We start from the raw sequence: 57,671 nt of genomic DNA on the forward strand, positions 1-57,671 counted from the left end.
TAAAGTAGTTGTACAACCTCTACCCGAAGTAACCACAATTGTATAAGCACCCGCAGGTAAATTATTAAACACATTTGTAGTTTGAGCTGGGAATGTTACTGGTCCAGCTGTAATTTCATACGTGTATACAGGATCTGGGTTACTACCTGTTAAAGTAATCGTTATTACACCATTTGAAGCACCATTACAAGTTACATCTACCACTGAACTCGTTACAGATGGATTAGTTGGTTGCGTTAACGTAATATTTGATGTAATAATACAACCGGTTGTATTATCAGTAATAGTTACCGTATAAGTTCCTGCTGGAACATTAGAGAACACATTGCCCGCTTGTGTTATAGGCGCTCCATTAGGAGTAATAGTATAAGTATAGTTTCCTGAACCACCTGCTGCATTTACAGTAATAATACCATCACTTACACCACAGTTTCCTGTAGCAGCAATTGAGGGAATAATAGTTGCATTCAATGGAGGATAAATGGTAATACTTTCTGTTTCTGTACAACCGTTAGCATCTCTAATAGTTACAGTATGTGTTCCAGCATTTAATCCAGAAACTGTGAAAGGATTACTTGCTTGAGAAGTGAAACCACCACCATCAACACTATATGTAAAAGGAGCAATTCCTACAGCTACATTCGTGCTTACTTGTATGCTATAACTTCCATTATTTGTATTACATAAAGTAGCCGGGTTTAAAGTAACTGTTATATCTGGACTAGAATCTGTTGGTACAAATAAACTTGTAAATGGTTGCGTACATCCATTCGCATCTTGAATATAGATATCATAAGTACCACCAGCTAAATTATTGAACACGTTAGACGATTGTCCTGGCCAAGTTGTTGGTACTGGACTACCACCTGTTACGATTTGATATGTATATGGAGGTGTACCATTTGAACCTGTAACTGTTATTTGCCCAGCTTCCGCACATAAATTATCATTATGTGTTACTGCAGCTGTTACAGACAATAGTACTGGAGATTCAGAAATGGTAAAGTTAGCTGAAGTTTGGGTACATCCGTTGTTTGGACCACCCACCTCAGTGAATAAAACAAAATATTGACCTGGAGGTAACACTCCAAAGTTATTAATTGTTGCTGGTGCACCACCAGTATAATTTCCTACACCACCAACAGGAGTATTATTTAAAGCTTGATAGATTTGATACGTGAAACCTGTACCAGAGAACCCATTAACCGTGAAGGAAACACTTCCATCATTTGCTCCTGTACAAGTTACATTATGCGGTGTAATATTTGATGTAATACTTGAAGGAGTTGGAACTGGACCAGTTGCTGTCTCAAAATAATAACAATTTGTAGTTTCATCATAAACAATAAAACTATACGTTACACCAGGAATTAAGTTTGTAAATGTAGAACATAATCCTGTTGGATCACTTACATCAGCATTTTGATATCCTGGTCCTGGATAAGTAGGATATGGCGGGATTGCAGGCGATAAATCTTGATAAATTGCAAAATGATAAGGTCCACCTGCTAGTGAAGTATTTACACAAACTCTTATTGTACCACCTGAAGTACAATCTGCTGTTGGTGTAGAAATATCAATATTTAAACTATTTGGAGGTGAAGCAATGATGATATTATTTTGTACTAAAACACAACCATTAGCATCTACGACTTCCACAGTATAAATACCAAAATTTAGAATTGCAAAGGAATGATCTTCACCAACAGTTGCTGAATATGTATCTGAAAACGTTCCAGTAGAATTATAAATATTATATGTATATGGTGCTGTTCCACCTGTAACATTGGTTACATCTATAGAACCTGGTTCAGTACCTGTAACACCACATTGAATATCTGTTTTAACTATGGTAAAATTAATAGGATCTGGTTCTGTTAGCATAATTGTAGTTGTTTCAGTACAAGAATTTGCATCAGTAACAGTTACGGTATAAGTACCCGCAGTTAATCCTGTAAAATTATTATTTGTAGTTGGCCCACTTCCAATATCATAGGTATAAGGAGGTAAACCACCTGAAGCTGTTACGGTGAACGCTCCGTTTGAATCACCATTACATAAATTAAATGCAGTTTGTGTTGCTACAGGAGCATTTAAAATAGGTAACGGAATAACTGTAACGGTACTGGTTGTAACGGTACAACCAATAGCATCCGTAATAACAAACTGATAATCACCAGGATTAGAAGTTGTATATGTAAAAGTACCTCCTGTTGCAATAGCTGCACTTAAAGGTCCTGCATTATAAGAAACTTGATAGGTGTATGGTGCATTACCACCATTAATTGTTACATCAATATCAGCATCTGGAGAAGCTGTACAGTCTAATCCATTCGTTAATACTGCATCAGCAATTAATTGAGGAGCAATAGTTACAGCTGCTAAGGTAACTTCACAACCATAATCGTCTCTTACAGTAATCGTATAAGTTCCTGGTGTAACTGTAAATGTATTACTAGTACCAAAAGTACCACCATTCATACTATAAGTATAAGGAGCAACACCTCCTGAAGCCGTTACTACTAAAGTAGCACCGTTTGTTCCATCATAACATAAATCAGATGATGCATCGATTACCGCTGTTGGAGCTGTTGGTGTAGGAATCGTAATTGCTACATCAATTGGATCAGTACATAATAAAGCATCTTGTACGACCACAATATAATCACCTGGAGGCAAATTTGAAAATACATTGTTAGCACCAAATACACTTCCGTTATATGGATTTCCTAATCCATCTTGTAATTGATATTGATAGTTTGGTGTACCTCCTGAAGCAGAAGCTGTAATGGTACCTCCATTTAAACATGTTGCAGGACTAGACAAAACAGCACCAGCAACTAAAGCCGTTGGTTCTCCAATAGTTTGTGTAAATGGGAACGTACAAGGTGTTGAAGATAAATCATATTGAATATCTATTGTATAGGTATCTCCAGGTAAGTTGGAAATAGTAAAAGGCGAAGTAAATACATTTACAGGTCCTGTTACTACTCCACCAGAAGTGGTAATTGTATAATAATAGCCAAGAGTCGCATCAAAGTTTTGAGCTGCAATAGTAATTGAACCATCATTTGCTCCATTACAACTTACATCACTAGCATTTGTGATTTGAGCAGAGAATGCTTGGTTACAATCTACTAGAACTGGGAATTCTACTTCGGTAATACAAGCGATTGGCTCTTGACGCACATAAATATCATCTATAGCTGCATCATTACCTTGATACAATATACTTCCAGAACGAATATTGAAAGTTAAAGTTGTGTTATTACCTGGATTTAAAGACAATGTTTGAAATTGCCAACCATCTGTTATATTGTCAATTATACCAGTTGCTTGAGAAGCTACAACATTACCAGATGGATCAACTAATTCTAATATAAAATCAGGATCAGCCCCACTATTACCTGCATTTAATAAATTAGCTACATATAAATCTACCAATACTGGCTGATTAGGTAATACGCTGTTAATTTGTTTACTATATAAGATTCCGTAATTTCCTGCTGCAGAACCAATGTTTACTGCTAAAAATCTACCATTTGGATCTGGTACACCTGTTAATACTTGAGTATGATCTCTATACGGATACCAAGCACAGTTATTCGGTATAATTTTACTTGTTACACTATATTGATTGTCTTCAATAGTATAGGATCCACATATTGGAGAATATCCTGGAATGGTATTATTCCCACATGGCGTAGAAGCAGGGTAAGGTTGGCTATTCCAACAATATGCAGCAGCAATACCAGGAGTAGTTGTATTTGCACCCGAACCGAAATCTTCTCTTAATAAATCACTATAAGTAGGGATATTTAAATTTTGATATTGAACTGTAACTGTATGAGGACCACAAGGAACGTTTACAAAAACATTCGCAGGTGTATTTGTATTTGGGTTACCATCTAGTAAATAAGTGTACGCAAAATTACCACCATTATTATTTACTGTAATAGTAGTTGTTGCTGTACCATCACAATTATAATCAGGATCTTCAACTGTAATCGTTGGATCTTGAGGTGCTGGATCAATTGTTACTTGATAACAAGCGGTACAAGTAGTTGAATTTGCATCTCTAATACATACTGTATGTGTACCTGGTGCTACATAAGCTTCACTAGCTGTACCCCAATTAATACCTCCATCAAAACTGTATTCATAAACACCACTACCACCTTGAGGGTTCGTAATTCTAACCCTTCCTTCGCCATTTGGTCCACAACCTGCCAATTCAGAAACACCCGCAGAAGCTTCAACTGCATTTGCTGGTTCGTCAATAACTATTGTTTGAACAGCTGTTAAACAAGTTGTTCCGTTTAGTGAATATTGAATTTGCGCTTCATAAGTACCCGATACTAAATTTGAGAAAACTGGATTGTTTCCAAATGAAGCAGGATTTGGAGGAGTCGTTACACTATATAATATAGTATAACCATTAGTATTAGTTACATTGAAAGCAATTTCTCCAGTTGCACCACCATTACATAAAACATCAGTAGTAGTAATTGTGAACTCTGGTGCTGGTATTGCATCAATAGTTACTGTAGTTTGCGCGGTACAGTTATTGTTATCAGTAACTGTAAAAGTATATGTTCCTCCAGTAGTAATTACAAAATTAGGTACTGTATATAAATCTTGATCTCCACTAATTTGATAAATATAAGGAGGTGTTCCTCCTACTGGATATAAAGTAATTTCTCCATCTGTACAAGTAAGTGGTATGGTTACCGCTCCAGTTACAATTAATAAAGGAGGATCTGAAATCGTAATATCTTGAGTATAGGTACAACCATCAGTTGTAGAAACATTCAAGGTATAATTCCCTGCATTTAAATTAGAGAATGTATAATCATTAACATCAATTGGACCTGCATTTGCAAATGGATTTCCGTTAAGTAATAATTGATAGGTGTATTGAGGATCTACATTGTTTACTTGAACTCGGATTTCACCTTTATCACCATTACATAAAGCATCTTGAACAATCACATCCACTGTAAAATCTCTCAAATTCACAACTACATTTGGTATCGTGAATAAACAGTTACCTACACCACCACCAATTTGTTGCGTATAAACTGTATAAGTACCAGGAGATACACTTGTAAATACATTATCCGTTTGCCAGTTTACATTATCAATACTAAACATATAACCAGTAGCTGGAACACCATTTACAGTAATGGTTCCAGGGGTAGTACAAATTTGATCGGTAGCAACAGCTGTTGGTGTAAATAAATTTTTATATACATTAAAGTAATACCTTCTAAAACATCCATTTTGGAAAGTAATTGTTACTCGATACTCACCTGCATTTACTGCATTAAAGTATGCATCAGTTGACACTTGTGTCCAATCTGCATTAGGACAGTTTGTATTTGGACATGTTGAAGGAGGAGTTGTAGTACAGTTTGCCGTAGTACTTAAAACCTCCCAAACAAGACTTGCATTTACAATTCCGGAATCTATTAATTGACTATCAGAAGCACCACATAAGAAAATTTTAGGCAGTTCAGATCCATCGATAGGACAAATATCAACTTGGTCTGCGTATGGTATAACTGGGTTAGGAGCTACTCCGTTAAAATCTACTACATTAAAAGTTTCTACTATAGACAAGCAAGGAGCTGGTGCTGTATTTACAACACTATACGTACCTGTTGTAGTAGCTGTATACGATTGGTTGGTTGCTCCATTAATAATATTACCTGCATTTGGTGGTGAACCACTGTACCACTGATAAGAACTATAACCAGAACCTGCAGTAAGTGTTACAGAAGAACCACATAAAATTTCTTCAGACTCAAAAGTACAGTCATCAATATCAGCAATGAAATTTGTTGCTCCAGGTGTTGGAAATAAACAAGCGTTTATACCGGAAGCACTCGGTTGTTGATTTTCAACAAGATTACCTGAAGTTGAACTATAATACGTTTTGTAAGCTGTATTTGTAATTTCATTCGAACAAGCGTCTCTTAAATCATAACAGTTCTCTGCTACTCTTACTCGTATTCTAATGGTGTATTCTGCTCCAAATTCTGTTACTAAACTATTTGGAATATTGAACACCATTGGACTTATTGTTGGATCTGCTGGAGCAATAACTCCTGGAGCACCGGTTACATCTACACTTAATGGAGTTACGTTAACAGGAAATACATCTGTTAATGTAAAATTAATAGCATCGTCATTTCCAATATTTTGAAACGTTAATTCATAAATGATTTCTTGACCTAAAGCAACAGTAGTGTTACCAATATCATTACCATTTAAATCCAATACTCTTTTAACTAAATTAATTTGAGGTTGAATTACTTCAATAGCGAAGGCATTCATGTAGTAAACATACGAATCATTATTTGTTTGCAGACGTATGGTGGCACTGGTGGCGCTATTTGCAATTACTGAATTTCCAGGATTTGGTACATTAATAATACCTGCATCAAAACCTAGTAAGTTAGAACTAGCAATATTCCTATCTGTATAAGCACCATTGATATCATTTATGGTTGCATTAAAAAAGTTATTAGCTGGTCGAGTAGGAATCGTCATACTCACTCCATTTACTCTTAATCGGTCATCAGTATATGCTCTATCTCCTTCCAAAGCAGCAAAAGCCAATTGAGCTCTTACGGGTCCAATTGGAATAGAGTTAAAACCAGTAATTGGAATATCTAAAGCAGGGTCTCCACTACGAATATTACTAAATCCAGAAAAAATATCTATATTTTTTGCAGTAGTTAAAGGGTCTTCATATACTATAATTAAATTCCAACCTCCTGAAGTATTACTACCTAATCCTGCTTGAATATTAGCAACACCATAGGTTCCATTAGCACTTGGCAAAGCTTGTAATAGATTTGTTACTTCAAAATAAGCAGCATATCCATAATTTGGGTTAGAAACAATTCCACTTGTTCCTTCTGTATAAGTGTCAAAAATGGTTGTTCCAGTAATGTCAACATAATTTCCTCCAGGAACTTTAAACTTAACCTGATTTAATTTGGTTCTATCAACAATAACTCCAGGATCTGTAGGGTCATTATAAACTCCAGCCCAAAATAATCCTGCAAATCGAATTTGATAACAACCAGCATTTGCTACAGGAATGGTTAAATTTGCGGTAGTCGAATTGAAGGTGGAGGCATCTCCATCAATGTCGATAAACTGCATATTTGTTCCATTATTATTCCCAGTACCATTATATGGGTTGTTTGGACTTTGGGAATTAGTTTGTCTATTTAGGATATTATTTCCTATTTGCAACATATTCCCTTTTAATCCTTGAAAGGAACCATTGGCTACAGTGGTAAATGGCACATAATTTTGTTGGGCAAAAATAGTCGAACTCATCAAAATGGCGATGAGAAAAACTATTTGTTTTAGTAGGGTAGTTTTAATTTTCATAGTATTTAGATTTTAAGACCGTTAAAAGTAATAAAAATTTTAATATAAAATTAACAATTAACTTATTGTACCTGAACGATTTTCATTTTTTTGTTATATGATTTCGTTCCTCTTTTACTCAATTCCTTAGTTGCACTTCCCAATTCATCGTATTTACCTAAGAACACATAATAGGTTGCATCATAAATATTATAGAATTGATTTACACTTGTACCTCCTTCAGAAACTACTTTTTTAATGAAAGCATCTCTTTGTTTCGTATCTTTAAATTTACCCAGTACCATATAATATCCACTTGCCACATTATTCATTTTTTGAACAATTGGAATATCATTCGTAACTGGTTCATCATCTAATAAGTTTCCGCTCACTTCTTGCCCTTGTGTTTGTCCATTTGAAGCTGAATTCTTAATGTTTTCTAGATTACTTTGATCTTTTTCAATTCTTTGCTGTTCACTATCAAATTGTGCTTTCTTAATTCTTCGTTGCTTTTCTTCTTCTTTAGCATCGCTAATTTGTTTAATTTTTAAGTCCGCCATTTTTTCAAGATCAATATATTTTTGTTTCTTATTTTTCAAATCGTCTAAGACATTTTGATAATAATCATTCAATTGTTTTGTTTCTTCATTATCAAGACCTTTTTCTTTCATTTCATTTAACCTCGCTCTGTTTGCGTTTTCGAAGTCGAAAATTAAATCATCAAAAACTCGCTTGTTAGCAGCAATTTGACTCTTCAGTGCATTTAATTGTGCATTTTGTTGCGTTGTGCTTACGAATTTACTCGCAGGTCCTTTATAATTTGGATCACTTTCTCCAATATAGGCTTTTAAATCTAAATCCCTTTCTTTTACAATCGAATCTAAACTCTTAATTAATTGATCAGATTTTTTAGTTCGTTCATCAATATCACTTTTATAATCGTCAAGTAATTTATTTGAAATATTCAGTTTGCTTTCGATACTAGATATTTTTTCACCTACTGAAAGTTTTGCGTTTGCCGCTTTCTCTCTAGCCAAACGGTCTTGCTCTGCTTTCTCTCTAGCCAAACGGTCTTGCTCCGCTTTCTCTCTAGCCAAACGATCTTGCTCCGCTTTCTCTCTAGCTAAACGATCTTGCTCTGCTTTTTCTCTAGCCAAACGATCTTGCTCCGCTTTCTCTCTAGCCAAACGATCTTGCTCTGCTTTTTCTCTAGCTAATCTATCTTGCTCTGCTTTTTCTCTAGCCAAACGATCTTGCTCTGCTTTTTCTTTAGCCAAACGATCTTGCTCCGCTTTCTCTCTAGCTAAACGATCTTGCTCTGCTTTTTCTTTAGCCAAACGATCTTGCTCCGCTTTCTCTCTAGCTAATCTATCTTGCTCTGCTTTCTCTCTAGCCAAACGATCTTGCTCTGCTTTTTCTCTAGCCAAACGATCTTGCTCTGCTTTTTCTTTAGCTAAACGATCGCGCTCTGCTTTCTCTCTAGCCAAACGATCTTGCTCTGCTTTTTCTCTAGCCAAACGATCTTGCTCTGCTTTTTCTTTAGCCAAACGATCGCGCTCTGCTGCTTCTTTAGCTAACCTATCTCTTTCAGCTTGATCTTTTGCTAATCTTAATTTCTCTGCCTCTTCTTTAGCAATACGGTCTCTTTCTGCTTGTTCTCTTGCTAATCTATCTTTCTCCGCTTTTTCTCTAGCCAAACGATCTTGCTCTGCTTTTTCTTTAGCTAAACGATCTATTTCTGCATTTTCTTTTGCAATTTTATCGTTTTCAGCTTTTTGTCTAGCTAATCTTTCTAATCTATCTTTTTCAGCTTTTTCTTTAGCTAATCTATCTTTCTCTGCTTGAGCTAAGGCAGCTAAACGGTCTCTTTCTGCTTGTTCTTTTGCAAGCCTGTCTTTTTCTGCTTGTGCTAAAGCTGCTAATCTGTCTTTCTCTGCTTGATCTGCTTGAGATAAAGCTGCTAATCTATCCTTTTCTGCTTGTTCTCTAGCCAATCTTTCTTTTTCAGCTTGAGCTAAAGCAGCTAATCTTTCTCTCTCAAGTTGTGCCAAGCGATCGTTTTCTGCTTTTTCTTTTGCCACTCTTTCTCGTTCTGCTTTTGCTTTATCTATACGCTCTTGCTCTAATTTAGCAAAAGTGGTATTGACAGCGCCTTTTTTCTTAGCATTACGTTCTCTTATTTTTTGAGCTCTTTTTCTATAATCAAACGCATTATCATATTCATCAAATCGGTACGAAAGTGAGAATTCATGGCTCGAGCCAAAAAACAAAGAATTATTTATTGATAAATTATAGGCATAACCAATTAAAAATTTATTAGAAATAGCAACACCTACGCCAGCATTTGCTCCATAAAGTGTATTATAACCTGCTTCAACCCAACCCATTTCTTTTTGATCTAACAAAAAGTTTCCTCCGATACCTGTTGCTCCGTTACTACTTTTAACACGCACCATAGTAGATAAATTGGCACCGTCTAAAAGGTTATAATAACTATCTAATTCTTTGGTATACATTACATGACCAGAAAAAGAAGAAGATTTATTCTCTTGAACACTTTCGCTTGTAGTTAAGTTATAAGATATGATATTATCAGCTGCAATACCAATATCAAAACTGTTAAAATTAAGATTGATACCTGGCTTTATAGTGATGATATTAGTAGCACTTAAATTTTCAAATAGAGGTTCCGGTGATTCTGTAATAGCTCTATTAATGTCGATATTACTACTTGAAAAATAAGCGTTTAGTCCAAAAGTAAAATTAGCATCTTTTTGTAAGGGTACATTTAATGCGTAATTTAAAAATCCTCCCGTATTTTTTGAAATTCCAATAGATTGTGAATAACCTCCAATCGCAAATCGAGATTCATTACTTAACCTTCCTTGATAATTAATAAGATATAAAACCGGTGCGTCTTCAAACTTGACCCATTGCCTTTTGTTTACTAAATTTATAGTTGGAGCTATTTCTCTTGCGTAACTAAATGATGGATTAATTAAAAAGCGATTTAATCGTATAGAATTATTTAACGATACATCAAAAGAAGAGTAGGCATTTTCTTGTGAAAAAGCTGCTGTAAAAAAGACACACAAAATTATACTTAGGTACTTATTTTTCAATTGATAGATTTGTAGGGGTTATTTAATTACGGTTAAAATGCCTTCTTTTATTACTTGACTATCTTTTGTCATTTTATAATAAAAGAATGCTTTAGCTTGAAACGCTTCATCTATATTTTCAGGCCACGTATTTTGATAATTTTCAGTAGCAAAAACTTGTTGCCCAGATGAGTTGTATATTTCAAGATTAAGATTGTTTGCACTTGTTAAACTATAAGGAACTTTAAATTTTTCATTTACTCCATCACCATTTGGACTTATTAAATTAGGAATTTCATCCACACTAGGATCAATTACTTCTAAATTTAATTCTATTGTAGAAACACAACCCGAATTTTCAGTCACAATTACTGTATATAAACCTGCTGCGTTAATATTTAACGTGTTAGATGTTTCTGCAAGTACATTTCCATTTAAAAACCATTCGAAAGAAGGTGATATGGCGTCTGTAGTAACTATCGCATCCACATTTCCTCCTAATTCTAATTCATAGGGTGTACCTACATTTAAGGTTGCATTAAAAGTGATGTCTTCCAAAACATAAGCTTCGGATGGAGGCACGCTAATTGTACAAGAACTTCCTCCATTATTCAAAGAAGCTGTGTAAGCACCACCTTGAGTAGCAGTATATGTATTTGTAGTAGCATTTGGAATAACAGTACCATTTAAATACCATGTAATATTAGAACCATTAGCTACTAAATTACCTGAACTATCTTGTAAATATAATTCTACTCCTATGGTTTCACAAACTTCAGTTTCCCCGCTTTGCGAATTAATTTGTAATGAATCACTTGCAGAAGCTACTGTTACTGTAACTTGCACAGAATTTGCAAAAGTATTTGGTGAAGCAGAACTTGAACATACTGGCCCGTAATTTACCTCTACATAATATACCCCAGCTGCACTTACGGTTAAATTTGGTCCCGTTTCATTAGGAATAATATCAAAGTTAGCTCCATTTTTTTTTCTCCAAACGTAAGTCAAATAGGGATAAGCCAATGGTGAAGGATTTGGATTATTGTTTTCTAAAATAGAAATGGTAAAACTTGATCCCGAACAAATAATTACGTTTCCATTAGTTACATTTAATGGAATTTGAGCATTAAAAATAATATCGTATACCGATATTACTTGTGAAGTAGCATTACTTGATAGCGTAGTACTTTTAACACGAACTCTGTAATTGCCATAGGATTGAGCTGGAAAACTAAAAGTAGCTGAATAAGTTCCTGTAGTAGACCCGTTATTCGTTACAAAGGAAATAGTAGGGTTAGAGATTTGAATTCCTTCAGGTGGATTCACAAATCCATCATTTGAAATAAATAATTGAAATTGATTACTTGGACTAAGATTAGCATAATTGCTAACCTGAAAGGTAATTGTAAAGGTAGGATTAGAAGCACTTTGACAATAGTTAACAGGGTCAGCTAAGCCATAATTAGGAACTCTTACATTTTGAATAATAGGAGTTTGAAACAAAAGTTCTTTTGTATTCATTGCAATATTATTCGCATTTGAATTAAACGCAAATAAAACTGAAAAAAACAATAACAATTTAAAGCTTTTAGATCCCATCTCTTATCAAATATTAAATTCGTTTATAATAACCAAACTGTTAAAATTAAAGCGTAACACTTCAATTTTAACAGTTTTAGATTATTCTCTATTTTAATTAGTATATAAACTTATTATTAGTTGATACTACCTATTTTTATTCTAAAATCTGGTGTTTTTGGATTGTTTGCATCAACAAATAAATCTTCAGATTTAAGAACTGAATATCGATTGCCATATGACAACTTACCATAGTAAGATTCTAAATCGTCATTCGTTACTCCACCATTTTCTGAAACAATGTTTTTCTTACAATTATTAATGAAGATTCTTCTTAATTTAATTTTAGACAATCCTTCTTCATCAATTGGAATTTTACCATCCAAAAACAAAGAAGAAGAGAAGCCTGTTACTACACTGTTTTTAAAGTCAAAATAACAATCTTTGTTGATATAAATCGCTTCTTTTACTAATCCATCAGCTACTTTACCATCTGTCTCGTTCACGATAGTAAAGTTATCTAAAGTTACATTTGTACTTGGTTTTGAAAAATCAGTTAAATCTTTGTTGATGAAAGCGTTAATTGTTACCGCTCTGTAATTAGAGCTAGCTGAAAAATAAGGATTTCTAATTGCTAATCCATTGCTAATGTTCGCTATTACTCCTTGTGTAAAGTCAAAATCACTGCTTTTACATCTGTAAGCTACTAATTTAGAAGCTTTAGGATTACCACCTATAAACTTAAAAGCATTTCCATTTGACATACTGACTTGAATTGATTCAAAAACAGTACCTGAACCTACACCAACTAACGTTAATGCATCGTATACAGCATATCTATCTTTTCCTTTTCCAGCAAACTCGATTCTTACGTTTTTCATAACTCCAGAGTTATCTGCAACATTATCACCACCACCAACTACAAAGTTACTTGGAATGCTGCTTTCAATTCTAGACATACTTCCAAAAGTGTTAATCGGAGCATTACCTAAGATAAAAATTCCTCCCCAATCTCCAGCTTTACGTGCATTTACAGGTTTATCTGAAGTAAATACAACAGGATTAATAACTTGTCCTTCTGCAACAATTTTAGAGCCTTTAGTTATGATTAATGCACTGAACTGATCTGAATTTGCTCTGATTACAGTACCTGGCTCAATTTTAAGAGTGGCATTATTGGTAACATATACTTCTCCAACAAGACTATAAGTTTCTAAATTAGTCAAGGTTAAATCTGAAGATATGTTTCCAGTTAAGATTTTTGTTGTTTGAGGGTAATCTTTTCCAACTGGGTTGAAAGATGACCAACCATTTAACCAATTATTACCACCAACAATCCCCCAATTATCTTGAGCTTGTATTGAAAGTCCTGATAGGACTAAAGCAATTAATAAGATAGTTTTTTTCATAACTTTTGATTTTTAGATTTTTTTGTTGCCAAGATTATTACTCAACTTGAACTTGATGAACAAGTTTCAATACTTCTTCATAGAATAAAATGGCGTTAATTATGTTCTTTGTGTCTGAATAAGGTAAAATACCTTTTAAAAACTCAGCATTGTTTGTTAAAAATTCTTCTCTATTCGATTGTTCCGTATCTAACAACTTGATATTTTCTTTTGTTGTTGGAATACCTAAATCGGTAAATGTCACTCCTGATTTACTGGTTACTCCAAAATATTGGATAACACTAAATAAAATTTTAACCCTTTCTAAATACAATGGCATCAATTGTCCCTTTGTCATTGCCTCAAGGTCTTTACGATCATGATAAGTACCGATACCTCTAATATCAATAATTACTTTTTGGCCGTTTTGAGCTACCACATCAACTGATGCAAGTAAAAATAATGCAACTATGCATACGTAAAATTTTCTCATAATAAATTTTGTTAATTTTTCAGTAAATAGGCAAAACAACTACAAATATATGTATTTAAATGTTTTAACAAAATATTTTGATAAAAATGTTGATAAAATTTTTAAAAAAAAAATTATTATAACCATTTTTTATTCATAATTGGGTTTGCCGTTAATTCGATTTTTAATCAATATATCAATTATATATATGCTATTTCAAAATGCGTGCCAAAAATTTTAAAACACTAATTGTCAACTATAATATTTATAAAAAAGTGTCTTTTAAAACTATAAACCTTAACATTTATCCCTTATTTTGTTTGATTAATCTTAGATTAAGTGCAAAATTCTTAGATAATCATCAATAGCCTTTTTTATAAAATTACGAATTAATTTATACAATTGAGATTTTAAACTGTTAAAAAAAGAATGGTGATAACTACTTTTTACCAACTGTAAAAATAAATTTAATTCTATTCAATTAAATTTCAGATTGTTAATAACTTATTTACGAAATAACATTTCAAATAGATTGAAAAATAGATTATTTGAATGATATAATTTTACAATTAGTATATTTGTTTCATGCTTTTTAAAGACGTTTTAGGACAGGATCATATAAAAAATCACTTAACCAAAAGTGTTTCACAAGGAAGAATTCCTCACGCTCAATTATTTGTAGGACCTGAAGGTTCAGGTACATTAGCTATGGCTATTGCGTATGCACAATATATTTTATGTTCTAATACAGGAAATGAGAATGATACAGGGAATGCTAGTTGTAATTTAAAATTTGAAAACTATTCCCATCCCGATTTGCATTTTGTTTTTCCAGTGGCTACAAACGATACTGTAAAATCACATCCTGTAAGTAGTCATTTTTTGCAAGAGTGGCGAACATTTTTGAAAGAAAAGAACTATGGAGGTTTGTTTGATTGGTTTAAATACATTGGTATACAAAACAAACAAGGACAAATAGGAGTAGATGAGGCCTCAGAAATAAACAAGGCATTATCTTTAAAAGCATATGAAGGAGGGTATAAAATTATGCTTATTTGGATGGCTGATAAAATGAATACGGCTGCATCAAATAAATTATTAAAATTATTAGAAGAGCCACCTAATAAAACGCTATTTATTTTAATAACAGAATCCTTAGATGATATTCTTCAAACTATTTTATCGCGTTGTCAAGTTTTAGATTTTATTGGTTTAAGTGAATCTGTGATTGCTAATGCTTTGATAGAAAAAGAAAATTGTGAGGAAAAGCTGGCTCAAAAAATTGCACATCAAAGTGAAGGAAATTATAATAAAGCCTTACATCTACTAAAAAAGGATATGGATGATTTCCCATTTGAAACTTGGTTTATAGAATGGGTTAGAAGTGCTTTTAAGGCCAAAGGAAATGCCACTGCCATACAAGATTTAATCGCTTGGAGTGAAAACATAGCTTCTTTGGGAAGAGAAGTACAAAAACAATTTTTACATTATTGCATCCATTTTTTTAGGCAAGCTTTATTAAGCAATTATCAAGCTACTGATTTAGTTTTTTTTGAACCCAAAGAAAATAATTTTGATTTAAAAAAATTTGCTCCCTTTATAGATGGAAACAATATTACACTTATATTTAACGAGTTAGAACAAGCTATTTACCATATTGAAAGAAATGGAAATAGTAAAATTATATTAACAGATTTGTCAATTAAATTAACCCGTTTATTACATAAAAAATAAGATTATGATTCAAGTTGCCCCTATTTTATTACTATCTTTATTAAGTATTACTTTTTTACAATCTGGTTATGATAAAATAAAAGATTGGAAAGGAAATGTTTCTTGGTTAAAAGGTCATTTTTCAGGAACTATTTTTGCGAATACTGTACCCTTAGCCTTATTCATTATTTTAATATTAGAAATTTTCTCAGGGGTATTGTGTGTTTCTGGAATAATTGAATTATTTTCAAATCAAACCACAGAAGTAGGCTATTATGGTGCTATTTTATCTTGTATCACCTTACTATTTTTGCTTTTTGGACAACGTATTGCTAAAGATTATGATGGAGCAAGAACTATTGTTATTTATTTCATACCTGCAATAATAGCTGTTTATCTATTAGGATAATCTATTTTACTGTTGCTCGATACAATTTTAATTCTTCCCAAGTAAAAGCATCACCTATTTTTTCTTTTATTTGGGATAAACTCTCTCCTTTGTGTGCATTAAAAACATACGCTATTGCTTCAAGACGTTCTTCAGCCATAATTTCATTAATTTGGATGATTTCCATACGAATTAATTTTTCAAAATGATTGAATATTGTAGCTTCAGTGAGCTTTCTTTTTTTAGCAATAGTTGGAATTGAAAGTTGTTCTTTCCACATTTCAAGGGTAATTTCTATAGTGGATTTTTTTTCTTTTTTTACTTTCTTCTTTTCTGATGTATCATAATAACCATCAAAATCATCGTTTAATAAACCATTTTGGTTTTCCATATAATAACGCGATTTCGCTTGATCTAATTTTATAATTCGATATTTTTGTAGCTGTTTGAAATCTAAATTATCTTTTGTAAAATCGCAATTTTCTAAAATTAAGTTTGCTACTTTTTTTGCTTTTAAAAGAGATTTAATCGCAATAAGTGTTTGATCTTCTAATTGATACAGTTCTTTAAAATATACTTTCGCATTCTTTGTTCGTTTAATGATTTCAATTTGAAAAAGGAGTGCTTCATAAAGAGTATCTAACGTTTTAAAAAAATAATGGTAAGCAGCTTCGCATCTTTCTTTAATAAGTTGATTATCAATATTTTCTCTTGTAAATAACGATTGTAATTGTTTTATAAATTTTTCTGATGGACTTTCCAGACCAGCAATGGCTTCCCATTGGGTAGTAACCCATTTTAAATGATTGTTTTTAATGGCTTTTGATTCCAAAGAAGAATAACTATAATAGTGTGTTCGCCATTCTTGAATAAGCTCTTTCAAATTAAAGGCATGGCACAATGATTTACATACAAATTCCTGTTTTTCAATTAAGTAACTATTTTTTAAATCCTCTTCACTAGTTTTATTAGTAGCATAATTTGTAACCGTTTGGTCATTTGTTAGCCCATTCATTAGTAATGGGTTGAGTAAAACTAATCCCTTTAGATTACGTAATCTTGAAAGTGCTACATAGGCTTGACCAGGAGCAAAAACTTGAGAAACATCTAGTACAGCTTTATCAAAAGTTAATCCTTGGCTTTTATGAATGGTAATCGCCCAAGCTAATTTAATGGGATATTGAACAAAAGTTCCCAATACTTCTTCCTCAATTTCTTTCGTGGAAGGATTAACATGAAAACGAATGTTTTGCCATTCATATTTTTCAACTTCAATGGTTTTATTTTCATCAGGAAAATGGACCAAAATTTCTTTTTCAGACAACGAATCTATAATCCCCATTTTACCGTTATAATATTGTTTATCAATATTTAAGTCATTCTTGACAAACATTATTTGAGCCCCAACTTTAAGTTCTAAATACCCTTCTATGGGGTATATTTTATCAGGAAATTCTCCTGTAATTTCTGGTAAATAAGTAAACTTCTTTTCAGATAAGTCATCTAAAGCTTCTTGATTAATTTTAGTAGCTTTACTACTATGAGTAGTTAAAGAAATATATCCTTTATGCTTTTTTGGATTAAAAGAAGGTTGTATATATTGATTTAAAAGTTTTTGGTGTTCGGGGGTAATTGTATTATTTCGCAGATTGTTAAGTAAATCAATAAAAATAGGGTCGGATTGTCTAAAAATAGTATCAAGTTCAATATATAATGGGGGAAAATGTTGCATAACATGAGCGTTAAAGAAAAACATCCCTACATAATAATTTTTTAAAACGTGCCATTCATCAGATTTAACTACTGGAGGTAGTTGTAATAAATCTCCAATAAAAAGTACTTGAACACCACCAAAAGGATCGTTATTTTTTCTTGTTATTCTCAACATTAAATCCATAGCATCCAGTACATCTGCTCGCAACATAGATACTTCATCAATCACTAATAATTCTAAATTTTTTATGACTGCTTTTTTTATCGCATTCATTTTAAAATGCCGTGCTAATGATGTTCTGTTTTCAATTTTTAATATTGAATTGACAGGGGAAATTTCTTTAGAATCAGGAATAAAGGTTGCAAAAGGAAGTTGAAACATTGAATGAATCGTAACACCATTTGCGTTTAATGCAGCAATACCAGTTGGAGCCACAACAACAGTATTTTTATGTGTTATCTGTAAAATTTCTTTCAACAACGTGGTTTTACCAGTTCCGGCTTTACCAGTTAGAAAGATAGATTTGTTGGTATTGTTTATGTATTGAATCGTGTATTGCGCTTGTACAGATAGTTTCATTTTGGCATATATTAAAAAAACAAATATAAAGAAATGGTTATCAATAAAAAAGCCCCTTGATAAGGGGCTTTCTTAAATAAATATAAATTATTATTTTTCTTCTTCTTTTTTATCAGACTTATCGGTTTCTTCCTCTTTTTTATCCGTTCCACCGTTTTTAGCATTAAACTCATCGTTTAATTGTTTTAATACTTTTTCTGTAATATCATATGGCTCTTTAGCAAATAGGATAGTAGCTGCATCACCTGTACCGTAAATGTAATCGTATCCTTCTTTTTTTCCATAACCTTTGATATAATCTTTTAACTCTTTAACAATAGAAGTTCTGATGCTATCACTTTCCATTTGAATTTGTCTTAATAAAGCATCTTGTTCCATTGAAAGTTCTTGTTCTCTTTGTTGCAATTCAGCTCCTTTTTGTTGTGCCCAAGCCATACCTTTAATTTGAGCATTTCTTTGAAAGCCCGAAGCTTCAGTTTGAAAAGCTTTTAGTTTAGCTTCCAATGGTCTACCCATTTCTTGAGATTTAACTTTGAATTTTTCATCTTCATCCTTAAACTTTGCATAATCCTGAATTAATTTTGCAGTGTCTATATATGCTGTTTTAAAACTTTCATTTTTATCCTCTTTTTTATCACAAGAAATAAGTGCAATCGCAACTCCTAAAATCAATAAGGCTTTTTTCATTTTTTAATTTGTATTTGCTTTTAAATTATATTTTGAAATTTTTCGTAAAAATAGTAATTCCTTATGAAGTACCAAATTCTATGGTTTTTTTAATCATAAGTAAAATTTATGGCTTTTGAATTAAGTTATAGGTAAAAATTATACAAAATAAAGTATTTTAAAGCGATTTAAGACACTTTCTTTTTGGGTTAAATAGTTTTTACATGTAGCTAACTATTCTTTAATTAGTTCTCTTTATAGTCATTTTGTTGAGTTTTTAAGATATAAATATGAGATGAAAATTCATTTTTAAAAATACCTACCATATTTGAGAACAATCCGATGCAAAAACCTTTAAAAAAGTTCATTTTCCCTGACTTATATTTTTCAGATAAAAGTGAAACATAAAAACTATCAAACCACATGGGTTTCACGTGAAACAATTTGATATTTTCTTTATAAAATATTTTTTGGATTGCAGTTTTAGAAAAATGCCAAAGATGACGCGGTACATCATAAGCAGCCCAAAATTCCTTATAATGTTTAGCATCATACGATTTGAAATTGGGAACAGCTATTATAATGGTTCCATTTGGTTTTATAAGTCGCTTTAATTCTTTAATTTGTTTCTCCAAATTAGGTACATGCTCTAAAACATGCCACATCGTTATCACATCGAATGAACTATTGGGTAAATCCTCTAAAGTTTCGGCTAAAATAATATTTTTATTCAATGCAATTTGTCTCGCTTTTTCGTTAGGTTCAAAACCCATTATTTTCCAACCTTGTAATTTTGATTCCACTAGAAAATCACCTGTACCAGATCCAATATCTAAAATAGCTCCTTTGTTAGCAAATTTTGAAATTAATTTAACTTTATTTCGAATTGCCCTTTTTTTAACCAATTGATATAGCTTTTCAAACAAAGAACGTGAACTATCAGTGTGAGAAATATAATCATCACTATCGTAATAGGAACCTAATTTTTCAATTGAAGGTTGGGGTGTAGTTTTTAATAATTGTAATTCCGAATCTAATTGTAAAGAAAAAGATTCTCCAGAAACAGAAAAATCTTTTACATGAATATAGGTCTGATTTTCGTTAAAATTCATTTTTAAAATTCTATAAATAAATAAAAATATTTGAGTTAAAATGTTTCACGTGAAACATTTTAACTCAAATATAAAATTATCTTCCCATATGAATTAGTAAGACGGATATATCACTTGGTGAAACTCCACTAATTCGTGAAGCTTGAGCAATAGTTTTAGGTCTAATTTTATTCAATTTTTGTTTTGCTTCAATAGAAATAGATTTGATTTTATTAAAATCAAAGTTTTCTGGAATAATGGCATCTTCTAAACGATTTAGTTTATCTGCGTGATTTTTTTCCTTTTCTATGTAACCTGAATATTTAACTTGTATTTCTGCCTGTTCTATAATTTCATTATCTAAAGCATGCTCTTGAATATAAGATTTTACTTTTTCAAATTTAACGATGTCTTCTAAGTCAATCTGAGGTCTCGAAAACACCTTGAACATTTTATCAGGTTGCACCATTGGGCTGGATCCTTTTTCTTCTAAAATAGGATTTGCTTCTTCAGGCTTTAAACTAGTCTCCTTAAAAAAATTTACCATTGCTTCAGATTTAGACAATTTCTCTTCCATACGAATTAATCGTTCCTCTTTTGCTAATCCAATTGCATATGCTTTTGGCGTTAATCGAATATCCGCATTATCCTGACGCAATAAAGTTCTATATTCAGCTCTTGAAGTAAACATACGATAGGGCTCTTCTGTTCCTTTCGTAATTAAATCATCTATAAGCACTCCTATATAAGCTTCATTTCTTTTTAATATAAAAGGATCACGTTCTTGCACTTTTAAAGCAGCATTTATTCCTGCCATTAGTCCTTGGGAAGCCGCTTCTTCATATCCTGTAGTTCCATTAATTTGTCCTGCAAAATACAAACCACTTACTAATTTGGTTTCTAAGGTGTGTTGCAATTGTGTAGGAGGGAAGTAATCATATTCGATGGCATAACCTGCTCTAAAAAACTTTACATTTTCAAAACCAGCTATAGATCGCATGGCTTTAAATTGAACATCTTCTGGCAAGGACGTAGAAAAACCATTGACGTAAACTTCCACGGTATTCCAACCTTCTGGTTCCACAAACAATTGATGACGTTCTTTATCAGCAAAACGATTAATTTTATCTTCTATTGAAGGGCAATACCTTGGTCCAATACTTTTGATTCGTCCATTAAACATTGGACTACGATCAAAACCTTCACGGAGTAAATCATGTACTTCATTTGAAGTATATGTCATCCAACAAGATTTTTGAACAGCTAACGGCTTCGTTAAACTTGTATAAGAAAATTTATCTGGAAATACATCTCCAGGTTGTTCAATCATTTTTGAATAATCTAAAGAACGACCATCAACACGTGGTGGAGTTCCTGTTTTCATTCTACCTGATTCAAAACCGAGTTGTATTAAATCTTCCGTAATTCCAAATGAAGCACTTTCTCCTGCACGGCCTCCTCCAAATTGTTTATCACCAATATGAATAAGTCCGTTTAAAAAAGTACCATTAGTTAAGATAACCGTTTTAGATTTTATCTCAATACCTAATGCTGTTTTTACACCAATCAACCTTCCGTTATCTGTAATAATACCAGAAACCATTTCTTGATAAAAATCCAAATTGGGAGTCTGCTCTAAAAGCAAACGCCATTCCTCAGCAAAACGCATTCGGTCACTTTGAACTCTTGGAGACCACATTGCAGGTCCTTTAGATTTATTAAGCATCTTAAATTGAATAGCTGTTCTATCCGATACAATACCGGAATAACCACCTAACGCATCAATTTCTCTAACAATTTGCCCTTTGGCAATTCCACCCATTGCAGGGTTACAAGACATTTGTGCAATATTTTGTAAACTCATTGTAATAAGTAGAGTAGAGCAACCCATGTTTGCTGCAGCTGCAGCTGCTTCACAACCAGCATGCCCACCACCAACAACTATAACATCATATTTATCTTGAAATAAACTCATTTTGTGTTAAAATTATTAATATATAATAAGTAATTTAAAATGTTTCACGTGGAACATGTAAACTAATGTTTATAAAAATGTTTCACGTGGAACAAATTAAATTAAACCTAACTTTTAAAGTTCCACGTGGAACATGTTAATTTTCTCTTCTTCTTTGGCTCGCATTATATTACTTTGTGATTCTGTTTTGTCTTTATAACCGCAATAATGTAAGATTCCATGAGCCATTACTCTTTTAATTTCAGCAGGAAAAGTTGTATTAAAATCAATTGCGTTATCTTTTACTCTTTCTATAGAAATAAAAATATCTCCACTAATAACACTACCTTCAGTATAATCAAAACTGATAATATCTGTAAGTGTGTCATGTTGTAGGTATTCCATATTTATGTTGTGAAGATATTCGTCATCACAAAATATATATGCTATTTCTCCTAAAACCTTGTTTTCAGAAATTATTATTTTCTCTAACCAACCTGCGTAAACAGCTTCGTCTTCTAAAATAAAATCTGTTTCGTAATTAAAATTAATCATTCGATTTAAAATATTCTTGAACTTTTTGATTGTAATTTGGCTGCAAAGGTAAACTTTGTCTATTTAATATTTCTATACTATTTAAATAATCTTTTAATTCTTTTGAAAGAATAGTTGTGGTTCCCTTGTAATCCTTATTGTTAGAATTTGATTTTCTTTTATTGTCTTCACCTTGTTGTTGAATAGCATTTTCTAACTTTAATAATTCATGTTTTAAATTAAGCATCTTATTTAAAGTTTCATTTTTGAAACCTTTGTTGATTAGTTGCTTTTCAATGTCTTTCATTTGTTGAAGTGCGTTTTGACCCATACCGGACATACCTTCTTTCTCCAAAGCATTTTGTAAGGCATCACGTAGTTTTTGTTGTTCTTTAATAATTTCTAAAACTTTACCAGCGTCACCTTCCATGCCGTTTTGGCCTTCTCCTTCTCCTGATGAACCTTGTTGGTTAGAATTGTTTCCTTTTTCTCCATTCTTTCCTTCTTTAGAACCATTTTGTGCTCCAGGTTTTTGTCCTTCCTTTTGTCCAGGTTGTTGTCCCTCTTTCATACCTTTCTTCATTTGCTCTCCTAGACTTTCTTGTTTTTTAATAATATCCGGTAATTGCATTCCTTGGCCTTGACCTTTTTTGGGTTTACCAGCTCCACTACTTTGCATCATCATTTGATCGCGAACATTACTTAAAAAGTCTGATAATGTATTTGCACTAGTTAAAACATATTGTTGATGTGAAGTCCCTTTATAAATATTATTATCTACCAAAACATCTAAAGATTTATCTAGGTTATAATGAATTTCGCCGACTTCGTTTAAAATTATTTCAGTTATTTTTGGATTTCTTAAAGAAATTGCAAAAAGACTATCATCTATATGTTTAAATTGATTTTTTAAATCTTGTTGCTCTTTTAAGATTTTATTAAATTGTAAGGATTTAGTTTCAACTTTTTTAGTCTGATTCATTAATGCTTCTTCGTTAAACGAAAATGATAATAGATTATCAAGAATCTGACGCATCATTTTAGCATCTTCTTCCATCTGTTCGCTTTCACCTGCTTGAATAGACATAGCCATCTTTTGACCCATTTGCTTCATTTTAGAACCCGCAGCTTTTTGATTTTTACCTGCATTTTGTTTGTTATTGTTTTGTAAATTTTCTTCTGCTTTGTTTAAATCGTTTTCAATATCTTTACTTTCATTCTGATCCAAAGGGATATCTAAAGGTGTTTTTAATTCTTTATTTTCTTTATCTAAGTCATATAGTTCTTTTTGTAACGTGTCAAATTCATCTGAAAGTTTCTTTTGTTTTTCTAAAGAATTTTCTTTTTCATCTGCTAATTTTTCTTCTTTATCTCCGAGTGTGTTTAATTTTTCGGCTAATTGTTCAGCCTTTTTTTCGACATAAAATCTCTTGGTTAGTTCCACTAATTGTTCAAGATTCTTAGATTGATTTTTACTGTTTTGTTTTAATTTATCAGCTTTATCAAATAATTTATCTTTCTCTAATTTTTTGGACAACTCTTCTAATTCTTTTAATAACGCCTCATTTTCTTTAGATTGTTTTTCAGCTTCATCTAAACGTCTAATTAACTCTTCTTTATCTTTATCCATCTTTTCGGGATTAAATTCATCGAGATTTTCAGATAATTTTTTAGTAAATTCCTTCATCATTTCATCTTGTTGTTTTTGACGTTTGATAAAATCATTCACTTTCTTTTGGTCTTGAAAAGATAAATTCTCTTTTTGTTTGTTTAGTTTTTGTAACTTATCTAATTCATTTAATTGCTTGTCTTGGTTTTGTAGAGATTTCTCCAGACTATTTATATTTTCATTTTGTTCTTTTAGAATACTATCGTCTATTTCAGACTTCGTTTTTTCATAATGAGAAAAAACAATAGATTTAGAACTTTTAAAGTGATTGATTGCATCATTATCAAATATTTCAAAGTAATATTCGTAATCCATTCCAGGCAACAAATCTATACCATCAGGGAAATGATAGATGAAACGGTCTACAAGATTATTTTTTAATTGAATAGGGAAAGTTTTAAATGCTTTAGGATCATTTTTATTATAATAAACAACTTGTAATTTTGATAAACCATAATCATCACTTACTTCACCTAATATAACATTGCTTTTCATTTTCAAACTATCTGGAACAAATTCAGCCGTTATAGAAGGGAACTGATCTTTAACAATAGTGATTTGGTATTGTAGTTTTTCAAAATTCTGAATTTTTTGATTAGAAGTTAAAATTTCATAGGTGAGTGGATTTACAATACGAGATGTAAACTGGAAATTATCCTCCTCTTTAGTAAAAGGAAAAATAGAATTATTAGTTTTAAAAGATATTGCTGTTGTAGCTAGAGCATCAATTTTCCAAGATATTTGAGTTCCTTCAGGCACCATAGCATTACCTGAACCATAAATAAGTTCATCTGTTTTTTTAAGATAAGCAGGATAATGAAGATACATTTGAAAATTAGAAATAGAAGGAACTTGAATAACTTTTAATTGGTAATTTTGACTCTCAATGCCATTAGATTCGAAATAGAATGGAGTATCTTTTTGAATGTTTTTAAAAGTAAAATAAAAAGAACCTTGCGCTTTTTTTTCTAAAAAATAAGTTTCATTATTAATAACTATAGACGCATTTTCAGGAATAATTTTTCCGATTGTAGAAACATCAATAGTAAAATCTTGACCTTGTTGTACGAATAAATTTTGTTCCGAAATTATAAATTGAAATGGAGCAGGAGCTATATATTGGGTTTGAAAATGAACTACACGATCCAAACTATTAGTGATTACATTTGCATTTCCTGTAATAAAAAATAAAACTAAAAGCAAAACTGGTATTATTGCATAAGGTAAATATTTTTTGTTTTTAGAAAAAGAAATTGCGTTAGAAAAGGGTATAGGAGAAAGCTGATTCGCTTTTTGTTCAATAGAAGCTAAAACTAATTCAGAAGAACAACTAGAATTAGATAATTGCAAAAAATTCAAAAGAGAATCTTTAACTTCTATAAAATGGCTACCAATAATTTTGGAAGCTTGAACATAATTAATTCCTTTTGATAAATGAAATAATTTGAAAATAGGAAAACAAATAAAACGTAAAAACAAAAACAATTCTACCACAACAAATATCCAAAAAAGAATGGTTCGACCAGGTATTGATAACCAAAGGAAATGCTCAATCAAAAGAGTAATTATAAAATATAAAATACCAAACCCAATAAACAAAATACTTCCCTTTAATAATTCATTTAAATAATACTTTTTTATAAAGGCTTCTAATTTCTGATATATAACCGTTTTAAGTTCCATTTCTAAAGCAATAGTTTTAACCGATAAATTTACGATTTTATTGAATATGAATGGAATAAAAAAATTTGTAACTTTAGTAACTAAAAATAGTTATGAAATATCTTTTAGCATATACCTTACCTTTAGCATCATTGTTAGGAATCTATGTTGGAAAATCTTGTTGCTATTTGGGTGTAGTTTATGCTTTTATTTTAATACCTTTTTTAGAAATTATATTACCAAAAGATGCTACTAATTTAAATAAAGAAAGGATAAGTAGAGTAGAGCATAATTGGATTTTTGATGCTTTATTGTATTTAAATATTCCAATAGTATACGGATCAATTTGGTATACTATGCAACTTATAACTTACACATCTAAAGAAATACATGAGTGGATAGGCATTATTTTAAGCTTAGGAATTATATTAGGTGCTAATGGAATTAATGTAGCACATGAATTAGGCCATAGAAAAAAGAAATGGGAAAGAATTTTAGGTAAATTATTATTAATTCCAACCTTTTATATGCACTTTTATGTGGAACATAATTTAGGACATCATGTTCATGTAGCGACTCCTGAAGATCCATCGACTGCAAAATACAATCAAAATGTATATGCTTTTTGGTACCAAACCATAATAGGTACTTATAAAAAAGCTTGGCAAATTCAGTTAAAATTAAATAAAATAAATCATAACTCCTTTTTTACTTTACAGAATGATATGTTTTGGTTTACCATAATTCAAATCAGTTATTTATTGCTAGTATATTTCATTTTTAATACTAATGGATTACTACTTACAACAAGTTCAGGAATTGTAGGTTTTTTATTACTAGAAACTATAAATTACATAGAACATTACGGCTTAAAGAGAACTCAATTACCTTCAGGTAGATATGAAAGAGTAACGGAAAAACATTCTTGGAACTCTAATCATATTATGGGAAGAATTTTATTATATGAATTAACTAGACATAGCGATCATCATTATAAGGCATCTAAAAAATACCAAATATTAGAGTATCATGATGTGAGTCCACAAATGCCTTTTGGATACCCAACTAGCATGGTCATCGCTTTATTCCCACCTTTATGGTTTAACGTTATGAATAAAAGAGTTCCCGAAACGATGAAATAAAAATAAAATTTATGTGATAAAGGAAATTGGAATTTTTTCATTGAAATTTTTATAGTTGTATCTTTGCCAAAAATTATCAAAAAATGTCTAAACCAGTAAGAGTACGTTTTGCTCCAAGTCCTACAGGTCCTTTACACATTGGTGGTGTAAGAACTGCATTATTCAATTATTTATTTGCCAAAAAAAATGGTGGCACCTTTTACATTCGTATCGAAGACACCGATCAAACTCGATTTGTAGCGGAAGCTGAATCCTATATTTTTGAAGCATTAGAATGGTTAGGTATTGCACCAGATGAAACCATTGGTAAAAATGAAAAATTTGGACCCTACAGACAAAGCGAAAGAAAAGCAATTTACAAGCAATATGCAGATCAATTAATCACTAACGGTTGGGCGTATTATGCATTTGATACTCCTGAAAAATTAGACGAATTAAGGAAAGAAGCTGAAGCCAATAAAAATACTTTTATTTACAATCATACGGTAAGAGATACATTAGATACCTCATTACATCTTTCTAAAGAAGAAACTGTAAAAAGAATACAATCGGGCGAACATTATGTCATCCGATTTAAAACACCTGTAAATGAAGTTTTAGAAATTCAGGATATTATTCGTGGAAACGTAAAATTTGATACTAATTTATTAGATGATAAAGTATTATTTAAAAGTGACGGCATGCCAACGTATCACTTGGCGAATATTGTTGACGATCATTTAATGGAAACTTCACATGTGATTCGTGGAGAAGAGTGGTTACCAAGTGTACCTTTACATTATTTATTATACCAAGCATTTGGTTGGGAAGCACCAGAATTTGCACATTTACCCTTAATTTTAAAACCAGTTGGTAATGGAAAATTATCTAAAAGAGATGGTGATAAAATGGGCTTTCCCGTTTTTCCTCTAGAATGGAAAACATCTGAAGGAATATCCATGGGTTACAGAGAAAATGGCTTTTTCCCAGAAGCGGTAGTTAACTTTTTAGCGTTATTAGGTTGGAATGATGGCACAGAGCAAGAAATCTTTTCTTTAGATGAATTGGTTGAAAAATTTGATTTGAATAGAATTCACAAAGCAGGAGCGAAGTTTGATCCAGATAAAAATAAGTGGTTCAATCATCAGTATTTGCAGAAGAAAAATGATGTTGAATTGGCAGCTATGTATCAAAAAGAATTAGCAAAGAAAAATATTTCTACTGCGCACGATATGTCAGAAGATAAATTAACAAAAATTGTTTCCTTGGTAAAAGATAGAGCTAATTTTGTAACAGAGTTGTATGATTTATCGGATTATTTCTTTGAAGCTCCAAAATCATATGATGAAAAAGCAGCTAAGAATTGGAAAGAAGAAACACCAGTTTTAATGGAAAAAGTAGCTAATGAGTTGGAAAAAATTACTGATTTTACTGCTGTAACTATTGAAACGATTTTAAAGGACTGGATGACTGCAAATGAAATTGGAATGGGGAAAGTGATGCAACCGTTACGATTAAGTGTAGTAGGTGCTTTAAAAGGACCTCATTTATTTGATATTATTGAAATGATTGGAAAAGAAGAAACAATTAGAAGAATTAAAAAAGCAATTGAAAGTTTATAAACGAAAAACCCAGCAAATTGCTGGGTTTTTACTTTTATAAATAAATTGTAATCATTCCGCTCAAAATACCATAATTGGCTTTAAACTTTTGATTGCCATTAAGCGCTTTTAAATCGTCTTTTTTATTTAAATTATTCATAAAATTATTGATACCATATTGATACGCTACATGCAAACGAACATTTTCAATACCGGCTGTAATACCAGCATAAATATTACCACTAATTTTAGTAACATCTACAATATCATTTGCTGTTAATAAAGGACTATCTTTTAATAGTTTTAATTTGTCATTATCCTCGATCGATAACTTACCATTTACTTGTAAAACAGGCCCAATTTCTAAACTTAAATGATGCTCAATAACCATATAACTTCCCGTTAAGAAAACCTGTACACCAGACATTGTATAGGTAATATCGTCTGCAGTTGTTAAAGATTCTAAAGAGAATTTACTTTGTGTAAAATGCATTCCAAAAGCCATTTGCCAATCATTGTAATAATTGCCTCTTAATGAAAAACCAGCGGTCCAACCTAGTTCAGGTTTTGCATTGAATTGATCAGAAAATAAGCTCATTTGTGTAATACCTCCTGAAAGACCAATACGATTACTATCGCGTCGACCATATTGTGCATTCAAAGAAAAGGTAATGAAAAGGGTTAATAAACAGATAATTTTTTTCATATTCCAAATTTTCTATAAAAATAAGGTTATTAAATAAAACGTGTAACTTTTTTCGATAAAAAGCGTATAATAACTATAAACCAATTAAATAAACCACATTATGCCTTTTTTAATTATTGTAGTTGTATTAGGATTGTTCATCCTATTGAGTTCATTTTTTACTGTAAAACAACAAACAGCTGTTATAGTAGAACGCTTTGGACGTTTTAATAGTATTCGAAATTCAGGATTACAACTAAAAATTCCAGTTTTTGATCGCATTGCTGGAAGAGTAAATCTTCGTATTCAACAATTGGATGTCATCATTGAAACTAAAACGAAAGACAACGTATTCGTAAAACTAAAAGTTTCAGTTCAATTTAAAGTATTACAAGAAAAAGTATACGAAGCTTTTTATAAATTAGAATATCCACACGATCAAATTACTTCTTATGTATTTGATGTAGTGCGTGCTGAAGTACCAAAATTAAAATTGGATGATGTATTTGAACGAAAAGATGATATCGCTATTGCAGTAAAAAGAGAGTTGAATGAAGCAATGTCTACTTATGGTTATGATATCATTAATACTTTAATTACCGATATTGATCCAGACATTCAAGTTAAGAATGCCATGAATAGAATTAATGCTGCGGATCGTGAAAAAACAGCCGCAGAATATGAAGCAGAAGCTGGAAGAATTAGAATTGTAGCGAAAGCGAAAGCAGAAGCAGAAAGTAAAAGATTACAAGGTCAAGGTATTGCCGATCAAAGAAGAGAAATTGCTCGTGGATTAGTGGAATCTGTTGATGTGTTGAATAGAGTAGGTATCAATTCACAAGAAGCGTCAGCTTTAATTGTGGTTACCCAACATTATGATACTTTACAAGCAATTGGTGCAGATACCAATAGCAATTTGATTTTGTTACCTAATTCGCCACAAGCAGGAAGTGAAATGTTAAATAATATGGTTGCTAGTTTTACAGCAAGTAATCAAGTAGGGGAAGCGATGAAAAAAGCAAATACTTCCAAAGCAAAAAATAAAGGTAAAAAAGATATTTTTGGAGGAACAGAAGAAGAAAAAGATTCAGAAGAATAAGATTTGAATCAAAAATTAAAAATGAAGCCATCAATTTTAAAAATTGGTGGTTTTTTTGTTTGTAAAAATAATTTTGGTACTAAAAATTAAAATAAAGCGATTTAAAACCTTTTTCTAATAGAAATATAAAATCATAAAGACTGTTTTTTAAAATGTCTTATATTTAAAATATGAAAGTCAAATTTTTAATATAAAATCTATTATTATAAAATATACTATAATTAAAATTTATAATTATAAAAATCTATTTAAAATATAAAATTGATAACAGATATAAATTAAAAAGGCTAGTTCATGAACTAGCCTTTTTAAAATTTATTTTGAGTAAAATTATTGTACACTTACTTTTGCCCAAGTATCACGTAAACCAACTGTTTTGTTAAAAACTAATTTTTCAGGTGTTGACTCTTTATCCACACAGAAATAACCCAAACGTTGGAATTGAAAATGTTCTAATTCTTTAGCTGATTGCAAACTTGGTTCTAAATAACCAGTAATAACTTCTAAAGAATTTGGATTGATGTACTCTTTAAAATCAACTTCTTTATTTCCATCTGGATTTTCGTGCGTAAATAGACGATCAAACACTCTAATTTCTGCCTCAATAGCATGAGGAATAGATACCCAATGTATTGTTCCTTTTACTTTTCTTTTACTAGCTTCGGAACCACTTCCTGATTTAGAATCAACATCATAGGTACAATGAATTTCAGTAATATTTCCATCAGCATCTTTTACAACTGATTCTCCTTTAATGATAAAGGCATTTTTTAAACGTACTTCAGTACCTAAAGATAATCTAAAGAATTTTTTGTGTGCTTCTTCTTGAAAATCTTCTCTTTCAATGTACAATTCTTTAGAAAAAGGTACTTTTCTATAGGTCATTACTTCTTCTTCAGGATTATTTTCAGCTTCTAACCACTCTTCTTGTCCTTCTGGATAATTGGTGATTACCAATTTAACAGGATCTAAAACTGCCATAACACGTGGTGCCACTTTATTCAAATCTTCTCTAACACAGAAATCTAACAAAGAAACATCTATTAAATTTTCTCTTTTGGCAATACCAATCGTTTTTGCAAAATTACGAATAGCAGTCGCAGTAATTCCTCTTCTTCTCATACCAGAAATAGTACTCATACGTGGATCATCCCAACCTGTAACATGACCTTCTGTAACCAATTGCAATAATTTTCGTTTAGAAACAACGGTATGCGATAGATTTCTACGTGCAAATTCTCTTTGTTTAGGTCTTACCTTAGATTCATCATAAATTTGGTTTAAAAACCAATCGTAAAGCTCTCTATGCGGTAAAAACTCTAAGGTACAGAAAGAATGCGATACTTGTTCTAAATAATCGCTTTCTCCATGAGCCCAATCATACATTGGATAAATACACCAATCATTCCCTGTTCTATGATGATGAGCATGCATAATACGATAAATAATAGGATCACGCATCAACATATTATTCGCATTCATCGAAATTTTAGCTCTTAAAACGTGTGTACCTTTTTCAAATTCACCTTGCTTCATACGTTCAAATAAATCTAAATTTTCTTCTATCGAACGATTTCTGTAAGGAGAATCAGTACCAGGAGTTGTAGGAGTTCCTTTTTGAATAGCCATTTCTTCAGAAGTTTGACTATCAACATACGCTTTATCTTTTTTAATTAACTCTACCGCCCAATCATATAATTGTTGGAAATAATCCGATGCATAACATTCTTTATCCCATTGATAACCAAGCCATTCAACATCTCTCTTAATTGCATCTACAAATTCCTGCTCTTCTTTTGAAGGATTGGTATCGTCAAAACGAAGGTTAACAGGTGCATTATAATCGATTCCTAAACCAAAATTCAAACAAATAGCACTAGCATGACCCACATGTAAATAGCCATTAGGTTCTGGTGGAAAACGAAAACGTAATTTATCTTGAGGTAGACCTTTTTTTAAATCTTCTTCAATAATTTGTTCAATAAAATTTAATGATTTTTCTTCCGTTGACATAATAATTTTCAATGTTTTGACAAAGATAGAAAATGTTTAATTGTTTAAAGTTTAAAGTTGTTTAAAAGTTAAAAAAACATAGTAACTTTGACAGTAATTATAAATAAAATTTGCAATGGGAATTATTATTTTACAAAATATACGCACCTATTCTTATCACGGCTGTTTATTAGAAGAAGGAAAAATTGGTAGTGATTATAAAGTAGATTTAAAAATCAAGACCAATTTAAAGAAATCAGCACAAACAGATGAATTACATGATACGGTAGATTATGTAGATTTAAATCGAATTGTAATCGAAGAAATGGCTATTCGAGCAAAACTCTTAGAACATGTGGCTCAACGCATTATAGATAAAATCTTACAAGAATTACCAACTGTTACTCAAGTTAAAGTTGCTGTTTCAAAGTTAAATCCTCCAATTGGTGGTGATGTGGAAGCAGTAACCATAGTGCTACAACAAAAAAGATAGTGCAATAAAAATAATGGAAAATTAAAACTTTTTAGTGTTTAAACTTTAAACTTTTAAACTTTTTATTATATTTGCACTCCTAACAAAAGGCGTCGTGGCCGAGCGGCTAGGCACCGGTCTGCAAAACCGTCTACCCCGGTTCGAATCCGGGCGATGCCTCTGAAAGAGTTATTAGAAATAGTAGCTCTTTTTTTATGTGTAATTTTTAGAAAAAATTAAGTAAAGTTATCGGGAGAAGACTTTATTTTAATAATAGTTACTAGAAATAGTAACTATTATATTTCACAATAGTTGCTACTATATAAAAAAACCTTAAAGATAATCTTTAAGGTTTTTTTATTATTTAAACATATCAAAATGTTGTTGAAGTTTCTGTTTTTCATTTGGAAATAAACCTTGTAAAACAAAAAACAATCCAAAAATGAGAATAACAATACTAATAACGCGTTTAATTTTATAAATATTTAAGGGCGTTAATTTGTTTTTTAATTGCTTTGCTAATAGAATTTTAGCAATATCAAATAACAAATAAAAGAATAAAATAGCTCCAAAGAAAATGATAATACGTTGGGTTTCCATATGCATTTTTGGTCCGTGTGTAATGATAATCATCAACCAAAAACCTAAAACTCCTATGTTGATAAAATTGACTAAAAATCCTTTAAAGAATAAACCAAAATAATTGTTCTTTTGAATATTATCTTCATCTTCAGGAATATCTTGTTTTTTTTTATACGTTTTCTTTAATTGAATAAAAGAAATTAAACCATATCCTAACATAATTAGACCTCCAACAATAAACAATGTGGGGTTATCTTTTAATTGTTCTAGCAGTTGATTGGTACTTAAATAAGCAATTAAAATAAATAAAATATCTCCAAAAACGATACCTAAATCTAAAGTTAAAGCAGCTCTAAAACCTTTAGTTATACTTGTTTCTAGTAAAACAAAAAAACCAGGTCCTATTGAAAAAGCCAAAAGCAATCCCCAAGGAATTGCTGCTAAAATATCTTGCCACATAGTGTAAAAAACGTGTTTAAAACACGAAGTTACATAAAAAAAAACTATTTCGCTTGTTCTATGGTTCCTCCAGCTATGGTTTTTTGGTTGATTTGCTTTGGTTTTCCATGAATTAAAATAGTACCGCCAGCTCTAATTTTGGCATCTACTAAATCAGTAGCATATACATCTGCTTGACCTCCAGCATTTCCCGTTATAGTGGTTTGTTTGGTAATTAATTCTTTAGCTTCATATTGAGCTCCAGAATTAACTAAAATATCAGCATAATCAGCATTACCTGATAATTTTAAAATACTTCCTTGAGATGCTCTAGCTTTTAATTTCTCCACTTCAAAGTTTACTTTAATTTCTGAACCTTCTTTAGCAATTAACTCAAAAAGTACACCTTCAAACGTATCATTAGAAGAAACTCTTGAACCTTCGTTCGCTTCTATAGCATCAATTGAAGTATAATATACTGTAGCAGAAATATTATCGCCTTGCAATAATTTACCGAAGCTCATTCTAATTTTTAATTCACCATTTTTATTTACTATTTCAACATCTTCCTTTTTATCTCCTTTTAAAACTACCTTGTTTTCAGTACTTTTAATTAAATACACATCAATTTTATCAAAAGCCGTTACTTTAGAAAAAGCACCTACTTGTTTTTCAGTTTGTGAAAAACCTAAAGCAGTTATAAATAATAAACTATAGATTAATTTTTTCATGATTCTTTATTTTAAATTTTAATTCTTTGCTATTCGTTTTTCCTTAAATACCAGAAATCCAATTGTTTTTTAACTAAATCTGCATTTTTTACTTTTACAAATACTTCATCTCCTAATTGTAAAATATTTTTTGAAACTTCTCCTACTAAAGCATATTGCTTATCATCAAAGGTGTAATAATCGTCTTTTATTTCACGAATACGACACATTCCTTCACATTTATTTTCAATAATTTCAACGTAAATTCCCCATTCAGTAACTCCAGAAATAACCCCTAAAAACTCCTCATCTTTATGATCTTGCATGTATTTTACTTGCATGTATTTTATAGAATCTCTTTCTGCTTGAGCTGCCAAATTTTCCATATCTGAAGAATGTCTACATTTCTCTTCATATTCTTCCTCACTTACACTTTTACCTCCATCTAAATAATGTTGTAACAAACGGTGTGCCATAACATCTGGATAACGACGAATTGGCGATGTAAAATGACTGTAATAATCAAATGCTAAACCATAATGGCCAATATTTTCAGTTGAATAAACGGCTTTACTCATGGTACGAATCGCTAAAGTATCTACTAAATTTTGCTCTTTTTTTCCTTGTACTTCTTCTAATAAAGTATTCAAAGAATTGGAAATGGATTCTTTAGATTTGAAATTAATAGAATAACCAAACTTTTTAATTACTGTTTGTAAATTCATTAATTTATCTTCATTCGGTTCGTCATGAATTCGATATACAAAAGTTTTTTTCTGTTTACCAATGTATTCTGCTACTTTTCTGTTTGCTAGTAACATGAATTCTTCAATCAAATGATTGGCATCTTTGGAAACTTTGAAATAGACTCCTGTAGGTTCAGCTTCTTGATTCAAATGAAATTTAACTTCAACTTTATCAAATGAAATAGCCCCATGAGCCATTCTTTTTCTTCTTAAAATTTTAGCCAACTCATCTAATTTTAAAGTAGCATCTACTATAGGTTGCGGTACTTTATATTCAGTTCCAGTTAAGGATATTGCTGCAGGAATAATGTCTGACTTTGTCTCTATTATAGCTTGTGCTTCTTCATAAGCAAAACGTTGGTCACTATAAATTACGGTTCTTCCAAACCAAGAATCTACAACTTCTGCTTTTGGATTCAATTGGAAAACAGCTGAAAAGGTATATTTTTCTTCATGCGGTCTAAGCGAACAGGCAAAATTAGATAACACTTCTGGAAGCATGGGCACTACTCTATCGACTAAATAAACAGAAGTGGCTCTTTGATAGGCTTCTTTATCTAAAATAGTATCTTCTTTAACATAATGAGAAACATCGGCAATATGCACCCCAATTTCATAATTTCCATTTTCTAAAACTTCGAAAGAAAGAGCATCATCAAAATCTTTGGCATCCTTTGGATCAATAGTAAAAGTGAGAATATTTCTCATATCTCGTCTCTTTGCTATTTCCTCTTCTGTTATTGAAGTATCTATTTTATTAGCATAAGCTTCTACTTCTACAGGAAAATCGTAAGGCAAACCGTATTCAGCAAGAATCGCATGAATTTCAGTATTATGTTCTCCTGGTTTTCCTAAAACATGTTGTACTGTTCCAAAGGGAGAATCTGCTTTTTTAGGCCAATCTTCCATAGAAACTAATACCACATCTCCATGTTGTGCCCCATTAATTTTATTTTTTGGTATAAAAATATCCGTATACATTTTTGCATTGGTCGTAGTAACAAAAGCAAAGTTTTTTTGAATATCAATTACACCCACAAAATCGGTTTTAGCCCTTTCTAAAATTTCCAAAACTTCTGCTTCAGGTCTTCTCGAACTTCTACGATTATAAATATAAGCACGTACTTTATCACCATCTAAAGCATGATTCAAATTGATAAAAGGAATAAAAACATCTTCTTCTAACTCATCACAGATAAAATAACCCGTTTTCCTTGAAGTCATATCTATAATTCCTTCATAATATTCTGATTTAGAAATAATTTGATACTTCCCTCTATCGGTTTCATGAATTTTATCTTGTGATTTTAAAATTTTTAAATCACGTATAATTTCATTTCTGCTTTTCGTATCATTTAATTCTAAAGCCGCAGCAATTTGTTTGTAATTAAATGACTTTGAAGGTTCTTTTGATAATATTTTAAATATTGGTGCGGTAAAATCTTTTTGCTTTTTACCTAATTTTTTTGGTTTCTTACTCATTGTATTTTTTATGTAAGTCTTGCATTTTTTACGGAAACACAAGCATATAACCTTTACACTTTCCGTATCTAAAAAAAAAAATTACAGACTCTATTTTTAATTAATGGTGAAAGTTACGAAATAGTTACTAGTTGCAAGTTATATGATTTAAGTTTTAATATAAATCTAACATTATTTATCTTTATAGAAAGATTAAACACATGAAAGATTTTGTAACAATTGCTATTTTTAATTTTCCTCATGAAACCTATATTTTAAAAAATCTTTTAGATCAAGAAAATATTGTTCATTTTTTTGAAAATGAAACTTTGGTAGCTATAGATCCTTTTGCTTCTATAGCCTACGGTGGTATCAAATTAAAAGTACATCCTAAAAATATTCAAAAAGCAAAAGAAATTTTAGATCGTTTCCATAATGACAATCATTTAAAAATTGTTTAGTTACTAAAATGAAAGTTTTCAACAGTATTTAAAAACAACAAAAAAGAATTTTTAAAATTTTAAAATTTATGATGGTTATGATAGCGTGTTAATATGTGGTATAAGTTTTTTTTAATCCTTTGATTTTATAAGTTTTCTTTAGTTATACAATTCTATTAACAACACTTTTTTTAGATAACCCCTTGATTTTTAATTTTAAGAATGTTTTTGTGTTTTGGTTATTAACAACTGTTAATTTCTGTTTTTTATTGTCTTTTGTAAATAACTTTGCTTTTAAAAAATGTTAATAACTGATGTTTATAAACTCATAACTTTGGAATAAAAAATAAAAACTATTCCTCATTTTTTCATTTCCATTTTTGATTATAAAAAAAACGTATTCCTTTTTAAAAAACTTCTCTTTTTTTGTTTTTACTTATTAACAATTGATGTTAATTTAAAGTTACCTGATTATCAATGCATTGTAAAATACTATTAACAACGGTGAGAATTAACTTTAAATTGATTTTTAAATAACTGATTCCTAAATAATTATAAATGCTATCATTTAATAACAATAATAATTGGCTTCTGTTTTTTTACTCCATGGTTAATTACTTATTTTTGTAACACATAAACAACACAACTCATTATGATAATTTCAATCGGTAATGACCATGCTGGTCCCAATTACAAAAAAGCAATCGTTCAGTTTTTAGAAAAACAAGGTCACCAAATTATTAACCATGGTACAGATACTTTTGATAGTGTAGACTATCCTGATTTTGGTCATCCAGTTGCTGAGGATGTAGCGAATAAAAAGGCTGATTTTGGTATTGTAATTTGTGGTTCTGGAAACGGAATTGCGATGACAGTAAACAAACACCAAGAAATACGCGCTGCACTATGCTGGACAAAAGAAATTGCTGAATTAGCTCGTTTGCATAATGATGCCAATATTATAAGTATTCCTGCTCGATTTACTGCTATTGAACAAGCGGTACAAATGGTAGAAACCTTTTTAAATACTGCTTTTGAAGGTGGAAGACATGCTACGAGAGTGAACAAGATTGCTTGTCAATAAAAAACAGAGGTATATAGAATAGTAACAATTAAAAATATGTCTCATAGCCACAGTCATAATCATAAACATCAAGTAGAAGGCAAAAATTTATTGTTTTCCATTGTCTTAAATGTGATTATTACGCTAGCACAAATTATTGGTGGTATTGTATCCGGAAGCTTAGCTTTAATTTCAGATGCTTTGCATAACTTTTCGGATGTTTTATCCTTAATTTTTAGTTTAGTGGCTCATAAATTATCAAAAAGAAAAGCTTCTTTTAACCAAACTTTTGGATTTAAAAGAGCAGAAATATTGGCCGCTTTTGTAAATGCAGCTACTTTAGTTATTGTAGCTTTCATATTAATTTATGGTGCTATTGAACGTTTAATAGCTCCTATTGAAATAGAATCCAACTTAGTGATTTGGTTGGCTTTACTAGGTATTATTGTAAATGGTTTTTCCGTTTTATTATTAAAAAAAGACGCAAATCATAATATGAATATGAAATCGGCCTATTTGCATTTGTTAACTGATATGTTGGCTTCTGTTGCCGTTTTAATAGGTGGTCTATTAATGTTATTTTACAAAATATATTGGATAGATAGTATTATGACTTTAGGAATTGCTATCTATCTAATTGTTGTTGGATTTGATTTATTAAAAAAAGCTACTAAAATTTTAATGCTTTTTACTCCAGATCATATTTATATCAAAGAAATCGTTAGAGAAGTTCATAAGATTAAAGGAGTAAATAAATTGCATCATATTCATGTTTGGCATTTAAATGAAGAAGAATTGCACTTAGAAGCGCATTTAGATTGTACAGAAGACATACTAATTAGTGATTTTAATGAATTGTTGCATCAAATTGAAAAGGTACTTTTAGAAAAATTTGAAATCAATCACATTAATATTCAACCTGAATTTAAGAAAGAAGATCCTAAAGACTATATCGTACAAGATTAAAAATTTTACTTGAAAATGACTAACGAAAAACAACAGTTAAAAAAAGAGTCTTTCCCTATAAATAAGCCCCTTCGGGATTATTTGGACACCTATAAAAGACTAACTAAAACCAATGTTTTTTATGAAGATTTATTGCGTTTTCAAGGCGCTATTTCTGTATTTGATAAAGAGGGGAAAGATACCTTATGGGTTCGTGTTTACTATAATGAATATGAACGAGCAGAGATTGATAAAAATCTAAAAAAGATTTATACCTTATTGCATTCTGATGGAAATGAAAGTAGCTTTGCTTTTTTAAATGTGGACCAAATTGACTTTTGTACGTTTGGGAATTCCAAACCCTTTCGAATTAAAGTCAGAAACATCTTAAATGACAATTACACGCATTTTTATATAAAAAAGGCAGATGCATCTCGTATTTATGGATTAGAATTAGAGCATATTTTATCGCCAAATCGAATCAACTATTTGGTATTTAAAGATACTTTAATAGAAGAACACATTGTAGGTATTCCAGGAGATGTTTTTATAGAAAAAAACTTAAAAGAGTGTACAGAGCATGAAAAAGCACAAATAGCCAAACAATTTGTAAAGTTTAACGAAAGATGTATGATTGGTTTATTGGGCGATATGCGTTCGTATAATTTTGTTATTATTCCTATTTATGATTTTGATCAATTGGTATTTAAAATTAGAGCCATCGATTTTGACCAACAAAGTTATGAAGGGAGCTTTAAATTGTATAAACCACATCTTTTCAAAGAAAATTTTCAATACAATCAATTGGTTCAAAATAAATTGAGCCAAAGCTCTATTGAACAGTATCAAAATGAAGAACGATCGGTTCTTGTAAAACGCTTGCGAGATTCAAAAGTTCGGATTCATGATTTATTGGTTGCTATGAAATCAACACCTTTGGCACCTAAAGAACATATTGAACAATTAGGAAAAGAAATTTATAATTACACTTTAGATCTTAATTTTAAAAAAGCAACCTCTATGGGTGAAATTGTGGAAGCAGCACTAAATTTTATGAAGCGTAATTTTAGGTTTGAAGGAGATGATTAATAGTAAAGTAAAATGACGATTATTGATAACAACCTAGTACAAACTTTTTACAAAAAAAGAAAGCCAAACACCCATAAAGGAGATTTTGGTCACGCTTTTTTAATTGTGGGAAGTCCGAATAAAATGGGAGCAGCATTAATTGCTTCTAAAGCTTGTTTACGAGCTGGTGTTGGACTATTAACGACAAATGTTCCAAAAGAAGAAAAAACAAGTGTTACGAATTTCATTCCTGAAGCAATGCTTTATTTTAGAGAAAATAGTATCGATTTTACTCCTTTCAATGCAGTAGGAATCGGACCAGGATTGGAACAAAATGAAGCTTCACAAAAAATAGTGTATACTTCCCTTCTAAAAGTAAGGAAAAACCTAGTTTTAGATGCTGACGCTTTAAATATTTTAGCCCAAAATCCAGATTGGTTTAGCCAATTACCTAAACAAACCATTTTAACACCGCATCCGAAAGAGTTTGATCGATTATTTGGTACGCATACTTCAGAAGAAGCAAGAAGAGAGACAGCTCATAAAAAAGCGACACAATGGAATTGTATTATTATTTTAAAAGGCCATCAAACGTTTATTACCAATGGAATTGATTCTTACGAAAACACCACCGGAAATTCAGGTCTAGCTAAAGGAGGTTCGGGCGATGCTTTAACAGGAATTATCACTGCTTTTTTAGCACAACACTACCCTCCTATTCATGCAGCAATTATTAGCGTGTATCTTCATGGTTTAGCTGCGGATATCACATTATCCAAACAAAGTGAAGAAAGTATGTTAATTTCAGATGTAATTGAAAATTTAGGATGGGCATTTAAAAAAATAGCAGAATAAATACACTTTATTTTCGTTAGTTTATTTTAAGCAAATAAAGTTATTTGTATAAATTGCACCCAGAAATTTTTGACTATAATGAACCAAATCCAATTTGTAAAAGCGGTTGTAAAAACCGCTGATAAAAATATTGAAGCTACCTTAAAATTACTTTCTGAAGATTGTACCATTCCTTTTATTTCACGTTATCGAAAGGATCAAACTGGAAATTTAGATGAGGTAGAAATTGAGACAATAGCGAAATTATCCAAACAGTTTGATGAAATTGTGAAACGTAAAGAAGCGATTCTAAAAACTATTGAAGAGCAAGGCCAACTTACTTCAGAACTGAAATCTAAAATTCAGAATAGCTTTGATTTACAAGAAATTGAAGATTTGTATTTGCCTTATAAGAAGAAAAAGAAAACCAAAGCTGATGTAGCAAGAGAAAACGGGTTAGAACCTTTGGCTAAAATTATTATGGCACAAAATAATGATGAAATTGAATTTGAAGCCTCGAAATACCTTTCTAAGAATGTATCTAATGAAGATGAAGCTTTACAAGGCGCAAGAGATATAATTGCCGAATGGATTAATGAAAATATGTTCATCCGAAAAAATTTACGTCGTTTGTTCCAAAGAAAAGCAGTCATTACTACCAAAGTGGTTAAAAAGAAAGCGGAAGAAGAAGAAGCTCAAAAATTTCAACAGTATTTTGACTGGAGCGAAGCTATTTCAAAAGCACCTTCACATCGTTTATTAGCCATGCTTCGTGCCGAAAAAGAAGGTTTTATCAAATTAAAAGTAGAATTAGAAAATGATGAAGCCATTGATTTTATTGAAGAAAATATTTTAAAAGGTAAAAACGAGAGCACTTCACAAGTTAAAACAGCTATAAAAGATAGTTATAAACGTTTATTAGAACCTGCTATATCAAATGAAACATTGCAAGAAGCTAAAGCGAAAGCAGACGAAAAAGCAATTGAAGTATTTGCAGGAAATTTAAGTCAGTTATTACTAGCTCCTCCTCTTGGTGAAAAACGCATTATGGCAATCGATCCGGGCTATAGAAGTGGTTGTAAAGTAGTTTGTTTGGATGAAAAAGGCGATTTGTTATACAATGAAACGATTTATCCACATCCACCTCAAAATGAAAATGCGATGGCGATGAAAAAGGTGCGCTCTATGGTAAATGCCTATAATATAGAAGCCATTTCTATTGGAAATGGAACAGCAAGCAGAGAAACGGAATTTTTTATCAAAAAAATAGCTTTTGATAAACCGGTTCAAGTATTTGTAGTTTCAGAAGCGGGTGCATCTGTCTATTCTGCTTCTAAAATTGCTCGTGATGAGTTTCCAACGTATGATGTTACGGTACGAGGTTCTGTCTCCATAGGAAGAAGATTAAGCGATCCATTAGCGGAATTAGTAAAAATAGATGCGAAATCAATTGGGGTTGGTCAGTACCAGCATGATGTCGATCAAACCAAGTTGAAAGAAGAATTAGATACCGTTGTGGTTCGATGCGTAAACTCTGTTGGAATAAATATAAACACTGCGAGCAAGTCATTGTTAAGTTATGTTTCCGGAATAGGTGAAAAAATGGCTGAAAATATTGTGGCTTACCGATCTGAAAATGGCCCTTTTGAAGACCGAAAACAACTTAAAAAAGTACCAAGATTAGGTGATAAAGCCTACCAACAAGCAGCTGCTTTTATTCGAATTAAAGAAGGAATAAATCCATTAGACAATTCTGCGGTACATCCAGAAGCATATAAAATAGTAGAAAAAATGGCAAAGGATTTAAAAATTTCAGTGAACGAATTAATTGCCAATAAAGAAAAGATCAGTCAAATTAAATTGGAAAATTATATTTCAGATGAAATAGGAATTTTAGGTTTAAAAGACATTGTTAAAGAATTAGAAAAACCAGGTTTAGACCCTCGAAAAGCAGCTAAAGTTTTTGAATTTGATCCCAATGTTAAATCAATTCACGATTTAAGAGCGGGTATGATTTTACCAGGCATTGTAAATAACATTACTGCTTTTGGTTGCTTTGTTGATGTAGGTATCAAAGAAAGTGGTTTGGTTCATATTTCGCAACTTAAAGAAGGCTATGTTTCCGATGTGAATGAAGTTGTTAAATTACACCAACATGTACAAGTAAAAGTAGTTGATGTGGATGAAGCGAGAAAGAGAATTCAGTTAACGATGATATTGTAAAAAATTAAATCAAAAATCACAAATTCCAAGATACTTCGACAAACTTAGTTTGACAATTGGAATTTGGGATTTTAATTTAAAATCATCCAATAATGATTTAAATTGATTTTGTCTAAGGTAATTCTAGAATGTGCAGAAAGATACTTGGTTATTTTTTCATTTTCACAAATAAAATTTAGGTCTATTTTTAATTTATCTTCTTCAAACCAAGAAATATCAGGATTTGTACTTTGTTGCAGTTGTTCGTTAATCCATTCATTAACTTTTGCATACCAATGACTTGAATTTTCTCCTTGTATATACCCAATCATAATAGCTAGATTATTAGAAATTTCTTGAGAATGAACTTCTTTTTTGAAACGTTCAATTCCCCCTAAATTTCCTTCGACATATTCTTTTTCTCTTTTACTTCCAGGAGTTGGAAGTCTTTTAGCTTCCATAACTACTATTTTTCCTAGATTTCCTTTTGTATTAGCAAGTATTACTCCTGTATCGTATGTTCTATGCCCTTTTCCAGTAGATTGATTACTGAATTGAAATTCATAATTATCCTGTTTTTCAAAAGTATAAGTATATTTCTTTTCATGGGTATTAAAAAACACACATAGGTTTTCTGTAATTTTGTTTTCACCTTCTATGGTATTAGGTAAATTTTGAAGGATGCTACTATTTTTTAGATAATCAGGGAATAGGTTCAATTTTTGTTCTATAAAAAGTATTATTTCATTGACATAAGTATTGGTGTCAATGTTATTAAAAAATGGATTATTGTACCTATTAGAACCTTTTCGCATTAATATCCATTTTTTATCATATCCTCAAAAACATCGTCAGCATCTCTCAATGCTATAGATTTTAACCAATATCTAAGATTTTTTGGTTTTATCAAAAAGATAGAATTTGGTCGATAAATACGCATTACTCTTTTTGTAATTGAATTAGTTGAAAATTCGTTAATTATTAAATTATTTATATCAAATGCATTTTCAAATATTCCTTCGTATTTAATGTTTTCGCCATATTCGAACTCTAAAGCATAAAATGTTTTACCATAATAGATTTTCTTTAAAACCTGTTCTTTAGAATCTTTTTTGTAAATAGAATTAAATGATTGATTAAATATATCTGCAAAAGCTAATAGATTGTCATTAGATGATTCATTTTTATTTATAACGGCTTTTTCACCTTCATACCAAGAAGGGTAGATATAGTCTAAAACGTCATTCATTATAATTTTTTCCGAAAAAGAAAGATAAATTTCATCTCCTTCTAATGGAATAGTCCAATTATTTATATCAGCTTTTTGAATTACGGAAGAAGAACCTAAGAAAAATTGCGAACAGGTTGCTAATGTTTTTAAAGCATTTATTTTTTCATTTTTTTGTAAAATATGATATATATTTTTTGCTATTTCTAAACCATTTTCAATCTCAGAAAAGGAAATCCCTACAATTCTAGAATCATAGGCAATATTATTTTTATGCAATCTAACAAATGATTTAGATTTTGTAATTTGCTCTTTAATTGTAATTATTGGACCCAAAAAAGCTTCTTCTTTTGGCACGTAATAGAATTTAGTTTTATCAGAAAGATTTTGATAGTCAAGAACATCAAAATTTTTAGCTGTTAATATGTCTTTATTAGTAACATATTGACATTCTTTATTTTTACCATCTTTTTCTCCTTGTGGAGTTCCTATCATAAACCCTTCAGTATATTTTTCTTTATCTATATTTAAATAATTAAAAATATAATCCTCTAAATTTGTTTGAAAATGTGTTTTTTTATTTAATTTATTTATTAAATGATTTAATCGATTTCCACCTAATAAATTACATCTCCAAATAGTATTGTCATTTAAAACAATTTCTTTTGGAATATCATAAAAATCATAGTAATCAAATTCAAATGATAATCCATCTTTGGTGTTTTTTAATAATCTTGAAACAATATGATTTGTATTATACTCTTCAACAAATTCTTTTTTATAAAAAACAGCACAAGATTCTACTGAGGTACTTTTACTTTTTTTTGGTTTTCCTTTACTGTCTAAAACAGGTTTTTGATTTTCGTCCAAAATTTCACGACTTTTCGATTTGAATAAATCATTTTTTAATAAAGTAAAATCAATTATCTGATGAACGTAAAATTGATTAAATAATGAATTTCTGAACTCTTTTGCACCAGAATTATATAATAAAGAAGTGGATTTTTGTATGAAACACAATTCACCTTGATTTCTTAGAAGTAAACTACTTGCTTCTAAAAACATTAGAGCTAGTTGATTATCAGGTATTTTAACAGAGAATTCAAAGTTGATATTTTCTTTTAATTTTTTTGTAATTGTAGAATATTCCTTAATCTTTTTATCTTCTTTTAAAGATTGAAATGGTGGGTTACCAATTATTAAATCTAGGCTATTATGAAAATCTTTATTTTCAATTAAAAAATCAAAAAAATCTTTGTTGTAGATATTAATATTTTGTAAATCTTTAAAGATCTTATCTTCATTCCAAGTCCATAATTCTTTATTAGGAACTAATTGACATAAAGCTAATTGAAGACTGAATTTAGTTAGTTTAACTGAAGTAGGATGTAAATCAACACCAAAAACATTATCAGATAAAATTTTCTTAACGATTTTTAAGTTAGGAGTTGCTAATTCTCCTGTTTTTTTATTTCTGTTTTTTACTCTCCAGCGTTGTACTAATCGTTTGAAAGCTGTTGTAATAAATATTCCACTTCCACAACTCACATCAGCCAATCTAACATTATATATTAAATCTTCTTCTTTGTTAGATAAAGGTAAACATTCATCAATTAGCAAATTAACCAAATGGCTTGGAGTATAGACCGTTCCTGAATTTTCCTTGTCTTTAGGAATAAATTCTTCATAAAAATTACTGATTAATTCAATAGGAATATGCTTAAAAGAATACATTTTCCATATATAGAGAGTTGTATTACTTCCAAATTTTCCTTCTAGACAAAGTGCCAGTGATGTTAAATTTAATTTATTTAAAAGATTTTTTCTTTCACTGTCGATAAAAAATACATTTCCATTAAAATGGAAATCGAGTTTATCTAAAAGAATACTTAATTTATTTTCCTCTAAGATTTTGTTTAATGAATCAGGAAGTTTATTTTTTCTATAAAATTCTTGAGCATCTTCTAATCCATTTTCTTCTAGATATTTAACCAGAATACATTTAAACAATATTTCATCTGCAAAATCATTTGCATCTTTAGGATTGTTTTTGAAATTATTATCACTTTGAAAAACAATATGAAAGCTTTTTCTAATTAAAGATAATGATTTGACAAGTTCTTCATAAGCTGAGGTATTGTTTCTAAAATGTTTAGAAGCTTCTTTAGACTCCCAAAATTCACCACTATTTAATTTTTTTGCATTAAAATATTTTGATAAAATATTTAGCTCATTTTCTAATGAGTATGATCTTTCAATTACACATTCATCATTAGTAATAGTGTTTTCATTTTCTATCTTGACTGGTTTTCTTGTATCGTAAAGAGTGATGTTGATTTTATCAATTATTGCTATTAATGCAACTTGACTACTGCTGTAAACATTCCTATGAATTTCAGCAATTTTACTTTTGTCGTATTTAGAATTTTGATTATCATAAAAATAAACTTGAGCTACACAATCTCTATTATCGTCATAATATTTAAAATAGACTGCATCTGCTTCTAAAACGGATGCATATTCAAGAGCAATAGTATGTTTTGGTCGAAGATTAGATGGGGGATTTTTAGTAAAAATAATTTCTGGATAATTATTTTCAATATATAAATCAGAACTAAAAAAATCTAGTTTTCTTAGAACATCTACCATTAAACGATTTTCTTCTATATTTACCACTTTACAAAAATAATTTATTGTTATAAAAAAAACTAATTAAGTATAAATATTAATTAACAAAAAGCTAATTAAAAGCAGTTGATGTGGATGAAGTCAGAAAGAGAATTCAGTTAACGATGATACTGTAAAATAAAAAAATCCAAATTCCGATTTTAAACTTAGTTTAAGTTGGAATTTGGATTTTTAGTATAAGAAATTTAGTAGACTTATTCTTTCGTATCGTCTTCTTTTTTAGTCAATTTTTGGTCTTCTTCTTTCATAGCGTTTTTAAATTCTTTCACACCACCACCAAGACCTTTCATTAATTCTGGAATTTTTTTACCACCAAATAACAAAAGTACAATAACGACTACTAGTATTATTTGTGGGGTTCCTACAACACCTAAAAAAATTGTTAATGCATTCATGATTTCAAATAATTAAAGGTACAAAGATAACAAGAAAATGATAAACCTATATTTTTTAACTAATAATTATACTGTTTTTCCTAAAAAACCGTTGTAATTAGTATATTTGTGAGTCTATAATTGAAAGTGAAATGACTAAAAAAAGAAAAAAAAGGCAGATACTTTTAAAGAAGCTTTTCAACAAGAGACGATTAGTTATTCTTAATGAGGATACTTTTGAAGAAACGTTCTCATTAAAATTAAATCTAATGAATGTTTTCGTTGTTGTAACACTTTCAGCCATTTTTTTAATCGGAATTACCACTTACATTATTGCTTTTACTCCTTTAAGGGAATACATTCCTGGATATGCTTCCACGCAGTTGAAAAAAGATGCGATGAATTTAGCTATCAAATCCGATTCCCTTCAAAAATCAGTTGAAATAAATAACCTCTATATTTCCTCAATTAAAAAAGTATTGACTGGAGATTTAGAATACGCTAAATTAAATAAAGATTCCTTAATTGCTTCTGAAAAACAAACGATTGACGAAAGTGTTTTAGCCACTAAAGAAGTTGAAAAAGAACTAAGAAACAAGGTTATTCAAGAAGATAAATACAATGTTTTCGAAAATGCTAAACCTAAAGTAAACTTCGTCTTGTTTTCACCAGCAGAAGGAACCATTATTGAAAACTATAATGCTAAAAATAACTTTTTAGCCGTTAAAATTGCTTTAGCAAACAATACCCCTATAAAAGCGGTAGCTTCTGGAACTATAATTTTTTCTGAATGGACTCCTTCTTATGGATATGTGGTTATTATAGAACATCAAGAAGGTATTTTATCTGTTTATAAAAATGCAGCGGCCGCTACAAAAAAACAAGGTGATACTGTAAAATCTGGAGAAGTTATTGCTTTAGCCGGAAATTTAGCTACAACAGATGAAAATAGTACCTTACGCTTTGAACTATGGAAAGATGGTTTTCCAATAAATCCTACTCAGTTTATTAACTTTCAATAAATATGTCAATTAAGACTTTTGCTGCAAAAATTTTTGCCAAAAAAATACATTTGAAAAATCAACATTGGATTGATAATCCAGTTGCTACTCAAAAAAAAGTATTTCTAGAGTTGATAGCGCAAGCTAAAGATACGCAATTTGGTAAAGATCACGACTTCAAAAATATAACTACTTTTCAGGAATTTGCAGAAAAAGTACCTATTCGAGATTATGAAGATTTAAAACCCTATATTGAAAAGGTAATCAAAGGAGAAGAGAATATCCTCTGGAAAGGAAAACCACTCTATTTTGCAAAAACTTCGGGAACCACCTCAGGAGCGAAATATATTCCGCTTACTAAAGAATCCATGCCTTTTCATATTGAAGCGGCTAGAAATGCTATATTAAATTACATTAATGAGACAGGAAATGCAGGTTTTGTAAATGGGAAAATGATATTTCTTCAAGGAAGTCCTATTTTAGAAGAAAAAAACGGTATTAAACTGGGTAGATTGTCAGGGATAGTGGCTCATTTTGTTCCTAAATATTTACAAAAGAATCGTATGCCTAGTTGGAAGACTAATTGTATCGAAGATTGGGAAACAAAAGTGAATGCGATAGTGGAAGAAACCCTTCATGAAAACATGACGGTTATTTCCGGAATTCCTTCTTGGGTACAAATGTATTTTGAGAAATTACAAGAACGTGCACATAAGCCTGTAGGTGAAATTTTTAAAAATTTCAATTTGTTTATTTATGGAGGTGTAAATTATGAACCCTATCGTGCAAAATTTGAGAATTTAATAGGAAGAAGAGTTGATTCCATCGAACTCTTTCCTGCTTCTGAAGGGTTTTTTGCTTACCAGAATTCCCAACAAGAAAAAGGCATGTTATTGCTTTTAAATTCAGGAATTTTCTATGAATTTGTTAAAGCAGAAGAATTTTATAACACACCTAATGGTTTACCTGCAAAACGCTATACAATTGGTGAAGTGGAACTCGGTGTTAATTATGCTTTACTTATTTCAACTAACGCAGGACTTTGGTCGTATAATATTGGCGATACAATTCAGTTTACCAGCTTAAAACCTTATAAAATTATTGTTTCTGGTAGGATAAAACATTTTATCTCTGCATTTGGAGAACATGTAATTGCCAAAGAAGTTGAAAGTGCTTTAGAAGAAGCAATTCAGGATACTTCAATCCAAATAAATGAATTTACTGTAGCACCACAAATTACTCCTGTAAATGGATTGCCTTACCACGAATGGTTGATTGAGTTTGAACAAGAACCGGTTGACTTGGAAGATTTTGCCTTAAAAATTGATACTGCTATGCGCAAGCAAAATGTGTATTATGATGATTTAATTACCGGTAAAGTTTTGCGAACATTAGTAATTTCAAAAGTAGAAAAAAATGGTTTTCAGGAATATATGAAATCTATAGGTAAATTAGGAGGCCAAAACAAGTTGCCTCGATTAAGTGACAACAGAAACATTGCAGATAAACTAAAAACAAAATAGCTATTACTATTACATGAAATTAAAAACTCCATTTTTCGTATTCTTACTGCTGAGTAGTTTTTCTATTTCAGCACAAATTAGAGGCGTAGTAAGAGATAGTATTTCAAAAGAACCTATTCCTTTTGTTAACATTTGGATTGAAAATCAAGAAATAGGTACCACATCAGATTTTGATGGTAGTTTTGCTATTACTGTAAAAGAAGGAAATCCTAACCTTGTTTTTTCTGCTTTAGGATTTTATAAAAGAGTAGTTAAAGCTTCAGAAGCAAAAGAAGTTTTTTTAAAAGCAGCTGTAATTGAATTAGATGAGGTAGTTGTTTTAAATAAAAAAGACACAAAAGAAATTGAAATTGGAAAAACGCCTAATGCCATTTTACAAACCTTTGATAATGGACCAAAAATAGAAGCGAAATACTTTCCATATAAAGAGTCATACAAAAAAACACCTTTTATAAAAAGAGTAAGTATTCAAACCGATTGTAAAATTGATGAGTCTACTATAAAAATACATTTTTACGCTGTCAATGAAGATGGTTCACCAGGAGAAGAACTATTAAACAAAGACTTTTTGGTTAAAGTAAAAAAGGGAATTTTACGAAATAAATTTGATGTTTCCGATTTTAACCTTGTAATTCCAAACAACGGAATTTTTGTTGCCTACGAAAAACTAATGATAGAAAGCAATAAATTGGAAAGACAAATAGTGGATCCATACACGAAAAGAGAAAAAACTCAAAAAACCTATTATCCTCTTGTGTTGTACAATTATGTAGAACGTGATGTCTTGTACAGTTTTTATGGAGGAAAATGGAATAAAAAAATAAATGAACAAAATCCAAAAGACAAATTAACCATATTTGAACCTGCGATTAATCTTATATTAACCAACTAAGAAATAAAAATCTTACCTTTGCTGGTTAGATAAATAAAATATTAATGAAGGACATTAAAAACATTTCGCGTTCTAGAGCGCAAGAGTCGTCGGCAGCTATTGAACGACTGTACATTACCATGAGACATTTATTTAACAGAGGTTTTTACAAACCAATGGGTGTTTCAGGAGAAACTTTAAGAGAAGCTTTACTATCACTACGACCAGAAATCTATGGTAGTATAGCAGAAGAAAAAGTAGAACTTAATGGATTACTTTATGTAATTGAAAGGTTACCTATAGGAATTGAAGAATGTAGGTATATTAATTTAACTTCAGATGAAGGATATTCTAATTCTCATTTTAAAGCGATTGTTCCTCCAAAAAGAAGAAGAAACTGTTATCGTATCGATGATGAGCAGATGAATGTAGAAATTACAAGAGGACGTTCTGATATATATGATATCTTAACCCATCTTACTTTTGTTTTTATCGAGTCGCATAAAATTAAAAACAGAGTTTTAATTGCAGATGATGGTTCGGTAACAAGAGATTGGCAAAAATTAGAGCAAGTAGTTAATCAAACTAAAAAACTTACTTTGATAGAAAGAGAAAAAGCCATTTCTCATGCAGCTAACGTGCTTGGAAGAACTTTTGCAGAAGTAAAAGATATTTATGATGATTTTGCTACTATAGATGCTCCTGACCGATTTATACATGTGGTGTACTGGTTAGGAAGATTAGCAATTGAAGAAATTGTAGATAATAATAAAAGAACCATCACCTTTAGTCCTATTTTAAGAGAGCGTTTAGGACATCATATATATGGCGATATTTGGGCAACCAATATTAAAGAAGTATTATTAGCCAATAATTTAATTGATAGACCACTTCATATTATTAGTGCTAATATGCATAGTGTGATGAACTCCATCTTTGCAGAACCCGTTATTGGAAAAAAATATAAAGAAGCATCTCCCTTTCAAATATTTGAAGATTTAAGTAGTTCAAATAATAAAGACATACGTAAAAAGGTGGAAGAATATGCATTTAAACAAGGAATGCTCTTTTTACCTGATACTTCAGGAACCAATATAGATGTACAAATTTTTGATACCGCCAAAATAGACTTAAAGAAGACTGTTTTTTCAAACGCTTCATTAGAAACGGAAAAACCTGTTTTAATTGTAATGGATTATGCTTTTGGGGAGCAAGCTTTTGAAACTATAGATGAGCTTTTAAAACCCTTTAAAACAGATAAAAAGAACAAACTGTTTTTAAATGTCGAATCCGTTTCTATAATGGGTAAAGCAGGTATTCTTCAAGGAGGTAAAGGTGATATCATGATTCCTAATGCTCACGTAAATGAAGGTACTGCTGACAATTATCCTTTCGAAAACGAATTAACAGCAAGTATGTTTGAAGGTAATGATATTCCTGTTTTTTCTGGACCTATGATTACCGTTTTAGGTACATCTCTTCAAAATAGAGATTTATTAAAGTTTTTCCATGAGTCAACTTGGGAAGCTATTGGATTAGAAATGGAAGGAGCGTATTATCAAAAAGCAATTCAATCTGCTTCTAAAATTAGAAAAAGTATTAATGCAAATGTAAAAGTTCGTTACGCCTATTATGCTTCTGATAACCCTTTAGAGACAGGAAGTACTTTAGCATCTGGTGGACTTGGAACTACAGGTGTAAAACCGACGTATTTAATTACAATTAAAATTTTAGAACAAATATTTAACATAAAATAAAAGACTATGAGTACAAACTCAAAAGATCAAGAAGTTGATTTAGGACAAATTTTTAAAAGTATTAAGGGTTTTTTTGAATCTATTTTAGATCGTTTTTTTGAATTTATTTTATTTCTAAAAAATAATAGTATCGTCATTATCATACTTTTGATTTTAGGTTTTACACTAGGGTATTTTTTGGACCAAAAAAATAAAACCTATGAACATGAGATTATTGTAACTCCAAATTTTGGAAGTGCAGATTACTTATATGCTAAAATTGACCTTTTAAATTCTAAGAAAAAAGAAAATGATACTTTATTTTTTAGCTCTATAGGTGTAAATGAACCAAAAAAAATGGGTATTATAGAAATCGAACCCATTGTAGATGTATACAAATTTGTAGATAATAAAAAAGAAAATTTTGAACTAATTAAGTTAATGGCTGAAGAAGGTAATTTAAAAGAAATTATTGAAAACGACATTACAAGTAAAAATTACCCTTTTCATAAAATTACATTTAATACGGTTGAAACAACTACAAATAAAAATACGATTGACCCCATTTTAAAGTTTTTAAATGATTCTGATTATTTTACTGCCATACAGAAACAAAATTTAATAAATATTAAAGCTAAGATGGTTGCAAATGATAGTACTATTGCTCAAATAAACGCTTTATTAAATGAGTTTTCAAGCAATTCAATTAACCAAAAAAGTGACAAACTTATTTATTATAACGAAAACAATTATTTAAATGATATTATTAAAACAAAAGAAAATTTAATAATTGAACAAGGGAATAATAAAATCAACATGATTAACTTGGATAAAGTTATTAAAGATATAAGTGTCAATATAAATAAAAAGAGTCTTAAAGGAATAAGAGGTAAATTAAAATTTATTATTCCGTTTTTATTTTTAATTATCTTTTTCAGTTTCATAACATTAAAAGTTTTTTACAAAAAACAAATTGCTAAAAGAAGTTAGTTATGAAATCGATATTAGTAACTGGTGGAGCAGGTTTTATTGGTTCAAATTTTATTCCTTATTTTTTAGAAAACAACCCAGAATTCCATATAGTTAATCTGGATGCATTAACATACGCAGGTAATTTAGAAAATTTATCAGAAGTAAAAGATAGGGCTTCTTATACGTTTATTGAAGGTGATATTTGTGATAGACACTGGGTGGAGCAATTGTTTGACCAATATCAATTTCAAGGTGTAATTCATTTTGCAGCAGAAAGTCATGTTGACAATTCCATATCTGGACCGGAAGCTTTTATTAAAACTAATGTATTGGGTACATTCAATCTTTTGGATTCGGCTCGTAAATTATGGATGAAAGGGCCAAATGAATATAAAGAAGCGTATCAAAATGCTAGATTTCACCATATCTCTACTGATGAGGTTTATGGAACTTTAGGTGAAACAGGATTGTTTCATGAAACTACGCCATATGCTCCAAATAGTCCATATTCTGCTTCAAAAGCTGGATCAGATATGATTGTGAGGAGTTATTTTCATACTTTTGGAATGGATGTTGTCACAACGAATTGTTCCAATAATTATGGCCCAAAACAGCATAATGAGAAGCTTATACCCACAATTATTAGGAAAGCTTTATTAGGTGAAAATATTCCAATTTATGGAGATGGAAAGAATGTACGTGATTGGTTATATGTTTTAGACCATTGTAAAGGAATTGAATTGGTATTTAAAACAGGAAAATCTGGTGAGACCTATAATATTGGAGGGCGAAATGAAAAAAATAATTTGTATATAGCAGATAAAATTTGCACAATTTTAGATCAAATGAAACCCAAAAAAATGGGGAGTTATAAAGAGCAGATTACTTTTGTAAAAGATAGACCAGGTCATGATTTACGCTATGCTATTGATGCTTCTAAAATAGAAAATGAATTGGGTTGGAAAGCAGATGAAAACTTTGATACTGGAATTGTAAAGACTATTGAATGGTATATTAATAAGTTTAATTAGCTGCCAGCTGTCAGCATAAAGTATAAAGCCAAACATGAAAGGAATAATATTAGCAGGAGGATCTGGAACCCGTTTACATCCATTAACACTAGCAGTTAGTAAACAACTGATGCCTATCTATGATAAGCCCATGATTTATTATCCCCTATCAACCTTAATGTGGGCAGGAATTAGAGAAATATTAATAATTTCTACTCCTCAGGATTTGCCCCTATTTGAAAAGTTACTAGGTGATGGAACTCAATTGGGATGTCGCTTTGAATATGCAGTACAAGAAAATCCGAACGGTTTAGCTGAAGCTTTTATCATTGGAAAAGATTTTGTAGGAAATGATAAAGTAGCTCTTATTCTGGGGGATAATATTTTTTATGGTACAGGTTTAGCAGAATTATTACAAGCTAATAACAATCCAAACGGAGGAATCGTTTATGCGTATCATGTACATGATCCAGAACGTTATGGTGTAGTAGATTTTGATAAGAATGGGAAAGTATTATCTATAGAAGAAAAACCGCTTCAACCAAAATCGAATTACGCTGTTCCTGGAATTTATTTTTATGACAATCAAGTTTTAGAAATAGCAGCAAATATTAAACCCAGTCAGCGTGGTGAATTAGAAATTACCGATGTAAATAAAGTTTATTTAGAAAAAGGAAAGCTTCAAGTATCTATTTTAGATAGAGGGACGGCTTGGCTCGATACAGGTACCTTTCAGTCTTTAATGCAAGCAAGTCAATTTGTACAGGTAATAGAAGAACGTCAGGGTTTAAAAATTGGTGCGATAGAAGAAGCGGCTTATAAAATGGGTTTTATTACTAAAGAAGCCTTAGAACTTTTAGCAGAACCCTTATTAAAAAGTGGTTATGGTAAACACTTAATGAGTTTGATTAAAGAATAATTATGACATTTTTAGAAACTAAATTAAAAGGATGTTTCATTATTGAACCGGCTATATTTCACGATGAAAGAGGTTATTTTATGGAAAGTTACAATGAAAAAAAATTTTCCCAAATAGTAGGTCAACAGGTTCATTTTGTTCAAGACAATCAATCTTTTTCTACCAAAGGAGTACTTAGAGGACTACATTATCAATGTGGTGAATTCGCTCAAGCAAAGTTAGTACGTGTTTTACAAGGTGAAGTCTTAGATGTAGCAGTAGACATTAGACCAGATTCAGCTACTTATGGACAATATGAAGCTGTAATTTTATCCGCAGAAAATCAAAAACAATTTTTCATTCCAAGAGGTTTTGCTCATGGGTTTTTAGTTTTAAGCGAAACTGCTACGTTCTTTTATAAATGCGATAATTTTTATAATGCAGCTAGCGAAGGAGGAATAGTTTATAATGATGCTAACTTGGCTATAGATTGGAAAACTCCTTTAAAAGACCTTATCATATCATCTAAGGATATAGCGTTACCCACATTAGAGAAAGCTAAAAAAATATGGTAGTTTTAGTTACAGGCAGCAATGGTCAATTAGGACAAGCTTTACAAGCTCTTTCTGAGCGTTATCCTTTTTTCCAGTTTGTTTTTTGTAATTCTAAAGAATTAGACATTACTAATAAGGTAAATTGTAAAGCTGTTTTTGAAAAGTACACTCCTGATTTTTGTATTAATGCTGCAGCTTATACTGCAGTGGATAAAGCTGAATCGGAGCCCGAAAAAGCTTTTGAAATTAATGCCAATGGTGCTGAAAATATTGCGGAAAGTTGTAAGAGACACAATACTATTTTATTGCATATTTCAACTGATTTTGTTTTTGACGCCTATTATTCTAATAACATTGCCTATTATGATAAAGAACTGAGATTGCCTCTTAAGAGCAATTTAGGGCTTACTGAAACAGATGTTCCTTTTCCGGCAGGAATTTACGGTTTAACCAAATTACAAGGGGAACAAGCAGTTCAACATACTTGGGAGAAACATTTTATCCTACGAACGTCATGGGTATATTCTGAATTTGGGACCAATTTCTTGAAGACGATGTTACGATTGGCGTCTGAAAGAGATACTTTATCTGTAGTTGACGATCAAATTGGAACACCTACGTATGCAATAGACTTAGCCGAAGCTTTGTTACAGATGATTTTATTTTGTACTTCCAGAAACATTTTGGATGACCTATTTGGAACGTATCATTTTAGTAATGAAGGAAATTGTTCATGGTATGATTTTGCTCATGAAATTTTCAAAGAGAAAGATATAACTATCAATTTGCAACCCATACCTACCACGTCTTATCCTACACCTGCAAAAAGACCACAGTATAGTGTTTTGGATAAAACCAAAATAAAAAAAGTCTTTGATTTAAATATTCAAAATTGGAAAATAAGTCTTCAAGATTGTCTTCAAAAAGTATAAGGGAATGAAACTAATTTTATGCATCTCTTTGTTCTTTTTCTGTTTTAGTTCTTTTTCTCAAAATCAAGAAAAAGCAAACACCTATTTTGATGTTCATTTTTTTCGCGGAAACATCTATAAGCATAAAGACGAAGTGAGTCATTTAATTAGTGGTCATCCGAATGGTTTTTTGTTAAGCTATAATTGGAAGACAAATGGGAATAAGGAATGGCATCAAGCTTATAATTATCCCGATTATGGGATTTCTTTTCATTATATTGACTTTAAAAACAATTATTTAGGACATAATTTTGCTTTAGGAATTCATTATAATTTTTATTTTTTTAAACGAAATTTAATGTTCCGAGTGTCGCAAGGAATTGGTATGACATCTCACCCTTACGATAAAGAGGCCAACAACAAAAACATTGCTTTTGGAACTAAATTAATGGACAACACCTATTTTTTATTACAATACAAAAAAGAAAACATAATAAATGGCGTGGGTTTGCAAACCGGGTTTTTATTGAATCATTTTTCTAATGGTA

41 protein-coding genes and 1 tRNA gene (2 of these 42 cut by a window edge) are annotated in these 57,671 nt (G+C 30.7%); 23 read left to right on the plus strand and 19 right to left on the minus strand.

The window, feature by feature from the left end; genetic code table 11:
- From FHG05_RS15360 to FHG05_RS15380, 5 genes are all read right to left on the minus strand, one after another.
- Positions 1-7,410, minus strand: partial view of a T9SS type B sorting domain-containing protein gene (locus FHG05_RS15360; protein WP_140998992.1) — the 5' portion only. Its footprint begins 3,141 nt before the window's first position; 7,410 of the gene's 10,551 nt are visible here — the first part of the coding sequence; its start codon is at positions 7,408-7,410; its stop codon lies off the left edge, out of view.
- 62 nt (positions 7,411-7,472) lie between these two features.
- Entirely contained in the window at positions 7,473-10,511 is a 3,039-nt protein-coding gene (locus FHG05_RS15365) for a PorP/SprF family type IX secretion system membrane protein (RefSeq protein WP_157504282.1), read from the minus strand.
- Positions 10,512-10,529: 18 nt separating this feature from the next.
- On the minus strand, positions 10,530-12,011 hold the full coding sequence (locus tag FHG05_RS15370; RefSeq protein ID WP_181369185.1) for a T9SS type B sorting domain-containing protein: 1,482 nt from the start codon (positions 12,009-12,011) through the stop codon (positions 10,530-10,532).
- Between the two features lie 194 nt (positions 12,012-12,205).
- The gene (locus FHG05_RS15375; protein ID WP_140998995.1) at positions 12,206-13,477 is read right to left on the minus strand and encodes a hypothetical protein; all 1,272 of its coding nucleotides are present in this window, start codon (positions 13,475-13,477) and stop codon (positions 12,206-12,208) included.
- Positions 13,478-13,514: 37 nt separating this feature from the next.
- Positions 13,515-13,949 carry a hypothetical protein gene (locus tag FHG05_RS15380; protein WP_140998996.1) on the minus strand — a complete coding sequence of 145 codons (435 nt, stop codon included), beginning with the start codon at positions 13,947-13,949 and terminating at the stop codon, positions 13,515-13,517.
- Positions 13,950-14,513: 564 nt separating this feature from the next.
- Between FHG05_RS15380 and FHG05_RS15385 the strand changes: the two genes are divergently transcribed.
- Positions 14,514-15,662 carry a DNA polymerase III subunit gene (locus FHG05_RS15385; protein ID WP_140998997.1) on the plus strand — a complete coding sequence of 383 codons (1,149 nt, stop codon included), beginning with the start codon at positions 14,514-14,516 and terminating at the stop codon, positions 15,660-15,662.
- Between the two features lie 4 nt (positions 15,663-15,666).
- A complete protein-coding gene (locus tag FHG05_RS15390; RefSeq protein WP_140998998.1) occupies positions 15,667-16,050 on the plus strand; it encodes a DoxX family protein in 384 nt (127 codons plus the stop codon).
- 1 nt (position 16,051) lies between these two features.
- On the opposite strand, the gene FHG05_RS15395 is transcribed toward FHG05_RS15390, so the two are convergent.
- The 6 genes from FHG05_RS15395 to FHG05_RS15420 all read right to left on the minus strand — a co-directional run bounded on the left by FHG05_RS15395 (position 16,052) and on the right by FHG05_RS15420 (position 25,919).
- Positions 16,052-18,322, minus strand: coding sequence for a helix-turn-helix domain-containing protein (locus FHG05_RS15395; RefSeq protein WP_140998999.1), 2,271 nt, complete (start codon positions 18,320-18,322; stop codon positions 16,052-16,054).
- Between the two features lie 90 nt (positions 18,323-18,412).
- Positions 18,413-19,009 carry an OmpH family outer membrane protein gene (locus FHG05_RS15400; protein ID WP_140999000.1) on the minus strand — a complete coding sequence of 199 codons (597 nt, stop codon included), beginning with the start codon at positions 19,007-19,009 and terminating at the stop codon, positions 18,413-18,415.
- A 224-nt stretch (positions 19,010-19,233) separates the two neighbouring features.
- Complete coding sequence (locus FHG05_RS15405) at positions 19,234-20,100, minus strand: class I SAM-dependent methyltransferase (RefSeq protein ID WP_140999001.1); 867 nt, start codon at positions 20,098-20,100, stop codon at positions 19,234-19,236.
- Between the two features lie 76 nt (positions 20,101-20,176).
- On the minus strand, positions 20,177-22,054 hold the full coding sequence (gene mnmG, locus FHG05_RS15410; RefSeq protein ID WP_140999002.1) for a tRNA uridine-5-carboxymethylaminomethyl(34) synthesis enzyme MnmG: 1,878 nt from the start codon (positions 22,052-22,054) through the stop codon (positions 20,177-20,179).
- Positions 22,055-22,168: 114 nt separating this feature from the next.
- Positions 22,169-22,588 (minus strand): rRNA maturation RNase YbeY, encoded by a 420-nt coding sequence (gene ybeY, locus FHG05_RS15415; RefSeq protein ID WP_140999003.1) that lies wholly within the window; start codon positions 22,586-22,588, stop codon positions 22,169-22,171.
- Entirely contained in the window at positions 22,581-25,919 is a 3,339-nt protein-coding gene (locus FHG05_RS15420; protein ID WP_140999004.1) for a hypothetical protein, read from the minus strand. The genes ybeY and FHG05_RS15420 overlap by 8 nt, the downstream gene beginning before the upstream one ends.
- Before the next feature lie 92 nt (positions 25,920-26,011).
- Here FHG05_RS15420 and FHG05_RS15425 point away from each other — a divergent pair, with 92 nt between their 5' ends.
- Positions 26,012-27,040, plus strand: coding sequence for an alkane 1-monooxygenase (locus FHG05_RS15425; RefSeq protein ID WP_140999005.1), 1,029 nt, complete (start codon positions 26,012-26,014; stop codon positions 27,038-27,040).
- An 83-nt stretch (positions 27,041-27,123) separates the two neighbouring features.
- Positions 27,124-28,641: a glutamate--tRNA ligase gene (gene gltX, locus FHG05_RS15430; RefSeq protein WP_140999006.1), complete on the plus strand. Its 1,518-nt coding sequence runs from the start codon at positions 27,124-27,126 to the stop codon at positions 28,639-28,641.
- Between the two features lie 34 nt (positions 28,642-28,675).
- Here gltX and FHG05_RS15435 read toward each other — a convergent pair whose 3' ends face one another.
- Positions 28,676-29,326, minus strand: a complete 651-nt coding sequence (locus tag FHG05_RS15435) for an outer membrane beta-barrel protein (RefSeq protein WP_140999007.1) — start codon at positions 29,324-29,326, stop codon at positions 28,676-28,678.
- A 100-nt stretch (positions 29,327-29,426) separates the two neighbouring features.
- Here FHG05_RS15435 and FHG05_RS15440 point away from each other — a divergent pair, with 100 nt between their 5' ends.
- Positions 29,427-30,404, plus strand: a complete 978-nt coding sequence (locus tag FHG05_RS15440; RefSeq protein ID WP_140999008.1) for an SPFH domain-containing protein — start codon at positions 29,427-29,429, stop codon at positions 30,402-30,404.
- Between the two features lie 330 nt (positions 30,405-30,734).
- Here the strand turns inward: FHG05_RS15440 and FHG05_RS15445 are convergent, their stop codons facing one another.
- On the minus strand, positions 30,735-32,417 hold the full coding sequence (locus tag FHG05_RS15445; RefSeq protein ID WP_140999009.1) for a glutamine--tRNA ligase/YqeY domain fusion protein: 1,683 nt from the start codon (positions 32,415-32,417) through the stop codon (positions 30,735-30,737).
- A 115-nt stretch (positions 32,418-32,532) separates the two neighbouring features.
- Between FHG05_RS15445 and folB the strand changes: the two genes are divergently transcribed.
- On the plus strand, positions 32,533-32,889 hold the full coding sequence (gene folB, locus FHG05_RS15450) for a dihydroneopterin aldolase (RefSeq protein ID WP_140999010.1): 357 nt from the start codon (positions 32,533-32,535) through the stop codon (positions 32,887-32,889).
- Between the two features lie 88 nt (positions 32,890-32,977).
- Positions 32,978-33,048: transfer RNA gene (locus FHG05_RS15455), tRNA-Cys, on the plus strand.
- Between the two features lie 180 nt (positions 33,049-33,228).
- Here FHG05_RS15455 and FHG05_RS15460 read toward each other — a convergent pair.
- The 3 genes from FHG05_RS15460 to rnr are packed head-to-tail and all read right to left on the minus strand — an operon-like array spanning position 33,229 to position 36,826.
- Positions 33,229-33,909, minus strand: coding sequence for a LysE family translocator (locus FHG05_RS15460; protein WP_140999011.1), 681 nt, complete (start codon positions 33,907-33,909; stop codon positions 33,229-33,231).
- Positions 33,910-33,953: 44 nt separating this feature from the next.
- Positions 33,954-34,619, minus strand: a complete 666-nt coding sequence (locus FHG05_RS15465; protein ID WP_140999012.1) for a head GIN domain-containing protein — start codon at positions 34,617-34,619, stop codon at positions 33,954-33,956.
- Positions 34,620-34,648: 29 nt separating this feature from the next.
- Positions 34,649-36,826 carry a ribonuclease R gene (gene rnr / locus FHG05_RS15470; RefSeq protein ID WP_140999013.1) on the minus strand — a complete coding sequence of 726 codons (2,178 nt, stop codon included), beginning with the start codon at positions 36,824-36,826 and terminating at the stop codon, positions 34,649-34,651.
- Positions 36,827-37,026: 200 nt separating this feature from the next.
- Between rnr and FHG05_RS15475 the strand changes: the two genes are divergently transcribed.
- The 6 genes from FHG05_RS15475 (at position 37,027) to FHG05_RS15500 (ending at position 43,378) form a co-directional block, all read left to right on the plus strand.
- On the plus strand, positions 37,027-37,266 hold the full coding sequence (locus FHG05_RS15475) for a DUF2007 domain-containing protein (protein ID WP_140999014.1): 240 nt from the start codon (positions 37,027-37,029) through the stop codon (positions 37,264-37,266).
- Between the two features lie 631 nt (positions 37,267-37,897).
- Positions 37,898-38,329 (plus strand): ribose 5-phosphate isomerase B, encoded by a 432-nt coding sequence (gene rpiB, locus FHG05_RS15480; protein ID WP_140999015.1) that lies wholly within the window; start codon positions 37,898-37,900, stop codon positions 38,327-38,329.
- A 36-nt stretch (positions 38,330-38,365) separates the two neighbouring features.
- Positions 38,366-39,274 (plus strand): cation diffusion facilitator family transporter, encoded by a 909-nt coding sequence (locus tag FHG05_RS15485; protein WP_140999016.1) that lies wholly within the window; start codon positions 38,366-38,368, stop codon positions 39,272-39,274.
- A gap of 15 nt (positions 39,275-39,289) precedes the next feature.
- Entirely contained in the window at positions 39,290-40,342 is a 1,053-nt protein-coding gene (locus tag FHG05_RS15490) for a hypothetical protein (RefSeq protein ID WP_140999017.1), read from the plus strand.
- 12 nt (positions 40,343-40,354) lie between these two features.
- Positions 40,355-41,176, plus strand: a complete 822-nt coding sequence (locus FHG05_RS15495; protein WP_140999018.1) for an NAD(P)H-hydrate dehydratase — start codon at positions 40,355-40,357, stop codon at positions 41,174-41,176.
- Between the two features lie 78 nt (positions 41,177-41,254).
- The gene (locus tag FHG05_RS15500) at positions 41,255-43,378 is read left to right on the plus strand and encodes a Tex family protein (RefSeq protein WP_140999019.1); all 2,124 of its coding nucleotides are present in this window, start codon (positions 41,255-41,257) and stop codon (positions 43,376-43,378) included.
- Between the two features lie 71 nt (positions 43,379-43,449).
- Here the strand turns inward: FHG05_RS15500 and FHG05_RS15505 are convergent, their stop codons facing one another.
- The 3 genes from FHG05_RS15505 to FHG05_RS15515 form a co-directional block, all read right to left on the minus strand.
- Positions 43,450-44,172, minus strand: a complete 723-nt coding sequence (locus FHG05_RS15505; RefSeq protein ID WP_140999020.1) for a hypothetical protein — start codon at positions 44,170-44,172, stop codon at positions 43,450-43,452.
- Positions 44,172-47,261, minus strand: coding sequence for an HsdM family class I SAM-dependent methyltransferase (locus FHG05_RS15510; protein WP_140999021.1), 3,090 nt, complete (start codon positions 47,259-47,261; stop codon positions 44,172-44,174). The genes FHG05_RS15505 and FHG05_RS15510 overlap by 1 nt, the downstream gene beginning before the upstream one ends.
- Before the next feature lie 206 nt (positions 47,262-47,467).
- Positions 47,468-47,668 carry a twin-arginine translocase TatA/TatE family subunit gene (locus tag FHG05_RS15515; protein ID WP_140999022.1) on the minus strand — a complete coding sequence of 67 codons (201 nt, stop codon included), beginning with the start codon at positions 47,666-47,668 and terminating at the stop codon, positions 47,468-47,470.
- 248 nt (positions 47,669-47,916) lie between these two features.
- Here FHG05_RS15515 and FHG05_RS15520 point away from each other — a divergent pair, with 248 nt between their 5' ends.
- The 10 genes in view from FHG05_RS15520 to FHG05_RS15565 are tightly spaced (at most 44 nt apart) and all read left to right on the plus strand, a layout consistent with a single transcriptional unit that may run on beyond the window.
- A complete protein-coding gene (locus tag FHG05_RS15520) occupies positions 47,917-48,669 on the plus strand; it encodes a murein hydrolase activator EnvC family protein (protein WP_317130152.1) in 753 nt (250 codons plus the stop codon).
- A gap of 2 nt (positions 48,670-48,671) precedes the next feature.
- Positions 48,672-50,171: a GH3 auxin-responsive promoter family protein gene (locus tag FHG05_RS15525; protein WP_140999024.1), complete on the plus strand. Its 1,500-nt coding sequence runs from the start codon at positions 48,672-48,674 to the stop codon at positions 50,169-50,171.
- Between the two features lie 13 nt (positions 50,172-50,184).
- Positions 50,185-51,063 (plus strand): carboxypeptidase-like regulatory domain-containing protein, encoded by an 879-nt coding sequence (locus tag FHG05_RS15530; protein ID WP_140999025.1) that lies wholly within the window; start codon positions 50,185-50,187, stop codon positions 51,061-51,063.
- 44 nt (positions 51,064-51,107) lie between these two features.
- A complete protein-coding gene (locus FHG05_RS15535; RefSeq protein WP_140999026.1) occupies positions 51,108-52,799 on the plus strand; it encodes a DUF6909 family protein in 1,692 nt (563 codons plus the stop codon).
- Between the two features lie 6 nt (positions 52,800-52,805).
- A complete protein-coding gene (locus FHG05_RS15540) occupies positions 52,806-53,768 on the plus strand; it encodes a hypothetical protein (protein ID WP_140999027.1) in 963 nt (320 codons plus the stop codon).
- Positions 53,769-53,770: 2 nt separating this feature from the next.
- On the plus strand, positions 53,771-54,781 hold the full coding sequence (rfbB, locus tag FHG05_RS15545) for a dTDP-glucose 4,6-dehydratase (protein WP_140999028.1): 1,011 nt from the start codon (positions 53,771-53,773) through the stop codon (positions 54,779-54,781).
- A gap of 34 nt (positions 54,782-54,815) precedes the next feature.
- The gene (gene rfbA / locus FHG05_RS15550) at positions 54,816-55,679 is read left to right on the plus strand and encodes a glucose-1-phosphate thymidylyltransferase RfbA (protein ID WP_140999029.1); all 864 of its coding nucleotides are present in this window, start codon (positions 54,816-54,818) and stop codon (positions 55,677-55,679) included.
- Positions 55,680-55,681: 2 nt separating this feature from the next.
- Positions 55,682-56,233: a dTDP-4-dehydrorhamnose 3,5-epimerase gene (rfbC, locus tag FHG05_RS15555; RefSeq protein WP_140999030.1), complete on the plus strand. Its 552-nt coding sequence runs from the start codon at positions 55,682-55,684 to the stop codon at positions 56,231-56,233.
- Complete coding sequence (gene rfbD, locus FHG05_RS15560) at positions 56,227-57,144, plus strand: dTDP-4-dehydrorhamnose reductase (RefSeq protein ID WP_140999031.1); 918 nt, start codon at positions 56,227-56,229, stop codon at positions 57,142-57,144. The genes rfbC and rfbD overlap by 7 nt, the downstream gene beginning before the upstream one ends.
- A gap of 4 nt (positions 57,145-57,148) precedes the next feature.
- Positions 57,149-57,671, plus strand: the beginning of a protein-coding gene (locus FHG05_RS15565) for an acyloxyacyl hydrolase (RefSeq protein ID WP_140999032.1). It continues 584 nt past the right edge of the window; the window shows 523 of its 1,107 coding nt (coding positions 1-523); its start codon is at positions 57,149-57,151; its stop codon lies beyond the right edge, outside the window.

Origin of the sequence: Flavobacterium profundi (assembly GCF_006491645.1) — a bacterium.
Taxonomy (GTDB): domain Bacteria; phylum Bacteroidota; class Bacteroidia; order Flavobacteriales; family Flavobacteriaceae; genus Flavobacterium; species Flavobacterium profundi.

Bases quoted from the DNA above. Each gene is read 5' to 3' on its own strand.
- FHG05_RS15370 (WP_181369185.1), bottom strand. From the start codon at position 12,011: ATGAATACAAAAGAACTTTTGTTTCAAACTCCTATTATTCAAAATGTA.
- FHG05_RS15375 (WP_140998995.1), bottom strand. From the start codon at position 13,477: ATGAAAAAAACTATCTTATTAATTGCTTTAGTCCTATCAGGACTTTCA.
- FHG05_RS15380 (WP_140998996.1), bottom strand. From the start codon at position 13,949: ATGAGAAAATTTTACGTATGCATAGTTGCATTATTTTTACTTGCATCA.
- FHG05_RS15385 (WP_140998997.1), top strand. From the start codon at position 14,514: ATGCTTTTTAAAGACGTTTTAGGACAGGATCATATAAAAAATCACTTA.
- FHG05_RS15390 (WP_140998998.1), top strand. From the start codon at position 15,667: ATGATTCAAGTTGCCCCTATTTTATTACTATCTTTATTAAGTATTACT.
- FHG05_RS15395 (WP_140998999.1), bottom strand. From the start codon at position 18,322: ATGAAACTATCTGTACAAGCGCAATACACGATTCAATACATAAACAAT.
- FHG05_RS15400 (WP_140999000.1), bottom strand. From the start codon at position 19,009: ATGAAAAAAGCCTTATTGATTTTAGGAGTTGCGATTGCACTTATTTCT.
- FHG05_RS15405 (WP_140999001.1), bottom strand. From the start codon at position 20,100: ATGAATTTTAACGAAAATCAGACCTATATTCATGTAAAAGATTTTTCT.
- mnmG (WP_140999002.1), bottom strand. From the start codon at position 22,054: ATGAGTTTATTTCAAGATAAATATGATGTTATAGTTGTTGGTGGTGGG.
- ybeY (WP_140999003.1), bottom strand. From the start codon at position 22,588: ATGATTAATTTTAATTACGAAACAGATTTTATTTTAGAAGACGAAGCT.
- FHG05_RS15420 (WP_140999004.1), bottom strand. From the start codon at position 25,919: ATGGAACTTAAAACGGTTATATATCAGAAATTAGAAGCCTTTATAAAA.
- FHG05_RS15425 (WP_140999005.1), top strand. From the start codon at position 26,012: ATGAAATATCTTTTAGCATATACCTTACCTTTAGCATCATTGTTAGGA.
- gltX (WP_140999006.1), top strand. From the start codon at position 27,124: ATGTCTAAACCAGTAAGAGTACGTTTTGCTCCAAGTCCTACAGGTCCT.
- FHG05_RS15435 (WP_140999007.1), bottom strand. From the start codon at position 29,326: ATGAAAAAAATTATCTGTTTATTAACCCTTTTCATTACCTTTTCTTTG.
- FHG05_RS15440 (WP_140999008.1), top strand. From the start codon at position 29,427: ATGCCTTTTTTAATTATTGTAGTTGTATTAGGATTGTTCATCCTATTG.
- FHG05_RS15445 (WP_140999009.1), bottom strand. From the start codon at position 32,417: ATGTCAACGGAAGAAAAATCATTAAATTTTATTGAACAAATTATTGAA.
- folB (WP_140999010.1), top strand. From the start codon at position 32,533: ATGGGAATTATTATTTTACAAAATATACGCACCTATTCTTATCACGGC.
- FHG05_RS15460 (WP_140999011.1), bottom strand. From the start codon at position 33,909: ATGTGGCAAGATATTTTAGCAGCAATTCCTTGGGGATTGCTTTTGGCT.
- FHG05_RS15465 (WP_140999012.1), bottom strand. From the start codon at position 34,619: ATGAAAAAATTAATCTATAGTTTATTATTTATAACTGCTTTAGGTTTT.
- rnr (WP_140999013.1), bottom strand. From the start codon at position 36,826: ATGAGTAAGAAACCAAAAAAATTAGGTAAAAAGCAAAAAGATTTTACC.
- FHG05_RS15475 (WP_140999014.1), top strand. From the start codon at position 37,027: ATGAAAGATTTTGTAACAATTGCTATTTTTAATTTTCCTCATGAAACC.
- rpiB (WP_140999015.1), top strand. From the start codon at position 37,898: ATGATAATTTCAATCGGTAATGACCATGCTGGTCCCAATTACAAAAAA.
- FHG05_RS15485 (WP_140999016.1), top strand. From the start codon at position 38,366: ATGTCTCATAGCCACAGTCATAATCATAAACATCAAGTAGAAGGCAAA.
- FHG05_RS15490 (WP_140999017.1), top strand. From the start codon at position 39,290: ATGACTAACGAAAAACAACAGTTAAAAAAAGAGTCTTTCCCTATAAAT.
- FHG05_RS15495 (WP_140999018.1), top strand. From the start codon at position 40,355: ATGACGATTATTGATAACAACCTAGTACAAACTTTTTACAAAAAAAGA.
- FHG05_RS15500 (WP_140999019.1), top strand. From the start codon at position 41,255: ATGAACCAAATCCAATTTGTAAAAGCGGTTGTAAAAACCGCTGATAAA.
- FHG05_RS15505 (WP_140999020.1), bottom strand. From the start codon at position 44,172: ATGCGAAAAGGTTCTAATAGGTACAATAATCCATTTTTTAATAACATT.
- FHG05_RS15515 (WP_140999022.1), bottom strand. From the start codon at position 47,668: ATGAATGCATTAACAATTTTTTTAGGTGTTGTAGGAACCCCACAAATA.
- FHG05_RS15520 (WP_317130152.1), top strand. From the start codon at position 47,917: ATGAATGTTTTCGTTGTTGTAACACTTTCAGCCATTTTTTTAATCGGA.
- FHG05_RS15525 (WP_140999024.1), top strand. From the start codon at position 48,672: ATGTCAATTAAGACTTTTGCTGCAAAAATTTTTGCCAAAAAAATACAT.
- FHG05_RS15530 (WP_140999025.1), top strand. From the start codon at position 50,185: ATGAAATTAAAAACTCCATTTTTCGTATTCTTACTGCTGAGTAGTTTT.
- FHG05_RS15535 (WP_140999026.1), top strand. From the start codon at position 51,108: ATGAAGGACATTAAAAACATTTCGCGTTCTAGAGCGCAAGAGTCGTCG.
- FHG05_RS15540 (WP_140999027.1), top strand. From the start codon at position 52,806: ATGAGTACAAACTCAAAAGATCAAGAAGTTGATTTAGGACAAATTTTT.
- rfbB (WP_140999028.1), top strand. From the start codon at position 53,771: ATGAAATCGATATTAGTAACTGGTGGAGCAGGTTTTATTGGTTCAAAT.
- rfbA (WP_140999029.1), top strand. From the start codon at position 54,816: ATGAAAGGAATAATATTAGCAGGAGGATCTGGAACCCGTTTACATCCA.
- rfbC (WP_140999030.1), top strand. From the start codon at position 55,682: ATGACATTTTTAGAAACTAAATTAAAAGGATGTTTCATTATTGAACCG.
- rfbD (WP_140999031.1), top strand. From the start codon at position 56,227: ATGGTAGTTTTAGTTACAGGCAGCAATGGTCAATTAGGACAAGCTTTA.